Raw genomic sequence first — 40,547 nt, forward strand, 5'->3', positions numbered from 1 at the left:
CGTGCTCGCCTTGATGCGGTGATACATGGGGCCGCTCAGGGCGGCGCAGTCCAGCGCGGACCCGGTCGACGCCAGCTCCGGCGTCTCGGGCGTCTCCGCCGGAGTGCCACCGCTACAGGCGGTAAGCGCGGCGGCCAGTGCCACGGATGCAATGATTCTCAGGTGCCTCAAGGTGTGTCCTCGCAAGATGTCTCGGGTTGGAGCCCACCAGGAATTTGGCGGGTTTTACCGATTTCGCCGGTTGATTCGGCGTTTCTTGGGCGCGGATACCATTGAGGGTTTGGTCCTGGAAGACCCACCTATAAGAGTGTTCCGATTTTATCAGAACAGCAGGGAGCGCACGGGGACGCTCGCGTACCGCGTCGGCTTCCCGGGGCCGAGCTGGCCGTCGGTGTTGGAGCCCCAGGCCCAGAGGGTCCCGTCGGTGCGCAGCGCCAGCGCGAAGGTCTCGCCCCAGCGGTCGGGTGAGCTTGAAGCCACGGCCTGGACGCTCATCATGGCCGGCGCGGGGGTCGCGTTGGAGCTGAAGCTGGTGGTGCCGTTTCCCAGCTCGCCAGAGGTGTTCCGGCCCCAGTTGAAGAGCCAGCCGCTGGAGTTCACCACCATGGAATGGGTATTGCCCGCGGCCACGGTGACCACCCCGCTCAAGCCCGGCAGCTGCGCCGGAGTCGTCCGGTTGGCCGAGGCGGCGCTCCCCAGCTCCCCATTGGAGTTGCTGCCCCAGGCCCACAAGGTCCCGTCGGAGCGCACCGCCAGGGTGTGGGTATTTCCCGCGTCCAGGGCGACAACGTTGCTCAGCCCCAACAGCCGTACGGGTGTGGTCCGTTGGAGGGTGGTGCCATCGCCCAGCTGCCCCGAGGCGTTGTCGCCCCAGGCCCACACGGTGCCGTCGTAGTGCAACGCCAGCGAGTAGCGCAGCCCGGCGGCGACCGCCACGATGCCGCTCAAGCCCAGCACCTGCGTGGGCACGGTCCGTCCAGTCGTGGAGCCGATTCCCAACTGACCGTACCAGTTGTCGCCCCAGGACCAGACGGTGCCGTCGTAGCGCACCGCCACCGTGTGGCTGCCTGCCGCGGCCACGGCCACGATCCCATCGAGCCCCGGGACCTGCGTCGGCGTCGTGCGCGGGCTCGTGGACCCCAAACCCAGCTGCCCCGAGGCGTTGTCTCCCCAGGCCCACACGGTCCCGTCGTAGAGCAGCGCCAGGGAGTGACCTCCCCCCGCCGAAACCGAGCCCACATTGCCCAGCCCTGCGACCTGGGTCGGAGACGCGCGGGTGATCACATCGCCCAGGCCGAGTTGGCCATGGCTGTTGTCGCCCCAGGCCCACACGGTGCCGTCGGAGTGTTGCGCGAGCGCGTGGTTGCCCCCCGCGGCCACCGCCACGAGGGCACTCAACCCAGGCACCTGCGCCGCCCTCGTCTGTGCACCCGTGGTCCCATCCCCCCGCTGACCGTACTCGTTGTCACCCCATGCCCAGAGCGTGCCGTCGGCGCGCACCGCCAGCGAGTGCTCGCCGCCCGCACTCATGGAGACGATTCCCCCCGGCCCTGAGACCTGCTGGGGGGTGATGGCGACCTGCCGGTTTCCGGTGCCCAGCTGACCACCGAGGTTCTTGCCCCAGGCCCACAGGGTGTTGTCGGAGCGCAGCGCCAGCGAGTGATACCAGCCGGCGGACACAGCCACGATCCCCGTCAGTCCCACGACCTGCGTGGGCGACCTGGAGAAGTATCCACCCCAGCCGCCATTCTGCTGGGACGTGATGATGTAGCCCCAGATCCACACGGTGCCGTCCGAGCGCGCCACCAGGGAGTGCTCGTTGCCCGCATCCACGGACTTCACGTTCGTCACCCCGGAGACCTGCAGCGGGGTGAGCCGGTCGCTGGAGGTGCCATCTCCCTGCTGACCGGAGTCGTTGCCCCCCCAGGACCAGAGGACCCCATCCGAACGCAGGGCCAGGACGTGGGAGCCGCCCGCGCTGATGGAGGTGACTCCGCCCAGGTTCGACACCGGCCCCGGCAGGAGGCGATTCGTCGTGGAGCCGTCTCCGAGCTGTCCGTGGGAGTTGTTGCCCCACGTCCTCAGGGTGCCGTCGTCGCGCAGGGCCACGGAGAAGGAACCGCCCGCGGCCACGGCCACGACCCCGCTCAACCCTGACACCTGCACCGCCGTGAGACGCTGCACCGTCGTGCCATCCCCGAGCTGCCCCGAGGTGTTGTCCCCCCAGGCCCACACGGTGCCATCGGAGCGCAGCGCGAGTGAGTGGCTGTATGCCGTGGACACGGCCACGATCCCGCTCACCCCCGACACCTGGACCGGCGTGGTGCTGTTGACCGTCGAGCCGTTTCCCAGCCTGCCGCCGGAGTTGTTGCCCGCGGCCCAGACCGTGCCGTCGGGACGCACCACCAGGGAATGCGAGTAGCCCGCCGCAACACAGCCATTGAGGCACGGACGCGGACGGTTGAGGAACTCCTCGAGCACGGCCTTGCGGTGCGGCAGGAAGACGTCCAACACCGCCGGAGAGAGCCGGAAGCGGACCCCCTCCGGGCCTGTCTCGGTGATCTCACTGGTATGGGTGAAGCCCAGTGAGCGGGGCCAGGTCTGCGGGGTGCCCACGTTGGCGCCGTTGCTGAGCTCGTGACAGCCCGCGCACGACAGCGCCTTGGCGCGCTGGACGAGCTGATCCGGCGTCAGGGGGCTTCCGATGCGCGTCAGCTCCGTCTGGAGGGCGGACCTGAGCGTGCCGCCGGCTCCGAACTGGACGCTGTAGTTGTTCTCCGAACCCTGCGCCAGGCTCTGCCCGCCGTTGAAGCGCTCCGGCACCTCGTAGTTGAAGAGGTTGATGTCCGGCGTGGCCAGCATCGCCACCTGGCCCGGCAGGAAGGCCCGGAAGTCCGCCGCCAGCGGGTGCGTGGACGTGGGGCTGAACAGGCCCCCGAAGGGGTTCACCTTGTCCGTGACGATGACAGCCTTGAGCGCGCTGCACCCGGACGTGTCGCAGGTCTTCTGCAGCTTGAACTCCCGCAGCAACCAGGTCGGCTGCATGAACATGTTGGTGCGGATCTGCCCCGTGCCCCGGTTGACGTCCGCGCCGTAGTTGTCGATGTGCACCACCGGCCGGAAGCCGGGCAGGCCCTGGAAGTAGAACGTCCGGAGCGCGGCGGCGCGGGACGCGAGGTCGCTGTTGTTCGTCAATCCCTGCCAGAACTTCGCCACCGGCAGACACCCCTCCAGCCCCAGGGTCGGATTCGGGTTGGGCAGCGCGGCCTCGAAGATGAGGAAGTTGCGATTCGTCCCGCTGGTGGCGCCCGAGCGTTTGGCGAAGACGATGCGGTACTCACCGCACTCGGCGCCGTTCACCGGGGCCAGGTCGAAGCGGTTGAAGAGGCCCACGGCCATGTAGGCATTGCCCGAGTTCGGGTCGGTGAACGGATCCGTCTGGGCCTGGGCGCCCTCGGGGGCCCGGCACGCGTAGGGATAGCCGTTGAAGGCGGGGTTGCCGCCGGTATCCACCTGGTCGTTGCAGTGAGCGCCCAACCCCAGGCCGGGCTTCGGGTTCTGGGTGTCCCAGAGCTGGCGGAAGAGCTGCAGGCTCGTGAGTCCCGGCACGCCGCTCTGCGCGACGAGCTGATCCATCACCGCCTTCAGGGTGAAGGTGCTGACGATGGCCTGTTCGGTGACCACCAGCGAGCGACGGGCATCCACCGCCACCAGCGCGTCCAGCGTCCTGGTGGAGGAGTCATGGAGCTGCAGCCCGATGCCGCTTCGCTCGGAGTGGAGTGGCGTCACCCGGGTCGCGGTGAGCGCCTGCGCCACCGTCTCCCCGGACGAGGTCGGGACAGCGGTGGCGTCGGTGCCGGCGGGAGGCGCGGAGCAGCTCGCGAGCAGGGCGAGGGCGAGCGCCAGGGGCAGGCGGATGGAGGCTGGGAGCATGGCGGGAGGTACGGCGGAAGGGGCGCGGTTCACGCGTCAAAGACAGGCCACCGGCCTCGGGACCGGCGACGCAGGCTTTACATTATGATGCCACTTTTCACGCTATTCTAGTCCTGGTGTGTCAATCCGAAGGCACTCACCGACCTGCCTACCCGGGGGAAGCCGACACCCAGAAGCAGCTTCACCACTTGCATGCCATCAGCCTCTCAACCGGGATGAATTCACTGTTTTGCACTCACCGGTTGAGTGTGCCATCGCCAGCTTTGCAGGGCAGACCTGGGGATGCGGCATTGAATTGCAAGAGCATCCTTTCTTCCGATATTCAGTCAGGCGCAGTTCTCACCGAGAGGAGCTCCCGATGCTGCCGCGTGTCGTGAAGAGTGCTTTCGCTGTGATGGGTCTGGCCCTGGCCCTGGCCTGTGGTGGAGCGGAGACGACGGACGTCGATCAGACGGAAGGCGTCTCGACCGAAGCCCAGACGCCCACCACGGAGGCCGTGTCGGGCGACACCTCCGCCCAGGTACTTCCGGGCTGTGGCGGCTTCAAGCAGAGGTGCTGCGAGCTCAAGTACTGCAACACCGGGTTCGAGTGCGACCCCTCCACGTTGAAGTGCCTTTACTGAAGTCGTTCCGGTGAAGCTGTCCCGAGGCACCTCGTGGCTCCACCCGAGGTGCCTCGCCGTTTCGTGAAGCCCCTCTCTGGACCGCACCGGATTGCATCCACCGTCCCGGGCGAAGCCATGCGCCTTCTTCCGCACTAGACCCTGGAGGCCGCGGCCTCCAGCGCCGCGAGGATGACGGGGAGGTCCGCCTCCGCCGTGCGCCAGTTGGAGAAGGCCGCGCGCAGGCCGGGGCGGCCGGCGTACTGCGTGGGGGTGAAGTGCGCGCGCCCGTCGGCCTGCAGCGCCGCGAGGAGGCGGTCGCGCCGCGCGGCGTCCCCTGTGCGCAGCGCGAAGCAGGCGATGTTCAGCATCACCGGGGCCAGCAGCTCGTAGTGCGGGGACGCCGCTATTCCCTCCCCCAGGCCGCGGGCGAGCGCGCAGCTGCGCTCCACGAGGGCGCGGTGCCCGTCACGGCCGTAGGCCATGAGCGTCATCCACGCGGGCAGCGCCCGGAAGCGGCGCGAGTTCTCCGGCGTGCGGTGCAGCAGGTCCGGCCCCTGGCCGAGGTACGCGGCCACCGCGCGGAAGACGCGCTCCTGCAGCGCGAGGTGGCGCGTGAAGACGAGGCCGGAGTCGTAGGGCACGTTGAGCCACTTGTGCCCGTCAGCCGCGACCGAGTCCGCGTGCTCGAGCCCCCGCAGCAGGTGCGCGTGCGCCGGGCTGCAGGCCGCGAAGATGCCGAAGGCGCCGTCCACGTGCAGCCAGGCCCCATGGCGGCGGCACGCCTGCCCCACCGCCTCGATGTCGTCGAAGTCCCCGGTGTTCACCTCCCCCGCGCCCGCGATCACGATGGCCGGGGCACCGCCGAGCGCCTCCAGCCGGGCCTCGAGCGCCTTCGGATCCATGACGGGCCGGCCCGGGAGACACGGGACGGCCTCCACCGCGCGCCGCCCCATGCCGAGGATGGAGAGCGCCTTGAGCACGCTCGCGTGCGGGGCACCACCCAGCACCGCGACCCGCGGCAGCCCCCACAGCCCCTCCTCGCTCACATCATGGCCCAGCCGCTCCAGCGCCCACTGCCGCGCGGTCGCCAGCGAGACGAGGTTCGCCGCCGTCGCGCCGCTCACGAAGGCGCCCTCGAAGGTCTCCGGCAGGCCGAAGAGGGAGCGCAGAAGCCCCAGCGCCTCGCGCTCCACGCTGGTGGCGAGCGAGTCGCCGCTGTTGCTCAGGTTCTGGTCGTACGCGGAGACGAGCCAGTCGCCCACGAGCGCCGCGGGCGTGGTGCCGCCAGTGACGAAGCCGAGGTAGCGTGGCCCCGCGGAGCCGGAGAGCCCGGCCTCGTAGCGGCGGCGGAAGAGCGAGAGCGCGTCCTCGGCGCCCAAGCCCGCGTCGGGCAGCCCGAGTGGCGCGGGCGGCTCGGGGCGAACGCCCGCGGGGCGCTCGGGCAGCGCGGTGAGGAACTCGAGGGCGCTCGCGCGGGCCTGCTCGAGCAGGTCCGGGAGCCGGGAGAGGTCACGGGAGAGGAGGTCGCTCATGGGCACCTGGGGGCCCCGCTCCCTCCTGCGAGAGGGACGGGGTGCGGGAAGAGGACGGATGACCGCGCATCATGCGTCAGCCCCTAGAGAACGCGCGAGCCCTCGTCGGCCCACGTGCGCCTACGGCAGGCAGTACGAGGTGGGGTACTCGCACTTGTACGGGGTCTGCCAATACCAGACCCCGTAGATGCAGATCTGCTGCTGGAACTTCGTGGCCGTCTGCGTGCAGCAGCCGTTGCGCACGTACTGCGTTGAATAGTTCGTACAGGCGGAGGCGGTCACGGTGCCGGGCTCGGTCTCGACCGGGACGAGCTCATCCATGTTCACGGTCGAGGGGTCCACCAGGCCCGTCGCCCCCTCGTGCGAGATGGCGCTGTCGGGAGAGGGCTCCGGCTCGGAGCCGGTGCCGCAGCCAGCAATCCCGAACACGGCACACGCGAGAGCGACGACGGCGAAAGAATGAGAGGTCTTCATGGCAGGGCTCCTGGGTTGGAGGATGAACCACCGGGGAAGACTAGGATAGCACGCTTTCATACCTAAACACGAATCCAGGATGCCTGTGATTGGACCTGTGCGCCCCAGGTGGGACCTATGGCGCCGGGGGGCCCCAGAAGAGCCCGGTCCCCTCCTGGGTGGCGCTCCACAGCTCGTCCGACGTCAGCCCTTCGAGCGTCGTGAAGCCCTGGGTGCCGAAGAGGAAGTCGCGCCACTCCTCTCCGTCGAAGCGGACGAGATCGTCCGTGTCCAGGCGCGCGATGACGACGCCCTGCCCGAAGGCCACCACGTCGAGGATGTCGGGCGAGACGCCACCGTCCACGAAGATGGGGTACGGCGGCTTCCTCGTCCAGGTGCCCGCCGTGCGCTCCAGGAACAGCCCCTCGTCTCCGGCCGCATAGGCCAGACCCGGCGCCACGACGTGCACGGTGTGCAGGGCCGCCTGTCGCGGGTACGGCGGCGGCAGTGTCTCCCCGAGCCACGGGCCTCCGTCCGCGTTGACGTGGTACGCGACGGGCACCCCGCCCGCGGAGCCCACCGTGATGAGCGTTCGCGGATCCAGGCCGTGGACGGAGCGGAGGTCCGCGTCCACGTGCTCCACCCGCACGGGCTCCGCCGGGTAGTCCCAGCGGAGGATGTCCCCGGCCTCGCTCACCGCGTAGAGCGTCGTGCCGCCGTCCGTCTCGAAGCCCACCAGGTCCTGGATGGCCGCCCCGCCCCCGTCGAAGGACGTCTGCGCGCAGGGCTCCCCGGCGGCCAGCGTCCGCGTGGCGAGCTGCCCCTCCCAGGAGCCCATGAACACCCGCCCGTCGCTCGGCCGCGCCCACGCGGTGGACCACGCCCCGTGGCAGTCGGTGAACGACGCGAAGTTGAAGCCGCCGTCGGTCTCCCGGACGACGTGGGCGAGCACGTCGTGGGTGTCGCTCACGAGCCAGGCCTGGTTCCGCGCATGGGGCGCCACGTCGCGGAAGCTCGCGCCGGGGATGGATCCGGCCGTCCTCCAGATGACGCCGTCACAGACAGGCGCCGGGTCCTCCCGGCCGTCGCAGTTGTTGTCCAGGAAGTCGCAGCGCTCCTCCATGCCCGGAGAGATGGAGACGGAGCGGTCATCACAGTCCGTGCCCCGGGTGGCCGTGCTCACGTAGCCATCACCGTCATCATCCTGTGCGCGCAATGCCAGCTCGACCGTGGCGGTCCCCTCCTCGGGCACCTGCGTCTGCGCCGACGCGGTGGCCACCTCCTGGCCCGCGCACGAGCGCTCGCGTGCGGAGACCGTCACCTTCACGGTGTCACTCCACCCGGCCCGGCGAATGAATCCCACCTCCGCCGTCCCCGGTCCTCCGGGCACGGGCGGATCCACCGGCAGCTCGAAGGTCCTGGAGCCGTCCTCCGCGTCCACCGCTCGCAGCGTGACGCAGCCCGGACGGAAGCCGTCGTAGGTCAGCCTCACCTGGACCTGGCAGGGGTGGCTTGCGTCGCACCCGCTGGGGCGCTCCTCCTCCAGCTCCTCGATGTCCGGCACCGTGCAGGTGATGCAGAGCAGCCCGAGTCCCACGGCCACGGCGCGCTTCATGGAGACACCTCCGTCCGCGGCGAGGGCGGGTTGTCCGTGAGCAACCAGGTGACGGCGGCTCCGGCGGCGGCGGTGACGGCCGCGCCCAGCAGCACGTTGGCCGCGAGCGCCTGACCCCGCGCGCTGTCCAGGTGCTCGGTCCGGTCGCTGTAGAAGGCATCATCGCGCGCGGCGTTCACGTTGCTCCGCGACTGGAGGCCGAAGATGCCGCCAACGCCACCGAGCACCACGCCCCCTCCCAGCAAGGCCAGCGGAAGCACGGGCAGGGAGCGCTCGGGGCGCACCTCCGCCTGCGCCGCGGACGGAACGAAGGCGGGCGGCGGAGGCGGTTCGGGCGGCGCGTCCGTCATCGCACGCGGTGCGTCCGGAGGCGGTCGGGGATTGCGTGCCAGGTCACGCTGCACGGACCGGCGCACCTCCTCGAAGTCGCGTGACACCTTGGGTGACACCTTCACCGGAAGGCTCGCGTCGGGCAGCAACGACAGCCCTTCCTTGAAGGCGGCCAGGGCCTCCTGACGGCGCCCCAGGTCCGCGAGCACGAGTCCCCGGTAGGTGGCCACCCGGCCCCGCTCCCTGTCGTCGCGCGCCACGGCCCTGGCCGCGTCGAGCTGTTCGAGGGCGCGCTCGTAGTCGAGCTCTTCGTAGGCGTGGGATGCGGCGGACATCCGGGCCTGGAAGTCCGGGCCCGCGGAGGCCGCCGGCTGGCCCCAGGCGGGCGACACCAGCATCAGCGCGAAGCCGAGCACGATTCGCAGGTCCATGGGCGCGCAAGATACCACCCGGCTCCCGCCCTGGATCGCATCGCAGTGCTGTTTTGACACCACAGTGCAGTTGTCATTGGCACTGTAATGACTCCCGCTAGAGTGTCAGGCCCATGAGAGTCCCGCTCGAGCTCCGCCGCGCCTACAAGCTGCTCAACCATGGCCCCACCACGCTCGTCACGAGCGCCGCGAAGGGTCGCACCAATGTCATGGCGGCGGCCTGGACCATGCCCATCGACTTCGACCCGCCCAAGGTCTCCGTCGTCATCGCCGAAGGCACCTTCACCCGCGAGCTGGTGGACGCCTCGGGCGAGTTCACCCTCTGCGTCCCCGCGCGCGCGCAGCTGGACCTCGTGTACGCCGCGGGCACGGACTCCGGACGCGACGAGGACAAGTGGGCTGCGTTGGGGCTGAAGGCGGCTCCCGCCTCCCGCGTGAAGGCGCCGCTCGTGGAGGGCTGCGTGGGGTGGCTGGAGTGCCGCGTGCTGCCCGAGCCGGACGTCCAGCGCAAGTACGACCTGTTCATCGCCGAGGTCGTCGCCGCCTGGGTGGAGGACTCGGTGTGGAAGGACGGTGGATGGGACTTCAGCGCAGGAGACGACTCCCGCCCCATCCACCACCTGGCGGGCGGCGTGTTCTTCGCCACGGGTGAGCGGTTGCAGGCACGCAAACCCTAGCGGCGAAGCCGTCAGAAGCGCACGGCGAGCAGGGGAATGGAGGGGCGGGGCTGCCACCGCCGGGTGCGCAGGCCGTCGCGACGGGCCTGGAGGTCACGCAGCTCCTCCTCCACCAGGGTGCGCTCCTGGATGAGCGCGTCGCGCCGGTCCTTCCGGGCCTGGGCCGCCCGCGAGCCCCCGCTGAAGCCGCCGATGATGAGCCCCACGCCCGCCGCGCCGGGCAACGCGAAGACCAGCCCCAGGGCCATGAGCGCGTCCCCGGTGCTTCCCGCCGTGTCCAGTCCCGCGGCGAAGACGGGGATGCCGATGAGCAGCAGCGGCGCGAGGATGAAGCCGATGATGGTCATGGCCTTGTAGCCACCGGGGCGGCCCAGGCGGCTGGAGCGGATCTGCCCATCGAGCAGGCTCAACTGCTGCGACAGCTCCGCGATGCGTCCGTCCAGGCCCTCGTCCGTGCCTGGCTGCTGCGTGTCCTGGTCCGGAAACGGCGCCGAGGGAAGGAGCTCCGGCTCCGACCCCGTGGGCGCCTGCGCCACGAGCAGCCGCGCGGACAACGTGCGCCCCTGGAACGACGGCGCGGGCGACACCAGGGACAGGGAGGAAGAGGTGGGGAGCGAGGCCAGCAGGACGGCGGCGACCAGGGACAGCATGGCAGGCGATCCTTTCGCGAGCGCGACGGAAGGACGAACCTACCATCGCGTTCCCCGGGAATGATTCATCGGGCGCACGGTTCCGCCCTGCTCGCCCTCCGTCTCCGAGGGAGCCTTGGATTGAAGCCCGATTCCGCCACATGGTAGGACGCAGGTGGCCGCTCTCCTCGACGGAACACCATGGAATCCCCCGGAGCTGGACGGCCTCGTCGGCGAATCAAGCGGATCATCGCGGGCGCGCTGCTCGTGCTCGTCACGACCGTCGTGCTGCTGCTGGTCGCCGGGGTGGCCGTGCTGCACCACCTCGACCAGCCCTGGCTGAAGCAGCGCATCGTCTCCTGGGTGGAAGCGGAGCGTGGCGTGCGGCTGGACTACCAGGCCGCCCGCGTCTCGGTGCTCTCCGGGTTGCACCTGGAAGCGCTGGTGGTGCGGACCCCGGCGCCATTCGAGGGTGCCGCGCCCGAGCTGCTGCGCGTCGGGACGCTGGAGGTGCACTGGTCGCTTGGTGCCCTGCTGAGCCGGACACCCCGCGTGGAGCGGGTGGTGGCGCGGGATGTGGTGTTCACCCAGGTGGCCGGCGATGCGGGCCCCACGTCCCTCGACGCCTTGACGGGGCCGGAAGCCCCCGAGCCGATGCCCCTCGAAGCCCCTGTCGGAGCCTCCCGGCAGGCCGCAGCCTTCCTCGCCTCCGCCCCGCCGTTCGGGAGGATTGAGCTGTCGGGCGTGTCGTTGGGCTACGTCCGCGTCCGGAACGGAGCCGTGGTCGATCGCTGGTCCCTGCGCGGGCTCGCGGCCGTGGTGGAAGCGAAACGGCTCGACGGTGCCTGGAAGCTCTTCGCGGAATTGGGTCAGCCCGGAAGGCCCCTGCCGCTCGTGCTGAACCGTGAAGGGCCCGCCACGCCCCCGGCCCAGGCCGAGCTGGAACTGGCCCTCTCGGCGGAGGTGGGTGCCTCCGCCGCACACGCACAGGTGGACCTCGACGTCGCACGGCAGTCCTTCGCTCCGGGGTTCACGGTCCGCACGCTGCTGCACGGCGCGGTGTCGGCGAAGTTCGACGGCGAGAAGCAGCACATCACCGTCGACCTGGACCGCACCCGACTGACCGACAGCGCCGAGGTGCAGGTACAGCTGCTGCTCCCGGATGCGGAGGAGCTCCCGCCCGTCCTGATCCGGGCCCTGGCGGACGTGGATCTCGGCCGGGGGTTGCAAGCGATTCCCGCGGACCTGCGCCCCATCTCCCTCGAACGCGGCAAGGCGCACCTGGAGGCCCGCGACGTCACGCTCAGCGCCATGCCCCAACTGGGGGCGCAGGGCAGGCTCGGGCTGGAGGTGGAGGTCGCGGCGCTCCAGCGCCTCCAGGACACGCTCCGGCTGTCACTCGGCGGAGGACGCATCACCCTGACGGCGACACCGGATCCGCGGCAGGGGCTCACCGCACAGCTTGCATTCGCGCTCCAGGGGCTCGACGTCCGGGGGCCCACCGCGCTCCGCATCCCCAAGGCCTCCGGAGAGCTGAAGGGTCAGCAGTTGCGGCCCGACCTCGCATCGCCCCTCCAGGTCGCGGGCGACGTGTCCCTGACGGGAACGATGGAGGCATTGGACATCCGAACCTCCGGGCTCCAGGTGATGGCGGAGCGTCTGGGATTGCAGCTCCAGGCTCCGCTCGCGGGCAAGCCTCCCTTCACGCTGAAGGCAGACATTCCCGTGGGGATGCTCCAGGTCGTCACCGCGGACGGACGTGAGCTGCTCAAGGGCCCGGTGACCGTGAAGCTCCACGCGTCGGAGGCGTTCCCCCACTGGGAGGAGCCCCGGCTCAGCCGCGCCCGCGCCCGGCTGGACCTCGACGTCGGCACGCTGCACGCGTCGCTGGATGCCACCAAGGGGACCGACGACGTCGCCTACTCGCTCGACATGCAGACCCCGGACCTCGTCGCCGCCCGGCCCTTCATCCCGGACGCCGTCGCCGCGCATGTTCCCTGGAAGGGATTGGGTGTGGCCCTGGCGTCCAAGGGCAGGCTGACGGCGCTCTTCTCCGCGTCACCCCGGCTGGAGCACCGGACGGAGCTGCGCTTGCAGCGGCCGGGCTGGGACGACGTGACGGCGCGCGACGCCACCCTCGTGCTGAGCTCCCACGGCGATGCGTGGCGGCACCAGGGGGAGCTGGACCTCCAGCTCGAAGGGCTGCGCATTGGCGACAGCGACGCGGGCCCGCAGCATCAGCGCCTCACGCTGGACGTGGATCGCCGCAAGCCGTCGCTTCGACTGGGACTCACCAGCCAGGCAGGACTGAAGTTCGACGTCGACGCCGCGCTGGCCTTCGACCGCAAGGCCCGGGCACTTCGCGTGGATGTGAAGGGCGACCTTCCCCCCCTGGGTCCCCTCGCGCCCCTCCTGACCCGGGCCCGGGTGCCCAGAGAGCTGGAGCCCTCGAAGCTGGCACTCAACGGTGAGATCCACGGCACGCTGTTCGGCGTGCTCACGGGCATCGCCGCGGACGGGACCCCGCTCCTCACGCCGGATCCGCTGCGCACCGCCGCCTTCGACGGAACCGCGGTGGTGAACGCGCGCGGGCTCCGCTGGCGACAGGATGCGTGGTCCATGAACTTCCCCGAAGCGCAATGGAAGGCCGAGTCCCACGTCGACGGGCCCCGGCGCCGCGTCCACAGTCACCTGACGGCGGAGAAGCTCTCCGTCGGCCTGCCCGACCGGCGGCTGTCCTTCACCGGCGTGTCGAGCGACACCACCCTCCGCTTCACCGACAAGCTGGAAGCGGCGGAGGTGGAAGGCAGACATGAGATCAAGGTCCGCACCCTCGAACAGAATCCGGCACTGCCCTACCCCGCCCAGGACCTGGAGGCGTCCTTCACCGTCCGCCACCAACCCCAGGGCGTCGTCCACGTCCCCGACCTGAAGCTGATCAACCCGGCGACCGGCACCGAGCTGAAGGTGCAGGGGCGGCTCGACCTCAGCGACGGCCGGCGCCGGCTGGCCTTCCGCGGAGGACTGGAGCAGGACCTGTCCCGGCTCGCGCAACCCGGCCGCATCGAGAGCAGCGGAAAGGTCTCCGTGGACTTCCAGGTGGCTTCGCCCGACCTCGTGATCTTCCGGACCCTCTCCCACCTGGTCTTCCAGGACGTGAACCTGCGGCTGCCCGAATCCGGCGTGGCGATTGAGACGCTCGATGGCGACGTGCCGCTGGCGGAGAACGTGGAGTTCTCCGAGGGCCAGATGCAGCTCCTGAGCGACATCGACGTCAACCCCTACTCAATGCTTCGCTTCGCCGACCAGCATCCCCTGTACTCGAGCAGCAGCTTCGTTTCGGTGGGCCGCATCACCACGCCGCGCTTCACCATCGCGCCCCTCGCCGGCAACCTGTCCATCACCCAGAACGTGGTGTCCATGAGCCAGTTGGAGATGGGCGTCCGGGGCGGGCGCATCACCGGACAGTGCCTGCTGGAGTGGAAGGGCAAGCACTCCACGCTGGAGGCCCACGTGCGGGCGACGGGCGTGAAGTCGTCCCGGGGCGAGCCCTTCGACGGCAATGCCGCCGTGGTCATCTCCGCCAGGGATCGCAGCGTCAACGGCCGCGCGGAGATTTTGCGCATCGGCAACCGCCACCTGCTCGACCTGCTGGACCTGGAGGATCCACGCCACGTGGATCCCGCCACCAACCGCGTCCGCTACGCGTTGGGACTGGGCTACCCGGAGCACGTGCGGGTGAGCTTCAATCACGGCTTCGGCAGCCTGCGCATCACCCTGGGCGGCCTGGCCCAACTGGTCAGCATCGATGAGATCCGGGGCATCCCCCTGGGCCCCCTCGTCGACCGGATGCTCCTCTCCCTGTCTCCTCCCGAGGCCCTGCCATGAAACACCGTGGGTTGCTGCTCCTCGCCACCCTCGCCGCTCCCGGCTGCCTCCGCGCCCCGGAGATCGTCATGGTCGACCGGGCGACGGCGCTCGAAGAGCAGGCGTCGGGTTCGTTCAAGGACGTGGAGCAGCGGCTGGCCCGCGCGGGCATGAGCCCGACGCCGGTGCCGCTCACGCCCAACCAACTGGAGGAGCTGGGCATCCAGCCCACGCCGCTCGTCGAGAACATCGGCAAGACACCAGCGGACCGCGTCGACGACCTGTTGCGGCGCCACTGCGTGGGCGAAGGCAAGGACGGACTGCTGGTGGTCACCCGGCGCCAGTGTCAGGCCGGGCGCATGTCCTCCGACGACGTCGCGCTGGTGGAGCGGGTGAACCGGAGCCGGATGCAGCTGTGGCAGTGGATGCGGACGGTCCGCCCGGGCGTGTCCGAAGCGGCGCTGCGTCAGGGCTGGCAGCAGGCGCACGCGGAAGGGGTGGTCTGCGGCGGCTGGGTCGAAGCGGGTGACGGCACCTGGGGAGAGAAGAAGTGCTGACCTCCGGTGGCCGGTGGTGCGTGGCCCTGGCCGTGCTCATCGCGGGCGCAGCCGCGGCCCAGGACGACGAGAGCGGCGCGGGCCTGCGCACGCTCTCGCGGCTCACCGTGGGCGTGGGGGACCAGTTCCTGGGGCAGTTGGGGCCGGATGGAAACACGCTGCTCTTCGTGTCCAACCGCGACATCGCGACGGAGATCTACGTCCAGGACCTGGAGCAGGGCCGCGAGCGCCGCCTCTTCGACGAAGGCGCGGACGTGACGTGGCCGCGCATCAGCCCGGATGGCAGACACCTGCTCTACATCTCGTTCCGCGACCAGGCCAGCGGCCAGCTCTGCGTGAGGGACCTGCCGGATGCCGAGGAGCGCCGCTGCCTGGATGAAGAGACGAGCGCGCTGCAGGCGGAGTGGATCGACGCGTCGCACATCGCGCTGGTGAGCCGCGCGACCATCCAGGGAGACCTGCGCCTGTCGCGCGTCACCCTGGAGCGCGAGTGGACCGTGAGCCCGCTGCTCGAGCGCAACCTGACCAGCCCCACCATTTCTCCCGATGGGCGCTGGCTGGTGTACGTCCCCATCGAGCGCTCCGTGCGGCAGGTGGGCTCGGGCTTCGCCGCGCGCGCCGCATCCCACCTGGAGGCCGTGCGGCTGGACCGTCCCGGCGCGGCCCCCATCCCGCTGGCACTCGACCTCCCGGGGCAGACCGGGCAGCCGGTGTTCGCACGCGATGGACAGTCGCTGTACGTGGTGCAGTTCTTCACCGACTCCAACGCGGACGGGGTGATTGACGCCAGTGACAGCGGGTTGCTGTTCCGGGTGCCCTTCCCTTCCGAGCGCGAGGATGCGCCCGAACGGGCCGCCGCCTCCAGTCCGGATCAGCTCACCGGCGAGGGCTGGAGCTGCCAGTACCCGTCACCGGCGGCCGCGGCCCTCGTCGCGACCTGTTCGCGCGACCATTCGCTGGATGTGTATCAACTGCCCTTGGACGGCCTGGTCCCCAGCGAGTGGGACGTGCCCCGCATCAAGGAAGAGCTGGGGATGGTGGGCAAGCGCGCGGATCAGCTCCTGCTCTACCGTCAGCGCCTGCTGCGCGAAGCACGGCCCAAGCCCCGCCGACTGCTGATGATGCGCCTGAGCCAGCTGCACCTGGCGTTCGAGGACTTCGACGCGGCGGACTTCTACGCCCGCCACATGACCTCCGTGGAGGACCCCGCCACCCGGGGCCTGTCGGAGCCGCTGCGGATCCTCATCGACCACCGGCGGGCCATGAAGGAGCGCGACCGCGGGCGCATGGTGGACGAGCTGAGCGAAGCCGAACGGCAACGCATGGCCGCGTTGGACCCCGAGCACGCGCCCAGCCCGCCCTCCGCCGTCTTCCAGCACGTGGTGCGCAGTGAGCTGGCGCAGGCCGCGGGCGACTTCACCCGGGCACGCCAGGAATTGGAGGCGGCGCAGGTGACGGACACCACGCCGCGCGCGGTGCTGGAGGCGTGGTTCGACCGGGCAGACACGTTGTACCGCGCGCTCGACGACCGGGAGGCCCTGCTGGAGGCCGGCCACCGGCTGTCCACGAACAAGGTCTTCCATGACGATGATCAGCTCGACTTTGCCCGCGCCGCCGTCCGCGCGCTGTACCGGGGACGCCCCTACGCTGAGGCGGATGCCGCGATGGCCCGGGCGCTGGAAGCGGCGCCCGCCGGCTCCGCCTATGCGTTCGCCCTGGAGCTGGGCCGGCACGTCAATGCGTTGCATGAAGAGCGCCCGCCCCGCCCCGTCCGGGATGCGCTGATTGCGTTCTACCATCAGCAGAAGGACCCGCTCCGCCGGCGCGCGCTGGTGCAGGACGCCGTCGAGCGCGCGGTGGGCCTCGGGGCGGACGGGGTGCTGGAGGCCCTGGCGACGGCCTACGTCGAGGACGCCCCTGCCGGCACCGAGGAGGGCCGCCGGGCCGAGCGGCTGTTCCGCCGCGCGATGCTGGGCCGCGCCTACCGCCGGCTGGGACGGCAGCGTGAGGACGAGGCCCGCGCCGACTTCGACCTGGTGACGCGGCGGACGGGCTCGATGGAGAGCGCCGTCGAATCCATGAGCCTGCGCCTGCGGGCCGGCGTCAGCCCGGAGGTGGTGGAGCAGGAGGTCACCACCACCGCCGCGAAGCTGCGCGTGCCGCTCGCGCACTTCGTGAAGGCGTATCTCCTGGCGCGCCAGCTGCCCGGGCTGGAGGGCAGCGCCCATGCGCAGACGGTGGCGGCGGCCGTGAAGGAGCTGCGCGCGGCCTGGCCGGAGCTCAAGAACCAGCGCGCGGCGCGGGCCCTGTATGGCGCCATCCAGCACGAGGACTTCCTGCGCGGACACGACCCCGCCGCCGCCGAGCGCGCCAACCGGCACTACCTGGTCGCGCTGGACCTGGTGCGCAACAACATTCGCTACAAGGCGATGATCCTCGGCGCGTTGGGGCTGTTGCACACGCAGGTGGGCAACTTCCACATCGCCCTGGGCTACCTCGATCAGCGCGACGCGTATCCCTACGTGGACAACGAGTCGGGGGTGGCGGTGGCGCTGGCCCGCGCCCGGGCGCTCCTGCACGTCGGCCGCGAGGCGGAGTCCGCGAAGGCGGCGGATCAGGCCTTGGCCCTGGTGGAGGCCTCGCCGAAGCTGGCCCCGTTCGCCACCCTGACCCTGGATCGCGCGGCGCTCTACAACCTCGCGGCGGGCCGGTTCGAACGGGCGTTGGAGCTCTACGCCCGCGAGCTGCCTGCCGTGGAGGCCGGTCCCCGTGACGCGGAAGGACTGCGCAACCGGCTGGTGGTGCGCCTGTCCCGCGGCGCCGCCGCGTTGGGCGCGGGGCAGCCCCAGCGGACGTTGGAGGACCTGGCTCAGGTGGAGCGAGACCTGGCGCTCCCCGCCGTGCAGGCCACGCTGACCCAGGCGCGGGCTACACCCCGACAGGTGCAGCGCGCCTACCGCATCATCGCCGCGGGCCTGCGCGCCAACGCGGAGACCCGGCTTGTGCACCTGGACGCCGCGGCCCGCGCGCTCGAACAGCGGCGCGCGCTGTTCCTGGAGCAGTTCGAGGAGACGGACCGCGACGAGGACGTCCGCGCGGTGACGCTCGCGGAGCTGCGGTTGGCCGAGAACGCCGTGGACCGTCAGGACCCGGCGCGGGCGGCCCGCTGGCTGGGCACGGCGCTGGAGCATGCCGACGCGCTGAGGGAGCGCACCCACGCGCCGGTCGACTCCAACCAGTTGGATGTCCTCTGGTTCGCGGCGCAATTGCACGCGGAGGGGAACACGCGGCTGCCGTTCGACGTGCCCCAGCGCATGGGCCAGGCGCGGCGCACGCTCATCGAGCAACGCGACCCCGTCTGGCGCGCGTATCGGGCGTGGTTCGACATCTACCTGGCGCTCGGAGCCACGGAGGGTCCCGCCGTCACGGCTGACAAGAACCCGGGGCAGGCGCCCGCGACGCGATAGGCGTTGTCACGGGGAATGCGTCTACGTCTTTGATGGGAAGGGTTTCAGTGCGTCCACCGCATCAGGGCGCACGGCACAGCCGGTCCACCCGGGTCAGCATGGTCGGCATGCGCGAGGAACCGTGCATCCGCCGGACCTGCTGCGCGGCGCTCGCGGTCTCCATCCCGATGGCGGTGATGAGCAGGGGCTTCAGGCTGTGGCCGCGCACGATGGGCTGGGCCGACCCGGTGGTGACATAGGGCGTCTTGGCCACGCCGACGATGGGCACCGTGCGGCAGAGGGCCTCGTACAGGTGGGCGCCCAGGCCCGGCTTGTCCTCCCCGAGCCACACGTAGCCGTCCACGATGATGGCCTTCAGCGGCTCCTGCACCCCGGCGAGCACGCGCAACAGGTGTGGCAGCTCGCGGCGGTAGAACTGGCCGGGCTCGTAGGGGGCCGCGATGGGGCCCCGGTCCACCAGGTGCCCGGCCTCCGTGGCGTCGGGCCAGTCACGAAAGAGGACGCACCCGGCCACGGTGACGTCAGGCCGGTAGTCCACATCCACGCAGGCGAGCATCCGGTCCTCCTCGGGGCAGTGCCCAGGGTAGGCGATGCGCGACGGCCCCGCGAGGCCGTCCGTCAACCCCAAGGTGGGCACCCGCGCCGGAGCAGGCAGACCGGCCGCCCGGCCCGAGTGCCCGCCTCCCCCTCGGTCACGCTCAGGGCTCCTTGAAGATGAGCAACCCGCGCGCGGTGTCCACCGCGTAGATGAACCCATCGCCCGGGACGCGCATGCCGATGGCGCCTTCGTAGGTGTGGCCCTGACGGCCCGGGTCGAACTCGCGGTAGTTGTTGAACCAGGCAATCTCCTTGGGCTTCGTGGGGTTGGCCACGTCCAGCACGCGCACGCCTTCGTGGTACCAGGCCACATAGAGGCGCGTGCCCTTCAGCACCATGTTGTGGATGGAGCTCGACTGGCGCAGGCGGTGCTCTCCGATGAGCTGGATGTGGGCCGGGTCGGTGACGTCCAGCACGCGCAGGTGCGTGCCTTCCCCTTCCCCGCCTTCGAACGCGATGGTGCGGCCCGCGAAGGTCCCCACCGCGCTGGCGTGGCTGTACGCGAGCGCGTAGGCGTAGCGCCCCAGCTCGCGGACCTGGTAGGGGTCGCTCACGTCGGCGACGACGTAGCCGCTGTTCGTGTGGCTGATGTACAGGCGGCCCTCGTAGGCGAAGGCGTCATGCGGGTAGCTGAAGAGGTCCTCGCCCGTCGCGATGGTGATGCGGTTGAGCAGCACGGGAACCAGCGGGGTGGAGACATCGAAGATGAGCGTCTGGCTTACGGGCCAGAGCGCCATGGCGTAGAGCCGATTTCCGTCCACGAACAAGGTGTGGATGTCCAGGGGAGCGCCGCCGGGCAGGCTGCGCACGAAGACCGGATCCGCGGGGTTGGAGATGTCGTAGACAATGACCCCCGAGGCCTGGCTGGCGATGTAGAGGGCATCGTCCTTGGCCCAGGCGGCGTTCCAGTAGGAATCCCCGGGCAGCGAGATTTGCTTCTTCATCACGGGGTGGTGCTTGTCGCTCACGTCGAAGACCGTCAGGCCGCCCGCGGGCCCGGTCTTCGGGATCCGGACCGACACCACGTAGGCGTGGTTCTTCGTGACGTAGACATCGGCCGGGAAGCCGAGGCTGACGAAGGATTCGGAGGCGAGGTCCAGCCCCCCGGACTCGGCCTCGCCGCGGCCCCACTTCATCCGCTCCGCGTTGAAGGTCCCCTTGTCCACGAGCTTGCCGTTGATGCACCGGGTGTAGCAGCCGGTGATGTGGTTGGCTTCGGGCACGCCACAGCCCGCGAGCGAATACTGCCGCGATCCACCGTCAGCCACGCTGGTGGTGAGCGAGAGGTAGAAGCCCTGGTCGTCGAACTGCTTCCGCGTGGCGGTCTGGCCGGCCATGAGGTCGACGCCGCCGTCCGGAGGGAGGATGAAGCCCAGATAGAATGGGTAGACGTCGTCCGAACGCAGCTCGGTCTGGTAGCCACCGTGCCGGTCGACCCCGGCGAACGCGCGCGGGTCGCACTTCGACAGGTCGAAGAGGGCCGGGGTGTCGCAGTCGAGCTGCGCGCCGCGCGTCCCGTTGAAGCTGCACGGGGCGAAGACGCCGCGGTCGATCCAGTCGGTCTTGTCCTCGATGGGGGTGGACATGCCGTCCCAGACTTCACCGGGCGGAGTGCCGGCATCCGGGGTCACCTGGAGGTCATCGTCACACCCTGCCGCGAGCGTGAGGAGTACGACGGGGAGGCACACCCATGACGGCCTGGTCCTTCGTGTCATGAAGTGGATGAGTCCCCGGCGGGGAAAACGATGCAAACATGGCGCGGGCCCGGCTGGAGGACCCGGCCAGCAAGGCCCCGGGCCATCGCCATTTCTCGGGCTTCGAGAATATCCGGCAACACGGTCATTGTTCACTTCGGCAGCAGATGTCTGGGATTTATTCCAATCTCTCCCATGTTTCAGAATGTATTGACCGGGCAGCGGCGACCCGCTACCGTCACATTCAACGGTTGCTCAATAACGCATGGACTCACACGAGGCGGAGGTCCGACGGATGTCGAGACAGGAGCCTGGGGTCCAGTTTCAAGAGGATCCGTTACGGTTCATCGAACAGTCGCTCCCCGCCGGAGGAAACTCCCTCTGGCTGCCAGGACGGCGCTTGTGTGTCGCGGAGCCGGCGGCCGCCAAGGCAGCGCTCTCCAATGCCGAAGGGCTGTATGAGGAGCACGCGGACTTCTTCCAGACAGAGGAAGGCATGTTCGGCCCGCGCTCCGCGCAGCTGGAGATCAGCCGCGAGGCCCGGACGCTGCTGAAGACATACCTCGCCGCGCGTGCGGGGGAGCTGCCGGACGTCCTCCGTCAGACGTTGGTGCCCACCAGCGAGTGGCCCGACGCGGGCAACCGGCTCATGCATCGCTACCTCGCGGATGCGCTGGTGTCGCCCGACAGTCCCGACTCGCTGCGGAAGATCGTGGGCGTGGTGGTGGAGCGCGCGGTCCTCGCCGGGGCGCGGGAGCGGGCCTTCCGGCTGTCCCGTGCGCTCCTGCGCTTCCGCGTCCGCCGGGAGCTGACGCGCGCCATCGCGGCCCGCCGGGCGCAGCGCCGCGATACATCCGCCGACCTGCTCGACGTCGTCGTCCGCGCATCAGGCGCCGACGTGCCGGCGGCGCTCGTGGCGGAGGTGTTCCTGTCGTGTGTGTTCGCGGTGGCGGGCTCGGTCGGGTTCGTCCTCGGCTGGTCGCTCTACCTGTGGGGCACGCACCCGAGCCCGGACGCCCTGCCCTCCTGGGTGGTCCGCGAGTCGCTGCGGCTGTGGCCGGTGGCGTGGCTGCTGTCCGTCCGCCCCAGGAAGGCGCACGAGGTGGCGGGCGTGGCGGTGACGCCGGAAGACAAGGTGCTCGCCTGTCCCTACCTGGTCCACCGCCACCCGGGGCACTGGCCGGATCCGGAGTCCTTCCGTCCCGAGCGGTGGGCCGACCTCAAGTCCCCCCCGGCGTTCATCCCGTTCGGCTGGGGGCCGCATACGTGCCCCGCCGCCCTGCTCTCCATGGGGCTGGTCGAGGACGTCCTCCGCATCCTCTCCGAAGGCTACCAGTGGACGGTCACCGCCCACGGCACGCGCCCCTTTGTCGGCTCCGCGCTCGCTCCGCCCCGCTTCACGCTGAGCGCCCGGCCGCGCACGCTGTAGCACCCACCCACAACCCGGAGGCAACACCATGAAGAAGCTCGCCCGCGCCCTGCTGACCGCCCTGTCCATCCGCAGCAAGGACAAGACGTACGAGTGGTTGGACTACCGCAGCATCTAAGCATCCCCGGGAGGAAGCGGCGCTTCGCCGCTTCCTCCCACCCCTTGGAGGGCAGGCACATGGACGCGGCACCCGAGGAGTCGGAGTTCGTTCGCGAGGTGCGCGCCCGGTGCCGTGCGGAAGAATCCGGCGTCTTCTGGGTCCGGGACGGTGAGCTGGGCGTGTTCGATCCGGAGGTGGCGCGGAAGGTCCACGCGCGGAACTTCGCGGACCTCACCCTGGCGGACAAGCTCACCGACGTGGTGCGCGGTCGCACCAGCGAGCCCTTCACCTGGAAGGACGTGCGCGCCGCGTGGCTTCCGCAGCTCCGCCGCCTCTCGGACGCCGAGGGCATCCGGCAGCTGGGCGCCCGCATGGAGGTCCTGCTGGAGGCCCGGGCGGGGCGTCCGCTCGACCTGATGTGGGTGGCGCAGGAGGTGATCACCCAATCGCTCCTGCCCCTCATCGTGAAGTCCCTTCCCGCCGCGGACCTGGCCCGTGTCCTGCGCGACCAGGAGTTCAAGCTCACGCGGCTGTTGAGGACCGGGCCCTCGCGCACGACGTTCTGGAGCGAGGTGCGCTCCATCCTCGCCCAGATGCGCAGCGGGGCCGCGATCCGCCGTGAGCTGGGAGGGCGTGCCTCGGGCCGCAGGCCCCGCCAGCTGGACTTGACGGACCCCATCGTGGACCTGCTGCCGATGCTGGGCATGGACCGGGCGGTCGACTCGGTCACCGCCGTCATCACCGCCACCGCCGGGCCCCCCGGCGCCGCGGCGGCGAGCCTGCTGTATGAGCTGGCGCGACGGCCGGACTGGCTGGCGCGGCTGACGGACGAGCTGGGAGCGGTGCCGCTTCCGGACTTCCACGCCGAACCCACCCGGGCCGCTCCGGTGACCCACCGCTTCGTCAAGGAAGTGCTGCGGATGTGGGGCCCGCCGATGTTCCTGACCCGGAACGTGAAGACAGACCTCCAGGTCGACGCGGTGAGCCTCAAGAAGGACCAGCGCTACTTCGTCAGCCCGTACCTGCTCCATCACGACCCGAAGCACTGGAAGGACCCGGACACCTTCGACCCGGAGCGCTGGCTGCCCGAGGCGCCCCGAGGGGCCTGTCCCCGGGCCAGCTACGTCCCCTTCGGCTGGGCGCCCACGGCATGCATCGGCGCCGGGCTGGGCACGGCGCAGTTGATGCTGTTCTGCCACCTGCTGGTCACCCGGTATCGCATCCAGTTGTCGGAGCCGGGGGCCGTGCGGATGCGGCTGGCCGCCATGCCCATGCCGCTGGACTTCCGAGGCACCCTCACCCCGCGCTGAACGGCGGGTCTGACTCAGCCCGTCACGTACAAGCGGTTCGGGACGCCGTCGTAGTCGATGAGGCGCTCCAGGCGCATGCCCAGCCGCTCCGCCACGCGAACGGACGCGGAGTTCTCCGGGTGGATGATGGCCACCAGGGGCACGTGCGGAAGGTGTCGGGCCGCCAGCGCCAGGGCGACACGGGACACCTCCGTCGCGTACCCGGAGCCCCACGTCTCGGGCGTGAAGCGGTAGGCGAGGTTGAGCACGCGCCGGCCCTCCAGCTCCTTGTGGCGCACGCCGCCCAGGCCCACGACGACGCCGGGGGCCTCCAGCCGCTCCACCAACCAGTAGCCCACGCCGTCGCGCGCCCAGTCCTCCAGCCAGAGGCACAGCGTCTTGCGCGCGGCCTCCCGCGTGCGCATGTGGCCGGCGCGGGTGAACCGGTTCGTCGCCGGATCCGCATGGAGGGCGAAGACCGCCTCCAGGTCGCTGTCGCGGACGGCGCGGAGCAGCAGCCGCGCGGTGGTCGTGCGTTCGAAGTCGGGAATCATGGCGACAAGCTTGCGCGAAGCCGCGGCCCCAGGCGACGCGCTTTCACACGAAGCCCAGGGTGAAGCGCACGGTGGCGCCCCGGCGCTCCACCTGCTCGGTCGTGACGACCTTGCCGAAGCCGAGCAGGAAGCCGCGGAACATGCCGGTGAGCAGCGAGGGCGGCAGGCGCGTGTCGCTCTCCAGCACCACCTGGTCGCGGGTGAAGCGGATGGTGCGGATGGACTCGGCGGCCGGCACGTCGCGCACCACGTTGCGCGTCAGCGCGTCGAAGTTGCCGAAGATCTTCTCCAGGGTGTCGAAGCCGGCCGCCTTGTTGAGCGGCAGCGTCTGCAGCACCGACGTCTGACCGATGGCGGAGAGGGTCAGGTCCCCCAGCTTCGCGTGGAGCTCCCCCGCCATCGTCACGTACTCGTCCCACTCGTACCAGGCGTCGTCCCGCATCGCGTTGATGCGCTTGCTCTGCTGCGGGAAGAGCAGCGTGGTGCTCGCACCCAACATGGAGCCAATGACGGCCTTGAAGTACGCCCCCAACAACTGTCCTGCCATGTGAAGCCTCCCCCTACGCGCGGTGCGCGTGATGCGCCTGCTCCGTCGATCATGACGGATCCGCGTCACTGAACGTATTGGGTCGAATCAGCCCCGCAGGACCTTCAGGGTTTACCTGGAAAGTCCGGCGGGAGGAGGCCCCTTGCTCGCGGCCTGGGGCGTCTGTGCGGCCTGGCGCTCCGCGTGTCGGCTGCCGTGCCAGCGCGAGTACACCTGCGTGAACTCCGCTCCGAGGAAGAGCAGCTGCGAGGAGTAGTAGACCCACAGCAGCAGTACCGCGAAGGAGCCGGCCGCCCCGTACGAGGAGGACACACTGCTCTTGCCCAGGTACAGGCCAATGCCGAGCTTGCCCAGGCTGAAGAGGAAGCTCGTCACCGCCGCGCCCAGCCACACGTCCTTCCAGGCGACGCGCGTGTCGGGCAGGACCTTGTAGATCATCGCGAAGAGCACCGTGGTCACGGCGAAGGCGATGGCCAGGTTCACGAGCTGGAGCACCGTCTCCCAGCCGGGCATCAGGCCCATGAGGAAGGTGCCGGCGGCGGACAGCGCCGCGCTCAACACGAGCGAGACGAGCAGCAGGAAGCCGATGCCCAGCACCATCGCGAAGGAGAGCAGGCGCTGACGCACGAACGCGAGCACCCCGTTCATCGGCTTCTTCTTCACCTTCCAGATGGTGTTGAGCGAGTCCTGGAGCTGGGCGAAGACGCCGGTGGCGGCGAAGCCGAGCACGAGGATGCCGACGACGGTGGCGAGGATGCCCGAGCTGGGCTTGCTCGCGCTGGCCACCAGGTCCTGGACGACCTTCGCGCCCGCGTCGCCAATGAGGCTCTGCAGCTGCTTCTGGATCTCCCCCTGCGCCGCCTCCTGCCCGAACACGAGGCCCGCCACGGCGATGGCGATGATGATCATCGGCGCCACGGAGAACAGCGTGTAGTAGGCGAGCGCCGCCGCCTGCGCGGGCACGTTGTCGTCCATCCACTCGGAGAGGGTCTGCTTCAGCAGTGGCCAGACGTGGTGCTGCCTCATCGACCCCTCGCTCCCCTGCGGCGGCATGCGCGCTGGGATGGAACAGGACGCCCCCACCGTCATCGTGATGGCCGTGGACGCGCGCAACGGTCGGCCTGCTCTTCCCTCGCGGACCTGCCGGGCATCCGTTGTGTTTCGAGCAGGGAATACCCTCCGGAGCCACGCCGCCGTCCAGCAGCCGCGCCTCTCCCCGTGATTGTGAGGGGCCACGATCCGTCCTAGGGTCGCGGACCTGTGATTGGAAGCACCCTTGATGGTCGCTACCAGCTCGTCGGCCTGCTCGGGCAAGGTGGGATGGGCCGGGTGTACGAAGCCCGTGACACGGCGACCGGGAGTCGTGTCGCGGTCAAGGTGATCGCCGCGCAGCCGGCGGACGCGGCCGGGTTCGCCGCACGGCTGGGACGGGAGGCTGAAGCCACCGGCCGGGCCACCTCACGGCACATCATCCAGCTCTTGCGCACGGGGACCGACCCCGCGACCGGCACGGTGTACATCGTCACGGAGTACCTGCCCGGCGCGAGCCTGCAACAGTGGTTGGCGCGGCTGGGCCCGTTGCCCCCGGAGCTCGCGCTGCGCATCGCGGCGCAGGCCTGCACCGCCCTGGAGAGCGTCCACGCCGCGGGCCTCGTGCACCGCGACATCAAGCCCTCCAACCTCTTCGTGGAGGAGGTGGAGGGCGGGGAGCGGGTGATCAAGCTGCTCGACTTCGGCCTCGCCAAGCTCCAGCCCGGCCTGGCGGCGCTGGAGGACTGGGGCCACCTGACGAACACCGGGGAGCTGCTCGGCACGCCCTTCTATATGTCCCCGGAACAGGTGCGCGGCGGGCAGGACGTGGACCACCGCAGCGACCTGTGGTCGCTCGGAGTGGTGCTGTACAAGGCGCTCACCGGCGTCACCCCCCACGAGGGCATCCAGGGCCTGGGCAAGCTCATCATCGCCCTCTGCCAGGAGCGCGCCGCACCGGTGGAGCACCCTGCCCCCTGGGTGTCGCCCGAGGTCTCGGCGGTGGTGGCGCGGGCGCTGGCGCTGGACCCGGACGAGCGCTTCCAGAGCGCCGTGGAGCTGCGCGCCGCCCTGGACGCGCTGCTCCCACGAGGCGCCTCCCTCGACGCGTCGCTGTTCGTGCCCCTCGCCCCGGAGCTGAGGCTCGCCGCGCGCGGGCCCGTGCCGCGCGGGGCGAGCCATGCCGGGCCCCAGGAACAGACGGCCACGGTGGGGCGCGGGTTCGCGGGGGAGCCCACCGCCACCCGGCTCCCCGCGTGGCGGCTGGATGCGGGGCCGGTCCGGCTGGGGCAGCTTCCCGCGCCCGTCCACCGCCTCATCGGCCGTGAGCGGGAGACCCAGGAGCTGAAGCAGTGCGTGGCCAGCTCCCGCCTCGTCACCCTGCTGGGCCCGGGAGGAACGGGAAAGACGCGGCTCGCCATCCACGTGGCCACGGAGGTCGGCGGCGGCTTCGAGCATGGCGCGGGCTTCGTGGACCTGGCGGCGCTCACCGACCCGAAGGCCCTTCCCCAGGCCATCGCCCTGGCGCTGGGGATCCGCGAGGAGCCGGGCCAGCCCCTCCAGGACACGCTCGCGCTCCAGCTCCGCGCCCGGCACCTGCTCCTGGTGCTGGACAACTGCGAGCACCTGGTCGCGGCCTGCGCCGAGTACGCCGAGCAGCTGTTGGCCGCGTGTCCCCGCCTGTGGCTCATCGCGACGAGCCGCGAGGCGCTCGCCATCGCGGACGAGACGACCTTCCTGCTCGCGCCGCTGTCCGTGCCCGAGCACGCGGCGGAGGGAGACTTCGAGCAGGTCTCCCGCTCGCCCGCCATGCGCCTCTTCACGGAGCGCGCGCAGGCGGTGAACCCGGGCTTCGTCCTGTCCCCCGCCAACGCGGGCCCCGTGGCCCATGTCTGCCGGCAGTTGGATGGCATCCCGCTGGCCATCGAGCTGGCGGCGGCGAGGATGCGCGCGATGCCGGCCGAGCAGCTCTCGGCGCAGATTGGCGACCGGTTCCGGCTGCTCACCGGCGTGCGCCGCGGCGCCTCGCGGCGGCAGCAGACGCTCCGGGCGTTGATCGACTGGAGCCATGACCTGCTCACCGGGCCCGAACGCGCGGTGCTGCGCCGGCTGTCGGTGTTCCAGGGCGGCTTCTCGCTCCAGGCGGCGGAGGCCGTGTGCGCGGACGAAGGCGGCCCCTCCGGAGTGGCCCCCGCGCAGGTGATGGACCTGCTCCACGCGCTCGTGAGCAAGTCGCTCGTCATCGCCGGGGAGTACGGCGGCGGAGGCCGCTATCGGATGCTGGAGACGATCCGCCACTACGCGCACGACCAGCTCCAGGAGTCCGGCGAAGCGGCCCGCGCCAGGGCCCGTCACCTGGGCTTCTTCCTGCGACTGGCCGAGGAGGCGGAGCCCGCGCTGCAGCGCGACGCGCAGCTGACCTGGCTCGAGCGGCTGGACTCCGAGCACGGCAACCTGAGCGCGGCCCTGGACACCTGCGAGGCCTCCCCCGCGCACGCGGAACAGGGGCTCCAGCTGGCCGCCCTGCTGGGCCCCTTCTGGTGGCTGCGCGGCCGCCACAGCGAGGGCTGCGCGCGGCTGGAGCAGGCGCTTGCGAGGAGCGCGGGCAGTCCTCCCCTCTCGCTGGCCCGGGCGCTCGGCCAGCTCGCGCTGCTGCTGCCCGGACTCCAGCGCTCCCACCCGGTGTGGGAAGAGGCCCTGGCCCTCTACCAGGAGGCGGGCGACAAGCGGGGCGTGGCCTTCGCGCTCATCGGCGTCATCGGGTGGGAGGTCCAGCGCGGCAACCGCGAGGGAACGCTGCCCCGCATGCAGGAGGCCATCACGCTGGCGCGCGCGGCGGGAGACACCTGGCTCGTGGCCCGGCACCACGACGAGCTGGGCCGCTACTACATCCAACGCAAGGAGCTGACCGAAGCGGGCCGGGTCATCGAGGAGGGGCTGGCGCTGGCGCGCGCGCTGGGCGACCGCTGGCTGATGGGCCTGCTGCTGAACTCCCTGTCCCTGGTGATGAGCTTCCAGGGGGACTACGTCCGCACGAAGACCCTCCTCCTGGAGTGCCTCAAGCTCCAGGAGGCGATTGGCTTCAAGCGGGGCAGGTCGGAGACGCTCGCCAACCTGGGCGGCATCCTGCAACTGCTCGGCGATTTCACGGCGGCGGATCCGTGCTTCGAGGAGTCGCTGGCGATCTCGCTCGCCATCGGCAACGAGGAGCTCGCCGCGAAGGCGTACCTCAACCTGGCGGAGAACACGCTCTTGCGCGGCAGGATGGCTCAGGCACGGCCGCTGATGAAGGAGTTCCTGGAGCGGGCTCCCGGGCTCATGCGCAAGGAGCTGCTCGCCTGGGGGTTGCTCATCATGGCCCTCTTCGCCCGGAAGGAAGGCGCCCCCCAGCAGGCCCTGCGCTTCTTCGCGGCGGAGCAGACGCTGGAGGAGTCCCTCGGAATCTCGCTGCACCCCGACTGGCGGCGCAGCTACGACGAGACCCTCGCGCAGGTGCGCGCCGAGCTGGGCGAGGCGGGGGCGCCCGCGTGGGCCGAGGGGCGGGCGCTGCGGCCCGAGGAGGCCGTCCAGGCCGCGCTCGCGTACTTCTCCACCTGAAGCCCGCTCAGGACAGGCCCAGCACGCGGAGCATCTCCGGATCCGCCTCGGCGACGCCGTGGGGAGGCACGAAGAGCGTGGACACGGCCGACAGTCGGGCCTTGGGCAGTTGGGAGAGCGGAACGTACTCGAGGGTGGGCTCGGCCAGGGGGTACTGGGCCGCCTCGTAGACGCAGACGGAGTGGTCCGCCGGGTAGTAGCGCCGCAGGTAGTCCACGAGCACGCGCAGGCCCCGCGCGCTGTGCATCTCCCGCGTGTACAAGGCCTCGCCCACCAGGGTGAACTGCCAGAGGATCAGCGCCGAGCGCGGGTCGAAGACGCGGCGGTAGATGAGGAAGTCATTCGCCTCGAAGCTCTGGCAGCCCCCACCCGCCAGGTCGAAGCCGATGTCGGCGAAGAGGCAGTCCTCCGCGGAGATCCCCGGCAGCATGCGCGCCTCGAAGCCCTCCAGCCGGGCACGCCGGAGGGCCTCGTGTGACGAGTACACGAGCACGCCGGGGTGGCCGTACAACGCGAAGCACACCCGGCCCCCCTGTCGCACGGCCTCGAGCACGCGCTCGGTGATGGCGTCATAGATGAGCTGCCGGTCCATGCCCAGACGGTAGAGCGCGTGCAGCGACTCCGTGGTCGGGTTGAGCTGGGTCAACCAGCGCGCCATCAGCGGATCCAGCGCGATGGTCAGCACCTTGTCGGCCTGCTCGATGGCGGTGCGTGCCTCGAAGGTGATCTGGCTGACGCACCGGATGCCGGTGCCTACGACCGTCAACGAGCCGGTGGCCACGCGTTCGCTCCTGGAAGGACGTCAGGGCTTCTTCGACTTGGGCTTCGTCTTCGGCTTGGCCGTCGTCTTCGGCTTGGCCGTCGACTTCGGCTTCGGCTTCGGAAGGGGGGCCATGATCGCCGGGGGCGTGGCTGGCTTGCCCTGCTTCGGACGAGGCAGGGGGGCATGGACGGGCGGGGCCCCGTGGTGCGCCCCGTGGCCGGGGATCGGGCAGTTGACGCGGAACTGCTCCTCGTGGGGATTCGCGGCGGTGATCACCGCCTTGAGCAGTTGCTGATCACCCTGGGTGAGGACCTTCCGGTCCTTGGGGGACAGGCCCGCCCCGCTCATCGCCTTTCGCGGGTCCTGCTGGAAGCGACGGAGCGCCTCCGCATCGGTGCCAAGCGCAATCAAGAAGTCCAACAGCTGCGATGCATTGCTCATACCCGCGCGTGATAGCAGGCACGGAGCATTTGTCTCCAGCCCAAAGTGTCCGCGGCAGCCGGCGTCCCCCAAAGCCTTGCGTCTTCATGCCGACCGGGCGAGCGCCACCGCGTCGGGACCGGCTGGGAAGTGGAGCGTCCCCGTCGAGTCGTTCGCGGCGCGCCACACCCCCTCGGCCACGTCGGCTGCGCTCGTCACCGCAGCCGGCTGTCCGAGCGAAGCGAAGATGCGCTCCGCGAAAGGGGCGTACGCCTGAGGGAACAGCCCCTCCATCCGGGCGGCCCCGTTGCGCGTGAAGCTCGTGCCTGGGCCATAGCCCGGCTCCACCAGCTTCACCCGCACGTTGAAGGCCTCCAGCTCGAACGCGAGCGACGCGGTGAACCCTTCGATGGCGGTCTTGCTCGCCGTGTAGACCGCCAGCAGCGGCACGGGCGCCAGCGTCGCGCTCGAGGTCACGTTCACGATCACCCCCGACTTGCGCGCGCGGAACCGGGGCAGCACGGCCTGCGTCATCGCCATCACCCCGAAGGTGTTGGTTTCGAAGACGTCGCGCACCGTGGTCATCGGCGTGGCCTCGAAGGCCCCCATCAGCCCGATGCCTGCGTTGTTGACGAGCACGTCGATGGGCCCGCTCTCCTCGAGCGCGGCCGCGATGCTCTCCGGCTTCGTCACATCGAGCGCGACCACGCGCAGCCGGTCTGATGGGGGCAGCACGTCGGCGCGTGGCGTTCGCATGGTGGCGACCACGTTCCAGCCCTGCGCATGGAAGTGGCGCGCGGTCTCGAGGCCATAGCCAGATGAGCAACCCGTGATGAGCACAGTCTTCATGTCAGCTCCCCTGCCGCGAAGCGCGGCGTTGATGGGAGCAACGTAGCGGCGCTGTACCGGACCCGCTATCATGTGAAGTCCACGTTTCATTTGCGAGAGTCCAGACATGACCGACCCGCTCTCGGAAGTCATCGCGCTGCTCCAGCCGCGAACCGTGTTCTCGAAGCGCATCAGCGGCGCCGGCCGCTGGGGTGTCCGCTACTCGGACTTCGGCCAGCCGAGCTTCTGCGCCGTGCTCGAGGGCCACTGCCGTCTCGCCGTCGACGGCCAGCGTGTCATCACGCTCGACACGGGCGACTTTGTCCTGCTGCCGGCCACGCCGGGCTTCACGATGTCAAGCTTCGAGCCGGTGAAGCCGGAGCACATCGTTCCCGAGGTCAGCACCGCGCCGAGGGAAGAAGCCCGCCACGGCACGCGCGGTGGGCGTCCCGACGTGCGGCTGCTCGGTGGCTACTTCGTCTTCGACTCGCCTGACGCGGCGCTCCTGGTGTCGCTGCTGCCGGCGCTGGTGCACGTGCGCGGTGTGGAGCGGCTCTCGGTGCTGGTGCGACTCGTCGGGGAGGAGGCGAAGGAGCAGCGCTCCGGCCGCGAGCTCGTGCTCACGCGGCTGGTGGAGGTCCTGCTCATCGAGGCGCTGCGCTCGACCTCGGGCGACGATGCGCCTCCGGGGCTCCTGCGCGGTCTGGCCGATGCGCGGCTCGCGCCTGCGATACGCCAGATGCACGCCCGGCTCACGCGCGCATGGACGGTGGCCCAGCTCGCGAAGACCGCGGCGCTCTCACGCTCGGCGTTCTTCGAGCGCTTCTCCCGCACCGTGGGCCTGCCCCCCATGGAGTACCTGCTGGCCTGGCGGATGGCCGTCGCGAGGGACCTGCTGCGCCGCCAAGAGCTCGGGGTCGCGGAGGTCGCCGAGCGCGTCGGCTACGGCTCGGCGAGCACCTTCAGCACCGCGTTCAGCCGCCACGTGGGCCAGCCGCCGGGTCGCTACGCGCGCGCGGGTTAGCGCGTCACGGCCCACCCTGCGTCAGCGCTCGTGAGTACCTGAGCATCGTCCCAACCAAGGACCCAGGTGGTCGTTGAACCACTCGTCACCAAGTCCACCATTGCTGACTCTCCACCAGAGGCCTGAGTCCAGCAAGACCCTGAGTGGGGTCGAAGGAAATGCTCGTTTGAAATACGAGACAATCGCACTGTAAGAGACGCCTCCCTTAATCATCGAACCCAAGAGCTCAGCAAGCTCCACGGGCGTAAGTCGCTTCTCTTCTGCGCGAAGTGCAGCCAGAACCTCATCATCATTCATCGCGTAAACTCCACAACAACCTGGGTCACTGCTCACTGGCTCATGCGGCGTGTGCAGTCTGAGGGGCTCCCGTGAGAGGCAGCAGGCCTCCCGACAAGGACCATCACACGACGACAACCGACACCTCGGTCCCCCATGAGCACCCCGGCATCAGTCATCGATGCTAGCTAGCAGCCCTGCCATCACACACCGGGCAGCCCAAGACTCCCCCAAAAAACAGGCGATGCACGTTGCAGAACCGCATGCGACCTTCATCTTCGGGCTCATAGCCATCTTGCAGGATCTGCAAGCCGTCAAAGACTGTATCAAGTCTCATGCGAAGGTCTTGGGCTTTCCCCCAGCCAACCCCTTCCGCGATGAGGATGGGCGTAGCAGCGGTTGTCGATTTGGCAACCGACTTCAGCACCTCCATGCGCGACAGTCCCGGCCGCTCCCTTGCCAAGACGCGCTTCGCCTCTTCAAGAGCTGAAGGCGCTGCTCGCCCCCAGACACCAAACTCGATAGGGTCTTCCATCTTCTTGCACCGATGGTTGCGGGTGACATTGGCGTGGACGTCCCACCGCTCGCTGCCTTGAGCGATGTAGGCTTTCAATCTGAGCGTCACCCGCTTCGACGGGCGACTCTCACTCACGTTCCTGGGCACGCAGCGGCAATCCAGGTCGCGGGCAATGCGCGCTTATCCCCCGCATCCCACCCAACCCTTCCCTTGAGCAGGCCGACAAACATCTCGTAGCACGCATCCACAATTGCCTGCGGTAGGTCGGCATAAGTCCCATCACCGCCTCCCAATCCCAGACCATTCAGCCGCTCCGCCGACAGCAGATACGGGTTATTGCGCAACCCCTCAACTGCTCGGCATGCCACCGCCACCAGTTCCTCTCGACGTGCAACAGGAACAGCGTCCAGGCGACAGTCGATACACCCATGCATCCTCGCGGTCGCCTGCCTCGATAGATACTCTGCATACTCCCGCGCCCAAGACTCATCTGACGCGGAAAGCGCCTCGCCGAGCGCATAAAGCCACACTTCCAGCACGTGGTCGGGAACCCAGAAGCCACGTCCCCCAATTTCCACAAAGCTCGTCGCCATGGGTTTCTCCACCTCGCCTGCGCTCTCATCCTCATGCGCGCATCCTGAGATCGGCTCCAGTCAACCTGTCCACCGAACCGGAGGCAGGCCTACGCGCCGGCCTGGCCCGGGTGAAGGCCACCGGCCGCCACCGCAGCGGCAAGGCCGTGGGCCGTCCGCGCCGGGATGTGGCTCTCCAGGCCGTGGCCGCGCTCCGCGCCGCCGGCCGGAGCTGGAGGCAGATTGCCCAGACCCTGCACGTGCCCCGGCGGACGCTCACCAGGACCTGGGCGCTGGAGCACACCCCTGGGCCCGGAGAGGCCGCCTGAGCCCCTGGGAGCAGGAGGGTGGGGCACAAGGAGAAGGTTGTGCCATCCCGGGGGCCCTGCTCGGTCACCCGAAGTTGTACCGAGGAACTACGCCCCCCAGCACCTCACGGCGTACTCGAGGATCACCTTGCTCAGCGCCTCCTCGAGGGAATGCATCTCGGCCTTCAGGTAGCTACCGGCCAAGGGGGAACCTGAGACGACTACGGTGTAGGGGCCATTGTCATCCGGCCCACGCCTTTCCCCATCCAGCTTCATGACTACAACGGCCCCTTCCTCGCGCATGCGCTCAAGGAGAGGAAATACTGGATCGACACCGTGCCAGTCATCCGCAGGGGGCTGCATGCCAAGTCTCTCGAAAACCTTGGTGACCAAACGCCGATACGACTGAGTCGACATCAGAACCCCCGGAGCGCCCTGGCGATGTCGGAGACCTCCGACATCTCGCCAGTGGCCACACTGTTGATGATTCGCCGAACCTCACTCTGGGAAACGCCCGTCGTGATCTCGTTGCGGCTCCGCAGCAGATCGTAGACGGCGTTCGCAGTCCGCTTGTTCCCGTTGTCGAACATGTGCCGGCCAGCGACTTCTCTGATGACGGCCGCGGACTTCTCGTAGAAGCCGTCATATTGTGTCGCAGCCGCAAGTGCCGAACTCGGGTGCCCCGTCATCAGCACCGAGCCGCCGAAGGAACTGTTGATCGCGCTGATCTCGTCTGCTCCAACTCCGCGAGCAAATCCGCCCAGTTCTGGGGCACCTCGTGCCGCCCCCTTTGCGGCATGTCCCTGGACCGCGCTTGCAGGTCCATCGAGGGCTTCCCTGGCAAGTTCGGCCCTCGCGGCATCATCCGCCAGAAGTGCTGCCCGTGCACTCGCCGCCTCCTCAAGCGGGCGCAGGCTCCTCGTGGCCCCCCATGCAGAGAGCGTTGAAGTCCCTCCAGACAAGAGAACGCCTTCCGGCGTCACCTGCCCCGTCATCCCGTATTCGGTGGCGATTCCGCTCGCGGTCCCTCCCGCGAACACAAACCACCCCGCCCCCGTGGCGGACACCCCAGCCGTCTCCACCAGCAGCGGAGCCGCCGCCGGTACCGCCAACGTCAAGGCTACGCCCGCCGCCAGCGCCGCCCCCCGGAGTTGGAGCTGCTCCTTCTGCTTTCGCCATTCGTGGAAGCGCTCGGCCTCGCCCTTGAACTCCTTGAGCGTCCCTGGACTCACGCGGCTCTCCACTGCCACATACTCTTTGAGCCGGGGCTGCTGGACGGGGAGCCGCTCCACCTCTGAACGATAGAGCGCCTGCGCTTCACGTGGGTCCACCGGAGCCTCTCGGATGCCCAGCGTCACCAGCGCGTCGGTCCAGTCCTCATTGATGTAATCAAGGCACTTGTCGTCCCAGAAGCAGCGCCCGCTGAAGTCCGTGTACCGCAGCGGGTTGTTCGCCGCGTACATGTACCGGTGCAGACTCGGCGCATCCTCCAGCGCGCCCTCGTACGAGTCCCGGCTGATGAACCGCCCCAGCTCGCTGTCGTAGTACCGGGCCCGCGCGTAGGTGAGGCCTGTCTCCACGTCGTACTGGTGCCCGGTGTAGCCCAGCTTGAAATCACCGGCCGCGGGCGCTGTGCCGCTCCGGGGGGTGCCCCATGCGTCGTACTGCCGGGCGGCCACCACGCCACCGGCGGCGGACGTGGCGTCCGACACGCTGCCCAGCGCATCTGTCCCCAGGAAGCTCGTCGTGGCGGTGGAGCCCACCTCGCTGACAGCCAGCGGGCCTTCGCCGTAGTGGTAGCGCCGCTTCGTCGGATGCGTGGACTGGGCTCCATCCGCCTCCTGCAGCACGAAGTCCTCGTCCAGCACGTACTCCACGTTCTCCGTGGCCGTGTGTCGCTTCGTCCGCTGGAGGTTGATGTCGTAGTCGTACCGCCCCACCTCCTGCCCGTTGTCGTAGACGGCGGTCAGCGTGTTGCGGATGTCCCAGGCCAGGGTGCGCGTGCCGCTCTGCGTCCCCTTCTCCACCAGGTTCCCGACGAGGTCGTAACCCAGCACCGCATCGCGCGTGGCGTCCTTCGCGTCCTCAAGCCCGCGCAGCCAATCCGCCCGGTTGAAGGTGGCGGTGACATCTCGCGTAAGCGCCCCGGACGGCACCGTGGCATAGGCCTCGGGGCCGAGGCTCCCCACCACCCCACTCGGCGCCTGCCGCTCGCCCGTGCGGTTGCCCACGGCATCCAACCGGTACAGCGAGGTATGGCCCTCAGGAGAGGCGACCCCCGTGAGGCGGCCCAGGACGTCATACCCGTACGACGTCACCTCGTCGGCCCCCAGCACCTGCGTCGCGGGGGCCGTGCGCGCCTCCACCTGCGTCAACCGGTTCCCGTTGGCGTCGTAGGTGTACGCATAGCGACTGAGAATGGGGCCCCCCGCTTGGCAGGCATCGCTCACCGTGCCATGGGCGACGACCAGTTGGGTGAGGCGTCCCGCGGCATCGTAACAACGGCCTTCCACAACCCCGTTCGGCCATGTCACCCCCTTGGGGAGCGAATCCGGCCAATAGCGGTACAGCACCACTCCGGCCGGAAGCGTCGCATGCGTCAGCCGCCCCAACGCGTCGTACCCATAGGTGGTCGCAACACCATCCGAGTCCGTCACGCTCGTGCGATGCCCCATGGCATCGTACTCGAAGGCGAGCTGCTTCCCATCGTGCTCCCGCAGCCGCGTCTTCGCCCGGTTGAGCGCGTCATAGGTGTATGCAGTTGCCTCCCCTATCGCCCTCCCGACCGCCTGCTTGAGCTGGGCATCTCGCATGAGATTGCCATTGCCATCATGACTGAATCCATCCACGTCCACCGACGGCAACTCTCGCGGAGTCGCATGCTGCGAATAGACACGTGCCTCCAGGCGATCGAACAGGCCATGGACATAGCCCGTCCGTTGCCCCTTGGGGTCCACCACGGAGTCTGGGTTCCCATTGACATCATACGTGTACCGCCAGGTGAGAGTGCCCGTGTCGCCCGAGGGCGTCGCGCCGCCTTCGTACAAGGGCACCTGCGCCCGCTGGGCCGCGGTCAACCTCGCATGGGCATCCAGGTGCTGGTGCTCGGCCGTGCGCAGGTTGCGCGCTTCGTACTCGAAGGTGGTGAGGCTCCCGTTCGCGTCCTGCTTCGCCACCAGGTTGCGCGCGGCGTCGTAGACGTAGGAATGGAGTCCGTCCGCGGCATCCGTGACGGACACCAGCTTGCTTTCTTCCTCGTACGCGAAGCGCGTCACGTATGCGCCCGCGCAGGCATACGCCTCTACCTGCGCCAGCGTCAGCCCGCCTGCCCCACCGTGCGCCAGCGTGGGCTGCCCCAGGGGCTGCTTCGCGCACACCTTGTTACCCACGGCGTCATGGGCCCAGGCCGTGACGTGCCCCAGCGCGTCCTCCTCCCGCACCCGCCGGCCCAGATCGTCGTAGGTGTAGCGCACGTCGAAGGCCACGCCCGTCACTCGCGGCCCCTTCAACTGCGTCAGTTGCCCCGCGGCGTCATACTGGAAGGTGGTCGTGGCGGCTTCCACGTCTTCCGCCCCCTGCGTTTCTTCCACCAGGCGGCCGGCGCCGTCATGGAGACGCACCGTCTCGTGGCTGTTCGCATCCACGACACGTACGACCTGCCCCTCGGCATCGTGCTCCCAGGACTCCTCCGCCACCTCCAGCCCCTGGCCCCGCACGGTGCGCACCTTCCGCCCCAGTCCGTCCTGCTGAAGCACGGTGGGCACTCCGCGCCTGTCCCAGTGCGTCTGCACACGGCTCGCGTCCGTGTACTCCCAGCTCTGGGTGTAGGCCGGCGTGCTGGCCCCCTGCTTGTACTCGGACTGGCTCAGCAGGCGGCCCACCCCGTCGTAGGTGAAGCGCGTGAGCTGACTCTTCGCGTCCGTCTCCGCGCGCTTGAAGAGGGCGTCAAACCAGGCCTTTGAGACATGCCCTTGCGCATCCACCCGGCGGACTTCTCGCCGGAGCCCATCCCGGTAGCTCACGGTGAGGCTCGCCCGCGCGTCCCGCACCTCCTCGCGCGTCAGGGCCTCCGCGTTCGGAACATCCACGTACGTGCGCCGACTCACCGTCAGCGTCTGGCCTGCTTGGGACAGGCTCTCCACCAGCACTTCATCTCGCGGGCGCCCCAGTGGGTCATGGGTGAAGCGCCGCTCCACGCCTCGCCCATCCACGGACTGGATGACGTGCCCCTCGCCGTCATGGCCCTGGGCCTCTGAAACACCCATGGGGCGGTGCACTTCCAGCAGCCGACCCAGGGCGTCGTGCACCGTCTCGGTCCGCCGCCCCAGCGCATCGACACGCGCCGCCTCCTGGCCGTACCTGTCGTACTCCACGGTGCTTGCCAACCCGAGCGCGGGCCCCACCCGCACGTCATCTGGCTGGCGAGACAGCGGCCCGGAGGCCGCATCCTCCACCACCTTGAAGACGCGCCCCAGTCCATCCAGGTACCTGGCCTGGAGGAAGCCGCGCGCATCGCGCGTCCACTCGACATGCCCCACGTCGTTGTAGACGGTCTGCGTCGTGTAGACAGTCTCTGCCGCCTCCGTCGCCACCCGCTCGGTCACGGAGAGCACGCGGCTCAGGCCGTCATACGCCGTGCTCTGCATCCGGTGCTGGACGCCCCCCGCCTCCCAGCGCACCTCCGTCACATTGCCCCGCCCGTCGTAGCGTCGCCGCTCCACCCTGCCGGCGGCATCGGTCTGGACGACGGCACGCCCAAGCAAGTCATACTCCACCGTCTGGGCGTGGCTGTTCCCATCCACCTGGCGCACCCGGCGGCCCGTCAGCTCATACGCGGACGTCCGCGAGTAGCGCAGCGGCGACGCCGCTTCGCTCGCGCCCGGCACCTGGGGGCTGAGTTCCTCCACGACGCGGTAGAGCGAATCCAGATGGTACGTCCGCTCGAAACCCGACACGTCCGAGTCCCCCACCTTGTTGCCCGCGGCATCGTAGGTGGTGCTTGAGACGGTATAGCTCCGGCCCACCTCGTCGGGGCTTCCGCCCTGGGAGAGGAAACGAGGCCCGTCCGCCACGGAAACCGTCACCTCCACGGGCCTGTCCGCGAAGTCATACGCCGTGACCGTGCGGACACCCCGCCGGTCGATCACCGAGGTGGGATTGCCCGCGTCGTCATAGCCGAAACCGGTCTCCAGCGGCTCGGAGAGGCCGCCCCCCGACTCCACCGTGCTCGCCCGACGCCCCGCCGCGTCCAGCATGTGCTCCCGAATGAAGTCATTGCCCAGGACTTCGTGCTTGAGCTGTCCACCGGCGTAGTACTCCGCCGTGCGCACCAGCCCCTGCCCATGGAGGTTCATCCGCTCCTCTCTCTTCACCCGGTCCAACCCGTCCCACTCCTGGGTCCGGTGGCGGCCCAGCCCATCCTGCTCATCCAGCAGCCTTCCCCGGGCGTCGTACACGGACTGCACCGCCACCGTGGACGTGGCGCCCACCTGAAGCGTCTTGGATTGCAACTGGCCATCGGCATCATAGGCGGTGGCCTGCTCCCTGTGCCCGTCCGCCCCTACGGTTTCCACCCAGTCTCCGGTGACGGCCAGCGGCGGGCACGCCGCCCCTTCGACGCCGCAGTAGCGCCAGCTTTGCACGACGTCCTGCGGAGACTCCGGCAGCGAGGCCACGGCCTCCTCGCACGTCGCTGTGGAAATCAACACCTGGCGCGGCACCCGGCTCGCGTAGCGACGGGTCTCCAGCAACCGGCCGGTCCCCAGCGGAAGGACGTCCTCGGGCGCATCCCCCGTGGAGTCCACCCGGGAGACGGTCGCGTAGCCCTCCGCATCCACGTTGCACACCAGCGCGTTGAAGCCCGCCTCATAGCCCCACTTCTCCACCACCTCCGCAACCGGCTGTCCTTGCGCATCGCTGACGGGCAGCGTGGCTGCCGCCGTGCCCAAGGCCGGGAGCGCCGTCCCCTCGATGCGACGCGCGACAAGGTTGCCCCGCGCGTCGTAGGTGAAGTGCGTCACCCGCCCGCGCTCGTCCTCCACCGTCTCCCGCACACGGTGGACCGCGTCCCAAAGCGCGCCGGTATGCGCCACGACTCCCATGGACAGGGGCTTCTCCGTCTCCACCACCGCCCCCGTGGAAACCATGCGGTAGAGGGACGTGGGAACCTCGGCCCGTGGCCCCTTCACCGTCGTCCCATACGTGGTGAGGGATTGCCCCAGGACGGTGCGCGCTTCCGGCGCGATGCTATAGGTGAACGTGGTGGTGGCCTCCCTGACCGGCAGGTGCTCCAGCACCTCCACCACTTCCTTCACCCGCTCGTCCTTGTTCATCAGCAGCAGGAAGTCGTCCTCCCCGGGCATCGACTCCGTGCTGCCGTAGTAGGTGTAGCGCGTCACCTCGCCGGTGGGCCCCGTGTACCGGGACAGCCGCGTCCGCCCCACTTCCGAGCTACCCTCCACGTACGCGTAGGACTCCGTCCGCAGTGGGCTCCCGCTTCCGCAGGCACCGTCGTAGCGCGACACGGACGACAACCGCTGCTGGGTGTCGTAGCCGTACTGGAGGCAGACCCCCAGGAAGGTGGTGGAGGTGGCGTCCGCGGAGGCGGCGTGGTGCAACTCCACCGTGCGCATCCGCAGGCGGCCCGCCTCGCGCTGGTAGCCCAACGCGAGCAGCCGCCCACTCGCCTCGTCAAACACCCGCGTCAGCGCGCCTTCCACCGTGGCGTCGCCATAACGCAGCAACACCCTGTGCCCCGTCGGAGCCACGGTCGACGTGAGGCGATACTTCACGGGGAAGCTTGAGCTATCGAGCCGCCCGTGGCGGTACTCCACCCCACCCTTCGCCCGGAAGGCGTGGGGGCCGGCCGGGAGTACGTCTTCCGGGCGAAGGGTGGGGTGGAGTACCGC

General features: G+C 69.7%; 27 protein-coding genes (1 of these 27 only partly in view). 9 read left to right on the forward strand and 18 right to left on the reverse strand.

All coding sequences use genetic code 11. The annotated features are described in order from the left end of the window. Together D7V97_RS00240 and D7V97_RS45615 are read right to left on the reverse strand one after the other, a co-directional pair. On the reverse strand, positions 1-144 hold the 5' portion of the coding sequence (locus D7V97_RS00240) for a metallophosphoesterase (RefSeq protein ID WP_233582417.1). The gene continues 1,290 nt to the left of window position 1, outside the view; only the first 144 of its 1,434 coding nucleotides appear in the window; its start codon is at positions 142-144; its stop codon lies beyond the left edge, outside the window. 177 nt (positions 145-321) lie between these two features. Continuing rightward, entirely contained in the window at positions 322-3,933 is a 3,612-nt protein-coding gene (locus D7V97_RS45615; RefSeq protein ID WP_233582418.1) for an RCC1 domain-containing protein, read from the reverse strand. 358 nt (positions 3,934-4,291) lie between these two features. Between D7V97_RS45615 and D7V97_RS00250 the strand changes: the two genes are divergently transcribed. After that, positions 4,292-4,555, forward strand: a complete 264-nt coding sequence (locus D7V97_RS00250; RefSeq protein ID WP_120608540.1) for a hypothetical protein — start codon at positions 4,292-4,294, stop codon at positions 4,553-4,555. 134 nt (positions 4,556-4,689) lie between these two features. Here the strand turns inward: D7V97_RS00250 and D7V97_RS00255 are convergent, their stop codons facing one another. From D7V97_RS00255 to D7V97_RS00270, 4 genes are all read right to left on the reverse strand, one after another. After that, positions 4,690-6,069 carry a pyridoxal-dependent decarboxylase gene (locus D7V97_RS00255; RefSeq protein WP_120608541.1) on the reverse strand — a complete coding sequence of 460 codons (1,380 nt, stop codon included), beginning with the start codon at positions 6,067-6,069 and terminating at the stop codon, positions 4,690-4,692. Between the two features lie 120 nt (positions 6,070-6,189). Beyond that, positions 6,190-6,543: a hypothetical protein gene (locus tag D7V97_RS00260; protein WP_120608542.1), complete on the reverse strand. Its 354-nt coding sequence runs from the start codon at positions 6,541-6,543 to the stop codon at positions 6,190-6,192. A 115-nt stretch (positions 6,544-6,658) separates the two neighbouring features. Then, a complete protein-coding gene (locus D7V97_RS00265; protein WP_120608543.1) occupies positions 6,659-8,137 on the reverse strand; it encodes a putative metal-binding motif-containing protein in 1,479 nt (492 codons plus the stop codon). Beyond that, complete coding sequence (locus D7V97_RS00270; protein ID WP_120608544.1) at positions 8,134-8,898, reverse strand: tetratricopeptide repeat protein; 765 nt, start codon at positions 8,896-8,898, stop codon at positions 8,134-8,136. Before D7V97_RS00270 ends, D7V97_RS00265 begins: the two co-directional genes overlap by 4 nt. A 113-nt stretch (positions 8,899-9,011) precedes the next feature. Between D7V97_RS00270 and D7V97_RS00275 the strand changes: the two genes are divergently transcribed. Further along, positions 9,012-9,575, forward strand: a complete 564-nt coding sequence (locus tag D7V97_RS00275) for a flavin reductase family protein (protein ID WP_120608545.1) — start codon at positions 9,012-9,014, stop codon at positions 9,573-9,575. Between the two features lie 11 nt (positions 9,576-9,586). On the opposite strand, the gene D7V97_RS00280 is transcribed toward D7V97_RS00275, so the two are convergent. Next, the gene (locus tag D7V97_RS00280; RefSeq protein ID WP_120608546.1) at positions 9,587-10,225 is read right to left on the reverse strand and encodes a hypothetical protein; all 639 of its coding nucleotides are present in this window, start codon (positions 10,223-10,225) and stop codon (positions 9,587-9,589) included. Positions 10,226-10,405: 180 nt separating this feature from the next. Between D7V97_RS00280 and D7V97_RS00285 the strand changes: the two genes are divergently transcribed. From D7V97_RS00285 to D7V97_RS00295, 3 genes are read left to right on the forward strand one after another with little or no spacing between them, the layout of a single operon-like run. Further along, positions 10,406-14,092, forward strand: a complete 3,687-nt coding sequence (locus D7V97_RS00285; protein WP_120608547.1) for a hypothetical protein — start codon at positions 10,406-10,408, stop codon at positions 14,090-14,092. Beyond that, positions 14,089-14,628: a DUF1318 domain-containing protein gene (locus D7V97_RS00290; RefSeq protein WP_120608548.1), complete on the forward strand. Its 540-nt coding sequence runs from the start codon at positions 14,089-14,091 to the stop codon at positions 14,626-14,628. The genes D7V97_RS00285 and D7V97_RS00290 overlap by 4 nt, the downstream gene beginning before the upstream one ends. Beyond that, positions 14,622-18,095 (forward strand): PD40 domain-containing protein, encoded by a 3,474-nt coding sequence (locus D7V97_RS00295; RefSeq protein WP_120608549.1) that lies wholly within the window; start codon positions 14,622-14,624, stop codon positions 18,093-18,095. Before D7V97_RS00290 ends, D7V97_RS00295 begins: the two co-directional genes overlap by 7 nt. Positions 18,096-18,156: 61 nt before the next feature. On the opposite strand, the gene D7V97_RS00300 is transcribed toward D7V97_RS00295, so the two are convergent. After that, a complete protein-coding gene (locus D7V97_RS00300) occupies positions 18,157-18,723 on the reverse strand; it encodes an endonuclease V (RefSeq protein WP_233582419.1) in 567 nt (188 codons plus the stop codon). A 70-nt stretch (positions 18,724-18,793) separates the two neighbouring features. Next, positions 18,794-20,278: an LVIVD repeat-containing protein gene (locus D7V97_RS00305; RefSeq protein WP_233582420.1), complete on the reverse strand. Its 1,485-nt coding sequence runs from the start codon at positions 20,276-20,278 to the stop codon at positions 18,794-18,796. A 508-nt stretch (positions 20,279-20,786) separates the two neighbouring features. On the opposite strand from D7V97_RS00305, the gene D7V97_RS00310 reads away from it, so the two are divergent. Further along, positions 20,787-21,815, forward strand: coding sequence for a cytochrome P450 (locus D7V97_RS00310; RefSeq protein ID WP_120608552.1), 1,029 nt, complete (start codon positions 20,787-20,789; stop codon positions 21,813-21,815). 177 nt (positions 21,816-21,992) lie between these two features. Continuing rightward, positions 21,993-23,225 (forward strand): cytochrome P450, encoded by a 1,233-nt coding sequence (locus D7V97_RS00315; protein ID WP_120608553.1) that lies wholly within the window; start codon positions 21,993-21,995, stop codon positions 23,223-23,225. A 14-nt stretch (positions 23,226-23,239) separates the two neighbouring features. Here D7V97_RS00315 and D7V97_RS00320 read toward each other — a convergent pair whose 3' ends face one another. The 3 genes from D7V97_RS00320 to D7V97_RS00330 form a co-directional block, all read right to left on the reverse strand. After that, positions 23,240-23,758 (reverse strand): GNAT family N-acetyltransferase, encoded by a 519-nt coding sequence (locus D7V97_RS00320; RefSeq protein ID WP_120608554.1) that lies wholly within the window; start codon positions 23,756-23,758, stop codon positions 23,240-23,242. Positions 23,759-23,801: 43 nt separating this feature from the next. Further along, positions 23,802-24,305: a hypothetical protein gene (locus D7V97_RS00325; protein WP_147444617.1), complete on the reverse strand. Its 504-nt coding sequence runs from the start codon at positions 24,303-24,305 to the stop codon at positions 23,802-23,804. 111 nt (positions 24,306-24,416) lie between these two features. After that, a complete protein-coding gene (locus D7V97_RS00330; RefSeq protein WP_120608567.1) occupies positions 24,417-25,331 on the reverse strand; it encodes a YihY/virulence factor BrkB family protein in 915 nt (304 codons plus the stop codon). 234 nt (positions 25,332-25,565) lie between these two features. Here D7V97_RS00330 and D7V97_RS00335 point away from each other — a divergent pair, with 234 nt between their 5' ends. Then, the gene (locus D7V97_RS00335; RefSeq protein ID WP_147444618.1) at positions 25,566-28,931 is read left to right on the forward strand and encodes a protein kinase; all 3,366 of its coding nucleotides are present in this window, start codon (positions 25,566-25,568) and stop codon (positions 28,929-28,931) included. A 7-nt stretch (positions 28,932-28,938) separates the two neighbouring features. Here the strand turns inward: D7V97_RS00335 and D7V97_RS00340 are convergent, their stop codons facing one another. From D7V97_RS00340 to D7V97_RS00350, 3 genes are all read right to left on the reverse strand, one after another. Beyond that, on the reverse strand, positions 28,939-29,712 hold the full coding sequence (locus tag D7V97_RS00340; protein ID WP_120608557.1) for an SAM-dependent methyltransferase: 774 nt from the start codon (positions 29,710-29,712) through the stop codon (positions 28,939-28,941). A 21-nt stretch (positions 29,713-29,733) separates the two neighbouring features. Then, positions 29,734-30,135, reverse strand: coding sequence for a hypothetical protein (locus D7V97_RS00345; RefSeq protein WP_120608558.1), 402 nt, complete (start codon positions 30,133-30,135; stop codon positions 29,734-29,736). An 84-nt stretch (positions 30,136-30,219) separates the two neighbouring features. Then, complete coding sequence (locus D7V97_RS00350) at positions 30,220-30,963, reverse strand: SDR family oxidoreductase (RefSeq protein WP_120608559.1); 744 nt, start codon at positions 30,961-30,963, stop codon at positions 30,220-30,222. A 106-nt stretch (positions 30,964-31,069) separates the two neighbouring features. Here D7V97_RS00350 and D7V97_RS00355 point away from each other — a divergent pair, with 106 nt between their 5' ends. Then, complete coding sequence (locus D7V97_RS00355) at positions 31,070-31,966, forward strand: AraC family transcriptional regulator (RefSeq protein WP_120608560.1); 897 nt, start codon at positions 31,070-31,072, stop codon at positions 31,964-31,966. Between the two features lie 460 nt (positions 31,967-32,426). Here D7V97_RS00355 and D7V97_RS43990 read toward each other — a convergent pair whose 3' ends face one another. From D7V97_RS43990 to D7V97_RS00370, 3 genes are all read right to left on the reverse strand, one after another. Then, complete coding sequence (locus D7V97_RS43990) at positions 32,427-32,855, reverse strand: hypothetical protein (RefSeq protein ID WP_147444619.1); 429 nt, start codon at positions 32,853-32,855, stop codon at positions 32,427-32,429. A gap of 35 nt (positions 32,856-32,890) precedes the next feature. Next, positions 32,891-33,352 (reverse strand): hypothetical protein, encoded by a 462-nt coding sequence (locus tag D7V97_RS43995; RefSeq protein WP_147444620.1) that lies wholly within the window; start codon positions 33,350-33,352, stop codon positions 32,891-32,893. A gap of 703 nt (positions 33,353-34,055) precedes the next feature. Then, positions 34,056-40,385, reverse strand: coding sequence for an RHS repeat-associated core domain-containing protein (locus D7V97_RS00370; protein ID WP_233582421.1), 6,330 nt, complete (start codon positions 40,383-40,385; stop codon positions 34,056-34,058). Between the last annotated feature and the right edge of the window lie 162 nt (positions 40,386-40,547).

It is taken from the genome of Corallococcus sp. CA053C (assembly GCF_003611675.1).
Taxonomy (GTDB): domain Bacteria; phylum Myxococcota; class Myxococcia; order Myxococcales; family Myxococcaceae; genus Corallococcus.

Excerpts from the sequence above, each read along its gene's own strand:
- D7V97_RS45615 (WP_233582418.1), bottom strand. The coding sequence starts at position 3,933 with ATGCTCCCAGCCTCCATCCGCCTGCCCCTGGCGCTCGCCCTCGCCCTG.
- D7V97_RS00250 (WP_120608540.1), top strand. The coding sequence starts at position 4,292 with ATGCTGCCGCGTGTCGTGAAGAGTGCTTTCGCTGTGATGGGTCTGGCC.
- D7V97_RS00255 (WP_120608541.1), bottom strand. The coding sequence starts at position 6,069 with ATGAGCGACCTCCTCTCCCGTGACCTCTCCCGGCTCCCGGACCTGCTC.
- D7V97_RS00260 (WP_120608542.1), bottom strand. The coding sequence starts at position 6,543 with ATGAAGACCTCTCATTCTTTCGCCGTCGTCGCTCTCGCGTGTGCCGTG.
- D7V97_RS00265 (WP_120608543.1), bottom strand. The coding sequence starts at position 8,137 with ATGAAGCGCGCCGTGGCCGTGGGACTCGGGCTGCTCTGCATCACCTGC.
- D7V97_RS00270 (WP_120608544.1), bottom strand. The coding sequence starts at position 8,898 with ATGGACCTGCGAATCGTGCTCGGCTTCGCGCTGATGCTGGTGTCGCCC.
- D7V97_RS00275 (WP_120608545.1), top strand. The coding sequence starts at position 9,012 with ATGAGAGTCCCGCTCGAGCTCCGCCGCGCCTACAAGCTGCTCAACCAT.
- D7V97_RS00280 (WP_120608546.1), bottom strand. The coding sequence starts at position 10,225 with ATGCTGTCCCTGGTCGCCGCCGTCCTGCTGGCCTCGCTCCCCACCTCT.
- D7V97_RS00285 (WP_120608547.1), top strand. The coding sequence starts at position 10,406 with ATGGAATCCCCCGGAGCTGGACGGCCTCGTCGGCGAATCAAGCGGATC.
- D7V97_RS00290 (WP_120608548.1), top strand. The coding sequence starts at position 14,089 with ATGAAACACCGTGGGTTGCTGCTCCTCGCCACCCTCGCCGCTCCCGGC.
- D7V97_RS00305 (WP_233582420.1), bottom strand. The coding sequence starts at position 20,278 with ATGTCCACCCCCATCGAGGACAAGACCGACTGGATCGACCGCGGCGTC.
- D7V97_RS00315 (WP_120608553.1), top strand. The coding sequence starts at position 21,993 with ATGGACGCGGCACCCGAGGAGTCGGAGTTCGTTCGCGAGGTGCGCGCC.
- D7V97_RS00320 (WP_120608554.1), bottom strand. The coding sequence starts at position 23,758 with ATGATTCCCGACTTCGAACGCACGACCACCGCGCGGCTGCTGCTCCGC.
- D7V97_RS00325 (WP_147444617.1), bottom strand. The coding sequence starts at position 24,305 with ATGGCAGGACAGTTGTTGGGGGCGTACTTCAAGGCCGTCATTGGCTCC.
- D7V97_RS00330 (WP_120608567.1), bottom strand. The coding sequence starts at position 25,331 with ATGAGGCAGCACCACGTCTGGCCACTGCTGAAGCAGACCCTCTCCGAG.
- D7V97_RS00345 (WP_120608558.1), bottom strand. The coding sequence starts at position 30,135 with ATGAGCAATGCATCGCAGCTGTTGGACTTCTTGATTGCGCTTGGCACC.
- D7V97_RS00350 (WP_120608559.1), bottom strand. The coding sequence starts at position 30,963 with ATGAAGACTGTGCTCATCACGGGTTGCTCATCTGGCTATGGCCTCGAG.
- D7V97_RS00355 (WP_120608560.1), top strand. The coding sequence starts at position 31,070 with ATGACCGACCCGCTCTCGGAAGTCATCGCGCTGCTCCAGCCGCGAACC.
- D7V97_RS43995 (WP_147444620.1), bottom strand. The coding sequence starts at position 33,352 with ATGGCGACGAGCTTTGTGGAAATTGGGGGACGTGGCTTCTGGGTTCCC.